Origin of the sequence: Aquimarina callyspongiae (assembly GCF_034322225.1) — a bacterium.
GTDB lineage: Bacteria > Bacteroidota > Bacteroidia > Flavobacteriales > Flavobacteriaceae > Aquimarina.
The window spans coordinates 288,357-346,027 of the sequence record NZ_JAXLPA010000003.1 but is presented as its reverse complement, the minus strand read 5'-3'; the positions used below and the strand labels follow the sequence as shown (position 1 = coordinate 346,027).

56 protein-coding genes (1 of these 56 only partly in view) are annotated in these 57,671 nt (G+C 32.7%); 32 read left to right on the top strand and 24 right to left on the bottom strand.

Annotated elements, in window-relative coordinates; translation table 11 throughout:
* From sov to U0D62_RS13855, 5 genes are all read left to right on the top strand, one after another.
* Positions 1–2,884: the end of a T9SS outer membrane translocon Sov/SprA gene (gene sov, locus U0D62_RS13875; RefSeq protein ID WP_416135545.1), read on the top strand. The gene continues 4,244 nt to the left of window position 1, outside the view; 2,884 of the gene's 7,128 nt are visible here — the last part of the coding sequence; its start codon lies off the left edge, out of view; the stop codon is at positions 2,882–2,884.
* Between the two features lie 141 nt (positions 2,885–3,025).
* Entirely contained in the window at positions 3,026–3,406 is a 381-nt protein-coding gene (gene gcvH, locus U0D62_RS13870) for a glycine cleavage system protein GcvH (RefSeq protein ID WP_322287905.1), read from the top strand.
* Positions 3,378–3,785 (top strand): VanZ family protein, encoded by a 408-nt coding sequence (locus U0D62_RS13865; RefSeq protein WP_322287904.1) that lies wholly within the window; start codon positions 3,378–3,380, stop codon positions 3,783–3,785. Before gcvH ends, U0D62_RS13865 begins: the two co-directional genes overlap by 29 nt.
* A gap of 122 nt (positions 3,786–3,907) precedes the next feature.
* Positions 3,908–4,633: an energy transducer TonB gene (locus U0D62_RS13860; RefSeq protein ID WP_322287903.1), complete on the top strand. Its 726-nt coding sequence runs from the start codon at positions 3,908–3,910 to the stop codon at positions 4,631–4,633.
* 114 nt (positions 4,634–4,747) lie between these two features.
* Positions 4,748–5,494, top strand: coding sequence for an energy transducer TonB (locus tag U0D62_RS13855; protein ID WP_322287902.1), 747 nt, complete (start codon positions 4,748–4,750; stop codon positions 5,492–5,494).
* Positions 5,495–5,581: 87 nt separating this feature from the next.
* On the opposite strand, the gene U0D62_RS13850 is transcribed toward U0D62_RS13855, so the two are convergent.
* Positions 5,582–6,454, bottom strand: coding sequence for an MBL fold metallo-hydrolase (locus tag U0D62_RS13850; protein WP_322287901.1), 873 nt, complete (start codon positions 6,452–6,454; stop codon positions 5,582–5,584).
* Between the two features lie 265 nt (positions 6,455–6,719).
* Here U0D62_RS13850 and cyoE point away from each other — a divergent pair, with 265 nt between their 5' ends.
* The 15 genes from cyoE to tsaB all read left to right on the top strand — a co-directional run bounded on the left by cyoE (position 6,720) and on the right by tsaB (position 20,183).
* Positions 6,720–7,622 (top strand): heme o synthase, encoded by a 903-nt coding sequence (gene cyoE / locus U0D62_RS13845; RefSeq protein WP_322287900.1) that lies wholly within the window; start codon positions 6,720–6,722, stop codon positions 7,620–7,622.
* Positions 7,613–8,194: a cytochrome c oxidase subunit 3 gene (locus U0D62_RS13840; protein WP_322287899.1), complete on the top strand. Its 582-nt coding sequence runs from the start codon at positions 7,613–7,615 to the stop codon at positions 8,192–8,194. Before cyoE ends, U0D62_RS13840 begins: the two co-directional genes overlap by 10 nt.
* A gap of 48 nt (positions 8,195–8,242) precedes the next feature.
* Complete coding sequence (locus U0D62_RS13835; RefSeq protein WP_322287898.1) at positions 8,243–9,223, top strand: cytochrome c oxidase subunit 3; 981 nt, start codon at positions 8,243–8,245, stop codon at positions 9,221–9,223.
* Between the two features lie 28 nt (positions 9,224–9,251).
* Complete coding sequence (locus U0D62_RS13830; protein ID WP_322287897.1) at positions 9,252–9,611, top strand: cytochrome C oxidase subunit IV family protein; 360 nt, start codon at positions 9,252–9,254, stop codon at positions 9,609–9,611.
* A 90-nt stretch (positions 9,612–9,701) separates the two neighbouring features.
* Complete coding sequence (locus U0D62_RS13825) at positions 9,702–10,355, top strand: hypothetical protein (protein WP_322287896.1); 654 nt, start codon at positions 9,702–9,704, stop codon at positions 10,353–10,355.
* A 78-nt stretch (positions 10,356–10,433) separates the two neighbouring features.
* The gene (locus tag U0D62_RS13820) at positions 10,434–11,168 is read left to right on the top strand and encodes an SCO family protein (protein ID WP_322287895.1); all 735 of its coding nucleotides are present in this window, start codon (positions 10,434–10,436) and stop codon (positions 11,166–11,168) included.
* A complete protein-coding gene (locus U0D62_RS13815) occupies positions 11,161–11,703 on the top strand; it encodes a DUF420 domain-containing protein (protein WP_322287894.1) in 543 nt (180 codons plus the stop codon). The genes U0D62_RS13820 and U0D62_RS13815 overlap by 8 nt, the downstream gene beginning before the upstream one ends.
* 29 nt (positions 11,704–11,732) lie before the next feature.
* Positions 11,733–11,966 carry a hypothetical protein gene (locus tag U0D62_RS13810; RefSeq protein WP_322287893.1) on the top strand — a complete coding sequence of 78 codons (234 nt, stop codon included), beginning with the start codon at positions 11,733–11,735 and terminating at the stop codon, positions 11,964–11,966.
* A 218-nt stretch (positions 11,967–12,184) separates the two neighbouring features.
* A complete protein-coding gene (locus tag U0D62_RS13805; RefSeq protein WP_322287892.1) occupies positions 12,185–12,886 on the top strand; it encodes an ABC transporter ATP-binding protein in 702 nt (233 codons plus the stop codon).
* Positions 12,879–14,108: an ABC transporter permease gene (locus tag U0D62_RS13800; protein ID WP_322287891.1), complete on the top strand. Its 1,230-nt coding sequence runs from the start codon at positions 12,879–12,881 to the stop codon at positions 14,106–14,108. The genes U0D62_RS13805 and U0D62_RS13800 overlap by 8 nt, the downstream gene beginning before the upstream one ends.
* A gap of 14 nt (positions 14,109–14,122) precedes the next feature.
* Entirely contained in the window at positions 14,123–15,385 is a 1,263-nt protein-coding gene (locus tag U0D62_RS13795) for an ABC transporter permease (protein ID WP_322287890.1), read from the top strand.
* 31 nt (positions 15,386–15,416) lie between these two features.
* Positions 15,417–16,538, top strand: a complete 1,122-nt coding sequence (locus tag U0D62_RS13790; RefSeq protein WP_322287889.1) for an efflux RND transporter periplasmic adaptor subunit — start codon at positions 15,417–15,419, stop codon at positions 16,536–16,538.
* A gap of 136 nt (positions 16,539–16,674) precedes the next feature.
* Positions 16,675–18,129, top strand: a complete 1,455-nt coding sequence (locus U0D62_RS13785; RefSeq protein WP_322287888.1) for a TolC family protein — start codon at positions 16,675–16,677, stop codon at positions 18,127–18,129.
* Positions 18,130–18,203: 74 nt separating this feature from the next.
* Positions 18,204–19,481 carry an efflux RND transporter periplasmic adaptor subunit gene (locus tag U0D62_RS13780; RefSeq protein WP_322287887.1) on the top strand — a complete coding sequence of 426 codons (1,278 nt, stop codon included), beginning with the start codon at positions 18,204–18,206 and terminating at the stop codon, positions 19,479–19,481.
* A 42-nt stretch (positions 19,482–19,523) separates the two neighbouring features.
* Positions 19,524–20,183, top strand: a complete 660-nt coding sequence (tsaB, locus tag U0D62_RS13775; RefSeq protein WP_322287886.1) for a tRNA (adenosine(37)-N6)-threonylcarbamoyltransferase complex dimerization subunit type 1 TsaB — start codon at positions 19,524–19,526, stop codon at positions 20,181–20,183.
* Here tsaB and U0D62_RS13770 read toward each other — a convergent pair.
* The 7 genes from U0D62_RS13770 to U0D62_RS13740 form a co-directional block, all read right to left on the bottom strand.
* Positions 20,137–20,841, bottom strand: a complete 705-nt coding sequence (locus U0D62_RS13770) for a hypothetical protein (RefSeq protein ID WP_322287885.1) — start codon at positions 20,839–20,841, stop codon at positions 20,137–20,139. The genes tsaB and U0D62_RS13770 overlap by 47 nt on opposite strands.
* A 237-nt stretch (positions 20,842–21,078) precedes the next feature.
* Positions 21,079–21,780 carry a hypothetical protein gene (locus tag U0D62_RS13765; RefSeq protein WP_322287884.1) on the bottom strand — a complete coding sequence of 234 codons (702 nt, stop codon included), beginning with the start codon at positions 21,778–21,780 and terminating at the stop codon, positions 21,079–21,081.
* Positions 21,781–22,172: 392 nt separating this feature from the next.
* Entirely contained in the window at positions 22,173–22,919 is a 747-nt protein-coding gene (locus U0D62_RS13760) for a hypothetical protein (protein WP_322287883.1), read from the bottom strand.
* Positions 22,920–22,998: 79 nt separating this feature from the next.
* Positions 22,999–23,733 carry a hypothetical protein gene (locus U0D62_RS13755; protein WP_322287882.1) on the bottom strand — a complete coding sequence of 245 codons (735 nt, stop codon included), beginning with the start codon at positions 23,731–23,733 and terminating at the stop codon, positions 22,999–23,001.
* Between the two features lie 51 nt (positions 23,734–23,784).
* A complete protein-coding gene (locus U0D62_RS13750) occupies positions 23,785–25,821 on the bottom strand; it encodes a thioredoxin domain-containing protein (protein ID WP_322287881.1) in 2,037 nt (678 codons plus the stop codon).
* A 150-nt stretch (positions 25,822–25,971) separates the two neighbouring features.
* The gene (locus U0D62_RS13745) at positions 25,972–26,172 is read right to left on the bottom strand and encodes a dodecin family protein (protein WP_322287880.1); all 201 of its coding nucleotides are present in this window, start codon (positions 26,170–26,172) and stop codon (positions 25,972–25,974) included.
* A 294-nt stretch (positions 26,173–26,466) separates the two neighbouring features.
* A complete protein-coding gene (locus U0D62_RS13740; protein WP_322287879.1) occupies positions 26,467–27,372 on the bottom strand; it encodes a NifU family protein in 906 nt (301 codons plus the stop codon).
* A gap of 264 nt (positions 27,373–27,636) precedes the next feature.
* On the opposite strand from U0D62_RS13740, the gene U0D62_RS13735 reads away from it, so the two are divergent.
* The gene (locus U0D62_RS13735) at positions 27,637–28,656 is read left to right on the top strand and encodes a PorP/SprF family type IX secretion system membrane protein (protein WP_322287878.1); all 1,020 of its coding nucleotides are present in this window, start codon (positions 27,637–27,639) and stop codon (positions 28,654–28,656) included.
* A 73-nt stretch (positions 28,657–28,729) separates the two neighbouring features.
* Here U0D62_RS13735 and U0D62_RS13730 read toward each other — a convergent pair whose 3' ends face one another.
* Both U0D62_RS13730 and U0D62_RS13725 read right to left on the bottom strand, forming a co-directional pair.
* Complete coding sequence (locus U0D62_RS13730; protein ID WP_322287877.1) at positions 28,730–29,239, bottom strand: rhodanese-like domain-containing protein; 510 nt, start codon at positions 29,237–29,239, stop codon at positions 28,730–28,732.
* A gap of 35 nt (positions 29,240–29,274) precedes the next feature.
* On the bottom strand, positions 29,275–30,447 hold the full coding sequence (locus tag U0D62_RS13725; protein ID WP_322287876.1) for a vWA domain-containing protein: 1,173 nt from the start codon (positions 30,445–30,447) through the stop codon (positions 29,275–29,277).
* A 224-nt stretch (positions 30,448–30,671) separates the two neighbouring features.
* Here U0D62_RS13725 and U0D62_RS13720 point away from each other — a divergent pair, with 224 nt between their 5' ends.
* The gene (locus tag U0D62_RS13720; protein ID WP_322287875.1) at positions 30,672–32,876 is read left to right on the top strand and encodes a tetratricopeptide repeat-containing sensor histidine kinase; all 2,205 of its coding nucleotides are present in this window, start codon (positions 30,672–30,674) and stop codon (positions 32,874–32,876) included.
* 65 nt (positions 32,877–32,941) lie between these two features.
* Positions 32,942–33,673 carry a LytR/AlgR family response regulator transcription factor gene (locus U0D62_RS13715; protein ID WP_322287874.1) on the top strand — a complete coding sequence of 244 codons (732 nt, stop codon included), beginning with the start codon at positions 32,942–32,944 and terminating at the stop codon, positions 33,671–33,673.
* On the opposite strand, the gene murI is transcribed toward U0D62_RS13715, so the two are convergent.
* From murI to U0D62_RS13675, 8 genes are all read right to left on the bottom strand, one after another.
* Positions 33,674–34,462: a glutamate racemase gene (murI, locus tag U0D62_RS13710; protein ID WP_322287873.1), complete on the bottom strand. Its 789-nt coding sequence runs from the start codon at positions 34,460–34,462 to the stop codon at positions 33,674–33,676.
* Positions 34,463–34,546: 84 nt separating this feature from the next.
* A complete protein-coding gene (locus U0D62_RS13705; protein ID WP_322287872.1) occupies positions 34,547–35,056 on the bottom strand; it encodes an OmpH/Skp family outer membrane protein in 510 nt (169 codons plus the stop codon).
* Positions 35,057–35,144: 88 nt separating this feature from the next.
* The gene (locus U0D62_RS13700) at positions 35,145–35,969 is read right to left on the bottom strand and encodes an OmpH/Skp family outer membrane protein (RefSeq protein ID WP_322287871.1); all 825 of its coding nucleotides are present in this window, start codon (positions 35,967–35,969) and stop codon (positions 35,145–35,147) included.
* 36 nt (positions 35,970–36,005) lie between these two features.
* Entirely contained in the window at positions 36,006–38,642 is a 2,637-nt protein-coding gene (locus U0D62_RS13695) for a BamA/OMP85 family outer membrane protein (protein ID WP_322287870.1), read from the bottom strand.
* Positions 38,643–38,646: 4 nt separating this feature from the next.
* Positions 38,647–39,384 (bottom strand): isoprenyl transferase, encoded by a 738-nt coding sequence (locus tag U0D62_RS13690; protein ID WP_322287869.1) that lies wholly within the window; start codon positions 39,382–39,384, stop codon positions 38,647–38,649.
* Positions 39,385–39,387: 3 nt separating this feature from the next.
* The gene (porG, locus tag U0D62_RS13685) at positions 39,388–40,065 is read right to left on the bottom strand and encodes a type IX secretion system protein PorG (protein ID WP_322287868.1); all 678 of its coding nucleotides are present in this window, start codon (positions 40,063–40,065) and stop codon (positions 39,388–39,390) included.
* A 100-nt stretch (positions 40,066–40,165) separates the two neighbouring features.
* Complete coding sequence (locus U0D62_RS13680; RefSeq protein WP_322287867.1) at positions 40,166–41,050, bottom strand: NAD kinase; 885 nt, start codon at positions 41,048–41,050, stop codon at positions 40,166–40,168.
* Between the two features lie 38 nt (positions 41,051–41,088).
* Positions 41,089–41,745 (bottom strand): CBS domain-containing protein, encoded by a 657-nt coding sequence (locus U0D62_RS13675; protein WP_322287866.1) that lies wholly within the window; start codon positions 41,743–41,745, stop codon positions 41,089–41,091.
* A gap of 100 nt (positions 41,746–41,845) precedes the next feature.
* Between U0D62_RS13675 and U0D62_RS13670 the strand changes: the two genes are divergently transcribed.
* The 8 genes from U0D62_RS13670 to clpX all read left to right on the top strand — a co-directional run bounded on the left by U0D62_RS13670 (position 41,846) and on the right by clpX (position 50,258).
* Positions 41,846–42,559 carry a pyridoxine 5'-phosphate synthase gene (locus U0D62_RS13670; protein ID WP_322287865.1) on the top strand — a complete coding sequence of 238 codons (714 nt, stop codon included), beginning with the start codon at positions 41,846–41,848 and terminating at the stop codon, positions 42,557–42,559.
* A gap of 9 nt (positions 42,560–42,568) precedes the next feature.
* A complete protein-coding gene (locus U0D62_RS13665) occupies positions 42,569–43,336 on the top strand; it encodes an alpha/beta fold hydrolase (RefSeq protein WP_322287864.1) in 768 nt (255 codons plus the stop codon).
* A gap of 121 nt (positions 43,337–43,457) precedes the next feature.
* Positions 43,458–44,711, top strand: a complete 1,254-nt coding sequence (locus tag U0D62_RS13660) for an OmpP1/FadL family transporter (RefSeq protein ID WP_322287863.1) — start codon at positions 43,458–43,460, stop codon at positions 44,709–44,711.
* 8 nt (positions 44,712–44,719) lie between these two features.
* Positions 44,720–46,288, top strand: coding sequence for a G-D-S-L family lipolytic protein (locus U0D62_RS13655; RefSeq protein WP_416135539.1), 1,569 nt, complete (start codon positions 44,720–44,722; stop codon positions 46,286–46,288).
* A 106-nt stretch (positions 46,289–46,394) separates the two neighbouring features.
* On the top strand, positions 46,395–46,742 hold the full coding sequence (locus tag U0D62_RS13650; protein WP_322287862.1) for a phage holin family protein: 348 nt from the start codon (positions 46,395–46,397) through the stop codon (positions 46,740–46,742).
* 85 nt (positions 46,743–46,827) lie between these two features.
* The gene (gene tig, locus U0D62_RS13645; RefSeq protein WP_322287861.1) at positions 46,828–48,150 is read left to right on the top strand and encodes a trigger factor; all 1,323 of its coding nucleotides are present in this window, start codon (positions 46,828–46,830) and stop codon (positions 48,148–48,150) included.
* A gap of 102 nt (positions 48,151–48,252) precedes the next feature.
* The gene (gene clpP, locus U0D62_RS13640) at positions 48,253–48,927 is read left to right on the top strand and encodes an ATP-dependent Clp endopeptidase proteolytic subunit ClpP (protein ID WP_322287860.1); all 675 of its coding nucleotides are present in this window, start codon (positions 48,253–48,255) and stop codon (positions 48,925–48,927) included.
* Positions 48,928–49,025: 98 nt separating this feature from the next.
* Entirely contained in the window at positions 49,026–50,258 is a 1,233-nt protein-coding gene (clpX, locus tag U0D62_RS13635; protein ID WP_322287859.1) for an ATP-dependent Clp protease ATP-binding subunit ClpX, read from the top strand.
* A 142-nt stretch (positions 50,259–50,400) separates the two neighbouring features.
* Here the strand turns inward: clpX and U0D62_RS13630 are convergent, their stop codons facing one another.
* Positions 50,401–50,742, bottom strand: a complete 342-nt coding sequence (locus U0D62_RS13630) for a hypothetical protein (RefSeq protein WP_322287858.1) — start codon at positions 50,740–50,742, stop codon at positions 50,401–50,403.
* 243 nt (positions 50,743–50,985) lie between these two features.
* Positions 50,986–52,530 (bottom strand): GH3 auxin-responsive promoter family protein, encoded by a 1,545-nt coding sequence (locus U0D62_RS13625; RefSeq protein WP_322287857.1) that lies wholly within the window; start codon positions 52,528–52,530, stop codon positions 50,986–50,988.
* 117 nt (positions 52,531–52,647) lie between these two features.
* On the opposite strand from U0D62_RS13625, the gene U0D62_RS13620 reads away from it, so the two are divergent.
* Complete coding sequence (locus tag U0D62_RS13620) at positions 52,648–53,442, top strand: DUF2797 domain-containing protein (RefSeq protein WP_322287856.1); 795 nt, start codon at positions 52,648–52,650, stop codon at positions 53,440–53,442.
* Positions 53,443–53,461: 19 nt separating this feature from the next.
* Here the strand turns inward: U0D62_RS13620 and U0D62_RS13615 are convergent, their stop codons facing one another.
* The 4 genes from U0D62_RS13615 to U0D62_RS13600 form a co-directional block, all read right to left on the bottom strand.
* Complete coding sequence (locus U0D62_RS13615) at positions 53,462–54,925, bottom strand: pyridoxal phosphate-dependent decarboxylase family protein (protein WP_322287855.1); 1,464 nt, start codon at positions 54,923–54,925, stop codon at positions 53,462–53,464.
* 107 nt (positions 54,926–55,032) lie between these two features.
* Positions 55,033–55,665: a LysE family transporter gene (locus tag U0D62_RS13610; protein WP_322287854.1), complete on the bottom strand. Its 633-nt coding sequence runs from the start codon at positions 55,663–55,665 to the stop codon at positions 55,033–55,035.
* A gap of 152 nt (positions 55,666–55,817) precedes the next feature.
* Positions 55,818–56,219 (bottom strand): hypothetical protein, encoded by a 402-nt coding sequence (locus U0D62_RS13605; protein WP_322287853.1) that lies wholly within the window; start codon positions 56,217–56,219, stop codon positions 55,818–55,820.
* A 116-nt stretch (positions 56,220–56,335) separates the two neighbouring features.
* On the bottom strand, positions 56,336–57,613 hold the full coding sequence (locus U0D62_RS13600) for a hypothetical protein (protein WP_322287852.1): 1,278 nt from the start codon (positions 57,611–57,613) through the stop codon (positions 56,336–56,338).
* Positions 57,614–57,671: the final 58 nt, after the last annotated feature.

Sequence of the window (57,671 nt, the reverse complement as noted above, 5' to 3'; positions counted from 1 at the left end):
TCAGGAAGTAAAGACCATGGTTTTAGGAGATGATACATTAATCAATACAGATTTAAACTTTTTTGACGGACCTAATGACTTAAGAGTTGGGATTAAAGGAAATCCTAATTTTGGGGATATCCGGGTAATGATGGTCGGGATCAAAAATCAAAGCGGACAAGATCAATCAGGTACCGTTTGGTTTAATGAAATGAGATTGAGTGATCTTAGAAACCAAGGAGGTTGGGCCGCAGTTGGTAGCCTTGATGGTAATATAGCAGATTTTGCAACAGTGAGTGCTTCAGGTAGAATAAGTACTATAGGGTTTGGAGGTATAGAACAAGGTCCTAATGAGCGAAGTAGAGAAGATTTTAGACAATATGATGTAACGACAAATGTTAATCTTGGACAGTTGTTGCCTAAGAAATGGGGAATCCAAATACCGTTTAACTATACTCGTGGTGAAGAGCTAATAACGCCGCAGTATGATCCTGAGTTTTTGGATATAGAACTACAAGATCGTTTGGATAACGAAACTAATGCAGATGAAAAAGAAAGAATTAGAAAACAATCTGTTGATTATACAAAAAGACAAAGCATAAACGTAATTGGTTTGCGAAAAGAAAGAACGGGTGATGCAAAACCAATGCCTTATGATGTGGAGAATTTTTCTTTCTCTGGTACATATAACCAAACAGATCGCCATGATTTTGAAGTAGAAAGTTTCTTGGATCAAAATGTTAGATTGGGAGGAACATATGATTTTAGTTTTCAACCTAAATCTATAGAACCACTTAAGAAAGTAAAACTACTAGGCAAGAGTAAATATTTTGATTTACTTAAAGATTTTAATTTCAATTTACTTCCTACAAGTGTTTCAGTAAGTTCTAATATTACAAGACAGTACAATGAACAGGTATTTCGTGATATAACGTTAGGTCCTAATGATATTAGATTACCAGCTTTAATACAGCGTAATTTCTTATTTGATTGGCAGTATGGGATAAATCATAATTTGACTAAGTCTTTAAATTTTAGTTTTACATCGGCAAATAATCGAATTGTAAAGAATTTTATCGATGATGAGGGAGTTGTAGATAATTCTATTGATGTGTGGAGTGGATTCTTTGATATCGGAGACCCTAACTTTCATAGTCAGCAGTTGCAGGTAAATTATGAATTGCCAATTAATAAAATTCCATTGTTTAAGTTCATAAAGACTACGTATTCATATAGAGCAGATTTTCAATGGACAAAGGGTAGTGAAGCATTAAAGAATCTGGAAGGTATACCAGATCAGGGAAATACAATTCAGAATGTCAATGTTCATACTATTAATGGTTCTTTGGATATGAATTCTCTATATAAATATGTGGGGCTAACTAAGAAAAAGCCCGGGAGAAAGAAATCAAAGAAAAAGAAGAAAGAAGCTAAAGATAGTAAGAAAGAAGGCGAGTCCAGAGTCGCGGCTGCAAGAGAAAAACCAAAGACGCAACAACGAACTTCCAGAAAATTAAGTGTTGGGGATAAGGCGTATAATACGTTGATTGGATTGGTAACCGCTGTTAAAAAAGTAAATATTAACTATCAACAGGATAATGGTATCTTCTTACCTGGTTACTTAAGAGAACCTGGTTTTGTAGGAACTTTAAAGCCTTCAGTTGGATTTACCTTTGGTAGTCAAGCAGAAATTAGAGATATCGCTGCTCGTAATGGTTGGCTTACGTTGTATCAGGATTTTAATCAGCAATATCGAGAAGTAGAAGGAAGACAACTTAATGTGCAAGCTTCAGTAGGATTGTTAAAAGATTTAACAATAGATATTAGCGCTACTAGAAACTATTCTGAAACATATTCTGAAAATTATAGAGTAGAGGATATTAATAATGACTTAGAATATAGATCATTGGCTCCAAATACATATGGTAACTTTACTATTTCGACTTTGTTAATTAATACTGCCTTTAAGAAAAGTGATGAGCTTACCTCTGAAACTTTTGACGAATTTAGGTTAAATAGACAGGTGGTAGCAGATCGATTGGCAACAGAGTTTTATGGTACTACAGCATTTCCGAGAAGTACAGAGGTAGAACCTAACGGATACAGTTATCCGGTTGGATTTGGTAAAACAAATCAAGCTGTACTATTACCCGCATTTTTATCGGCGTATTCTGGAACAAGTCCAGAAAGTGTGCAAAAAGGTGCATTAAGAGATGTGCCGTTGCCTAATTGGGATATGAAGTATACAGGATTGATGAAGATAAAATGGTTTAAAAAGCGATTTAAACGTTTTTCTATGGCGCATGGATATAGAGCTAATTATACGATTAATCAATTCCAGACAAATCTGGATTTTGATAGAAATAACCCAGATGCAGTAGATCAGGCAGGTAATTTTAAAAACCCTACTTTATTTAATAATGTTAACCTTACTGAGCAATTTAGTCCTTTGATTCGATTAGATATGGAGATGAAGAACTCTATTAAAATACTTGCAGAATGGAAAAAAGATAGAGCTTTGTCATTAAGCTTTGCTAATAACTTACTTACAGAGATTAGAGGAAATGAATATATTATAGGATTAGGATATAGGCTTCAGGATCTTAGTTTTGTAACAAGAATTTCAGGTCGTAAACAAACGGTTAAAAGTGATTTGAACCTGAGAGCTGATTTATCACTTCGACAAAATGAAACACTGATAAGATATTTGGATATTGATAATACTCAGATTACAGCTGGACAGGATATTTACGGAATTAAATTTACAGCAGATTATGCATTAAGTAAAAACCTTACAGCTTTATTCTTTTATGATCATACTTTTTCACAGTATTCAATTTCTACCGCTTTCCCGCAAACAACAATACGAGGCGGGTTTACTTTGCGATATAATTTTGGTAACTAAAGGTAATATTATAGAAGTAAATGTTAGTTTAGTACGTGAGAAATTAATTTTTGATAAAATTTTGCAGTCTTTTTCAATAATCTAACAAAATAAATTTATTTTCGTCTTCAAAATAATAACAACACATAAATACTTTTTCGGATGAATATTCCTTCAGAATTAAAATATACAAAGGACCACGAATGGATTAAAATTGACGGCGATATCGCTGTAGTAGGGATTACAGATTTTGCACAAAGCGAATTAGGAGATATCGTTTATGTTGAGGTAGAAACTGTTGATGAAGAATTAGACAGAGAAGAGGTTTTTGGTACAGTAGAAGCTGTAAAAACCGTTTCTGACTTGTTTTTGCCATTATCTGGTGAGATTGTAGAGTTTAACGAATCTTTAGAGAGCGATCCAGAACAGGTTAATAACGATGCGTATGGAGCAGGCTGGATGATAAAAATCAAAATGTCTGATACATCTCAAATAGATGATTTATTATCTGCTGATGATTATAAAAATCTTATTGGGGCATAGATACCTGCTTACCCAGGTTATTGGATATACCAGTCTTATTGCCTGGGTGTCTCTTGCAAAAATTGATACCTACTCAATAAATTTTAATTTGAGCGATAAAATTGCTCATTTATTAGCATACTTTATTTTTACAATAGTGTGGTTTATGTTTTTCTTTTTTTCAAAAAAACGAAATAAAAACTTTGGTAAAAGTTTATGGTATGCTTCGGTTATTGGTTTTCTGTTTGGACTTTTAATGGAAGTGCTTCAAGCATTACTTACCAGTTACCGTAGTTCAGAATGGTTTGATGCCTTGGCAAATACAACTGGTATAATTTTTGCTGCTTTTTTGTTGAAACTTGTTGAAAACAAAATAATTAGGGTTAAAGAAAAATTATAAAGCACATTCGTTTATTTTTTGTAAAAGTTAAAAAACTGCATTTTTGCCCTACATTTTGATCTTTCAGTTGGAAATTAATAAAGAAATTAGCTATTTTAGCAATCCTATAATAACATTGTAATATGGAACCAAAGAAAAATCCTAAAGCAGATTTAACAAAGAAAAGCGTCTTGTTTTTACAATTAGGCCTTATTCTTGTTCTCTTCATTACTTGGAGAGGTATCGAATGGAAAACCTACGATAGAGGGAATATAGACATAGGTCAGGTAAATCTTGATGAATTGGATGAAGAAGATGTGCCGATTACTCAAAATTTGAATACACCTCCACCACCTCCGCCTCCACCACCAGCACCAGAAATTATTGATGTTGTTGAAGATGAGGAAGAAGTAGAGGAGACTATTATAGAATCTACTGAAACTAATCAGGAAGAAGAAATCGTTGAGATCGAAGAGGTTGAAGATGTAGATGAAGAAGAAGAGATTGCAGATGTACCTTTCGCAGTAATCGAGAATGTGCCAATTTTCCCAGGTTGTGAAAAAGCTGGTGGAAATGCTGCCAAAAAGAAATGTATGAGTGATAAGGTTAAGAAATTTGTTAACCGTAAGTTTAATACAGAGCTAGGTAGTGAATTAGGTCTTTCTGGAGTAAATAGGATATATGTTCGTTTTAAAATTGATAAAAACGGGAATATAGTTGGAGTTCAGGCTAGAGGGCCACACCCAAGGCTAGAAAAAGAAGCGCAACGTGTTGTAAAACTATTGCCTAAAATGACGCCAGGTAGACAAAGAGGAAAAGCAGTTGGGGTATTATATTCATTACCAATCGTTTTCCAAGTACAAGACTAAAAGAAAATTATTCTTTTAAAATATTAGAATCCCGTCACGATATCGTAGACGGGATTCCTTTTTTTGGTATGCTTGTTGATTCAGTTTTAATTGTAACGTTAAAACTAAAATATTATGAGTAACAAGCACGATGCTAATGTACGAAAAAGTACATTGGTAAACTTTCAGATTGGACTTGTAGCAAGTCTGTTATTTACTTACATTATGTTTGAGGTGTATACTACAACTCAAGAGATAAGTGATCAACCTCCGGTGGTGGATATTTATGAAGACCCGGTTTTTACAATGGGTGATTTTGAAATTGAAAAAGAACCTGTAAAAGAATTGGCTGTTAAAACAGAGCCACAAAAGGAGCCTGATCTTTCTGATCCTGAAATTGTAGATGATGATACAGCACTTAAAGATATAGAAAATGAGTATGAGAATAAGACTAAACCTACTACGAGTGCGCCTGTCTCACTAGATGATATAGATGATATTCCTGAGGATGATGAGCCAAAGGAATTTAGTTTTATATCAGTAGAAGCTGTTCCTGTGTTTCCGGGTTGTGAGAAATTAGAAACCAATAAAGAAAAGGCAGCTTGTTTTTCTGAAAAAATCAGGAAAATTGTGTCTAAAAAATTTAATACTGGCTTAGGAGAAAGATATGGGTTAACAGGAGAGCAGAGGATTTATACAGTGTTTGATGTAGGTGCAGATGGTAAGATTCAAAATATTCAGGTAAGAGCGCCGCACCCAAAGCTTAAGAAAGAAGCAGAAAGAGTGATTGGGCTATTTCCAGAAATGACTCCAGGTAAACAACGAGGAACTCCAGTAAGAGTAAAGTATCAATTACCTATTAAGTTTAAAATTGAGAATTAGAGAGGTTCTATATCTCTGATGTGATAGTAAAATAAAAGCCTGCTAGTATTAGCAGGCTTTTATGTTTGAATCTTTTTGATCTTAACCTTATTTTGTTAGACTTAGATATATGGTTTTTCGCATTCTTTCAGAATTAATAAAACCATCTCCAAATCCTTTGGCATCATAATCGGCAGTCAAGGATTTATTGTTTACGATTTCATTCTCAGATTTGCCAGCATCAATTTCTTTTTGAACAGAAGAAGTGATTGCTTTCAACATGGTAAGAAAACCTTCTAGATCTTTTTTGGAAGCTAATTTTCCGTGTCCAGGAATAATCTTAGTATCGTCATTAGCTATTAAAAGAGCTTTTTCTGATGCAGCAATATAACCTTTAATGCTTCCGCCAGAATTTAGATCGACATATGGATATCTTCCGTTAAAAAATGTATCTCCCATATGTAATACGTTTCCGTTTACAAAATAAATCAATGCATCACCATCAGTGTGAGCATTGTGAACGTGAAACGCTTTGATATTTTCATTATCGAAGTATAATTGTAGACCTTCGTCAAAAGTTATAACCGGCAAAGAGGCTTTAATTACTTTTCCTTTTTCTTTTTGCCCATTTTCCATTCTGGATCGAACATTTTTTTGAGCAAAAATGGTCGCTCCTTGTTGGGTCATGTTTTCGTTACCGCCAGTGTGATCTCCATGAAAATGTGTGTTAATAACCATAGTTACGGGTTGGTCACTAATGGTCTTAAGATGCTTTAAAATTTTATCTGATAAACGGGCAAACTGATCATCTATAATAAAAAGTCCTTTTTCGTTTTTGAAAACCCCAATGTTTCCACCTCGACCTGTGAGCATATAAATATTATCACTTACTGGAGATGATTGAATGTTGATTTCTTGATTTTGTTGTGCAACTGTAGAGCCCAATGTAAATAATAAGGCAAAAAAAAGTAATTGTTTCATTAGAGTGAGTGTTTAAAAGTTCGTCGGTAAAATTAAATAACCTGACATGTAATACTATTAAATGGCTTTGTTTAACATTCTTATAAGATTCTTTTGTAATCAGTAAGAAGCTCTAATTTTGATTTATAGGGGTTTAAACTTGATCATAAGTAGTTAAAAGGTGAATAATAAGTAGTTATAAGTTGCCTGAAAAGCTTTTAAGATATATCTTTGCACCACTTTTTAAAAAAGTGTAAGAAAAAAACAGATAAAAAACGTGCAAGATTTGAGCGTAACCCAGGTTAATACTGTAAAAACTTCTGTTGTTCAGGATTTTAAAGAAATCACAAAAATGCGTTTAGCGCTAAGTGTGGTTTTTTCATCAGTTGCAGGGTACTTGTTAGGAGTTGAAACTATTTCTTGGAGTACACTTTTGTTACTATCGATAGGTGGATATTTTATGGTTGGTGCTTCTAATGCATTTAATCAAATCATAGAAAGAGATTTGGATGCATTAATGGATAGAACCAAAAACAGACCTATACCAGCAGGTAGGATGTCTGTAAATACTGCTTTTGCAATCGCTACAATTTTTACAATTTCCGGAATTACAGTACTATATTTTATAAATCCTCAAACTGCTATGTTTGGTGCGATTTCAATTTTTATTTATGTTAGTTTGTATACTCCTTTAAAAACAAAAACACCACTTTCTGTTTTTGTTGGGGCCATTCCGGGAGCTATTCCTTTTATGTTAGGATGGGTTGCTGCTACCAATGATTTTGGTATAGAACCAGGAACGTTGTTTATGATTCAGTTTTTTTGGCAGTTTCCTCATTTTTGGGCTATTGGTTGGTTTTTGTATGATGATTATAAAAAAGGAGGGTTTTTTATGTTGCCAACAGGAGAGAGGAACCAAGGAACTGCAGTGCAGATCTTAATATACACCACTTGGACTGTTGTAACATCTTTAATTCCTGTATTTGGAGTAACGGGCAAATTGTATGTGACTCCGGTATCTGGGATTTTAATTTTAATTTTAGGAATAGGGCTATTGCGATCAGCAATTCGTTTATATAAAATAAGAGATGCAAAAACTGCGAAGCAATTAATGCTAATGAGTGTTTTGTACATCACGCTGCTTCAAATTATTTATGTTGCAGATAAATTTATACGCTTATGGATTTAACAGAAGGAACGTTAATCGAAAAGACAAAAAGAGCAAAGAAAACAATGATGTGGTTTGCTATGATTAGTATGGCCATGGTTTTTGCTGGGTTAACCAGTGCGTATGTAGTGAGTAAAAGCCGAAATGATTGGTTGACAGATTTAGTGTTTCCTCAGCCGTTTATATATAGTATACTGGTTATTTTGGCCAGTAGTGTTAGCTTTCATTTTGTAAAAAAAGCAATCGAAAAAAACAATAGAAGTTTAGCAACAATTTTATTATTAACTACACTAGTGTTAGGAATAGGATTTATTTTTCTTCAATTTGAAGGATTTTCTGATATCATGAAACAGGGGTATCATTTTACAGGTCCTACATCTAATATCGTTTCTACATTTATGTTTGTTATAGTGGTAACACACTTAGCCCATATTGTAGGCGGGATTCTAGTGCTTTTAGTCGTAATTTATAATCATTTTAAACAAAAGTATAAGATAGGGCAAACCCTTGGTTTAGAACTAGGTGCCATGTATTGGCATTTCGTAGATTTTTTATGGGTTTATCTCTTTTTGTTTTTATATTTCGTTAGATGATAAAATTGCTTACTTTTGTGGAAAATTTAACAATACCAAATTCTTTTTATGGAAACAGCTGTTACTAAAACAGGTACTGAGGATAAGATCTGGGGAGGTGGTAACAAACCTCTAAAGGTGAGTTATGGTAAGATGATGATGTGGTTTTTCATCGTTTCTGATGCACTTACATTCTCAGGTTTTCTTGCCGCTTACGGTTTTTCGAGATTTAAGTTTATTGACTCATGGCCAATAGCAGATGAAGTGTTTAATCACTTTCCGTTTTTACACGGCGTTGATGCTCCAATGTATTATGTAGCGTTAATGACTTTTATATTGATTTTTTCATCTGTTACGATGGTGTTAGCAGTAGATGCTGGACATCATATGAAAAAGAAAAAAGTAATCTTTTATATGTTTTTAACCATAATCGGTGGTGCAATTTTTGTTGGATCGCAGGCTTGGGAGTGGAAAAACTTTATTAAAGGAGAATATGGAGCTGTAGAAACAAAAGGAGGGCAGATATTACAATTTGTAGATGGAGAAGGTCATAGAGTAGGGTTAAAAGAAATAGCCGTAATTGACACTCATAAAGAAAGAGCTCAACACGAAAGTAAAACGGGTGTGTGGTACGATAGTGAGCCTACACTTCCTACATATACAATAGAAGAAATACGAGCAGGTTTTGCTAAGAATAAAGATCTATTGATAAGAACACAGATTCTTAATAAAGGAGAAAAGACAATTTTGTCAAGAGAAGAATCTTTAAGAAGATTAACTAATGATGCTATAGGAATTGTAGAAGGGGCAAATCTTCGTCATAACGAGTATGGTACACCATTGTTTGCAAACTTCTTTTTCTTTATTACTGGATTTCACGGATTTCACGTATTTTCTGGGGTTATTATTAATATTATAATCTTCATTAACGTAATTCTTGGTACTTATGAGAGAAGAAAGAATTATGAAATGGTAGAAAAAGTTGGTTTATACTGGCACTTTGTAGATTTAGTTTGGGTATTTGTATTTACATTCTTTTACCTGGTATAATTATAAAAGATATTTAGATATAGCATTTATGGCACACGATACAGCACATCACGAATCAAACATAGGTAGAATCTGGAAAGTATTTATTCTATTATCTGTAGTTACAATAGTAGAAGTGATATTAGGTATTATTAAACCAGCATTTTTGATAGAAAATACTGTAATAAGCATGAAATTGCTTAACTGGATTTTTATTATCCTTACAATATATAAGGCATACTATATCACCTGGGCGTTTATGCATATGGAAGGTGAAACCAAAGGATTAAGAAGATCTGTAGTATGGACTACTATTTTCTTAATTTGTTATTTGATTTTTATACTACTTACAGAAGGAGATTATGTTTATGAAGTATTTAAATCTGGTTATAAAAGTTGGGATTTTTAATCTTCTTATGATATAGTTAAAAGCTTAATAAAAGACGGTCATTTTAGCCGTCTTTTTTATTTTTGCAAGTAAGTAAAGTTATTCCGTACAATGAAGAAATTTTTTGTTCTTGGCATCTTGTTCGTTCTACCATTAGTAGCATATTTGTTCTTTGCTTCTGGAGTGCATAATTTTGCCAAATTACCAGTTTTAAATACCGAGGTTGGAAAAGTTGAAAACTTTGAAAGCCTTACAAAAGAACAAATTTCGTTTAAAGACAAAATCTCAGTACTTGGTTTTTTAGGTAAGGGTATCTATAATAAACAAGGAAATGCATTTAATCTTAATCAAAAGATTTACAAAAAGAATCACGGGTTTAGGGATTTTCAATTTGTAATGGTATTGCCCTATGGAAGTGAAAAAGCGGCAAAAGACCTTCTGGGAGAGTTAGATAATATCACAGATGTATCAGAATGGAAATTTGTTTTTGGAACAGAGGAGAGTATTAAAAAGTTGTTTAAAAGCCTTGATACTCCTCACCAGCTTGACGATAATCTATCTACTAGTTTTGTGTATATCATTGATAAAGATGGGAGTTTAAGAGGGAGAGACGGAACCTTAAAAGAAAACGAAGAAGTGGTATATGGTTATGATGCCAGTTCAGTTGCTGATCTTGCAAATGTAATGGATGATGATGTAAAAGTAATTCTTGCAGAATACCGACTAGCACTTAAAAAGTATAAAGCAGACCGTAAAGAAAAATAAACCGAACTTACTTCTTTAATTGTTTTGAAAGATTAAAGACTAAAAACAGGTTTTAACAACACGTCAATATTAATTATCATGAAGAAATATTCTTACGTAGGGATATCATTTATTATACTGCTTTTTGGTATTATTTTCATTCCTAAAATTATTAATAGAGTTAAAGATGCTTCTATAGTCAAAAATGACCGTATGAGTGCTAATAATCCTGTTGCAAACGAAAAATTGTCTTATATAAAAATTAATGGAGAACCTAGAAAAGTTCCTGAATTTGCATTTTTGAACCAGGATAGCATTTTGATTACTAATCATGATTATAAAGGGAAGGTGTATGTTGCAGAGTTTTTCTTTACAAGTTGTCCCACTATCTGTCCTAAAATGAATAGAAACTTGGTATATCTTCAAAACAAACTGAAGAAATACGAAGATTTTGGAGTAGCTTCATTTACAATCAATCCTAAATTTGATACTCCTACCAGACTTAAAAAATATGCAGAAAATTATAAAGTTGTGGATCCGGATTGGCATTTTTTAACCGGAGATAGAGAAGATCTTTATGATCTGGCTAATGCTGGATTTAATATCTATGCAGCAGAGAATCCTGATGTTCCAGGTGGTTTTGAACATAATGGATATTTTGCATTAATTGATCAAGATGGTTATATAAGATCACGATACGATGCTTCAGGTAATCCTATAATATATTATAGAGGAACTATTGGAATAGATGAGAAAAAAGATGACAATGGAGAAGAGGAGCAGATTACAATTTTATTACAAGACATCAAAAAATTATTAGATACCAATGAGTAACCCTTCAGAAGTTGAAAAAAAATACAATAAGTGGATCATAACATTATCCATTATTATACCTCTTGCTGTTGCAGCTTTGTTTGGGGTTAATCTTCGTAGATTAGGTTTTGATGTTGAACCGCTTACCTTTTTGCCTCCTATTTATGCTTCAGTAAATGGATTAACAGCAATCATTCTTTTAGTTGCTTTATGGGCGATAAAAAATAAAAGAGTCAAATTGCACGAAAATCTAATGAAAACAGCAATTGCATGCTCTGTGTTGTTTTTAATAATGTATGTGGCTTATCATATGACTAGTGATTCTACTAAGTTTGGAGGCGAAGGAACAATTAAGTATATATATTACTTTATTCTTATTACACATATAATATTATCAGTAGTTGTAATTCCTTTTGTGTTGATTACTTATGTAAGAGCATTGTCGAAAAGATTTGATAAACACCGTAAAATAGCTCGAATTACATTTCCGATATGGTTGTATGTAGCAATTACCGGAGTGATTGTATATCTGATGATTTCTCCTTATTATCAATAAATATAATTTTGGCTTAGATAGAACAAAAAATGAAGAAAAAAACAATACTCATTTTGCTTTTACTACTTATTGTAAGTCTTCCTGTCGATGCACAATGTGCGATGTGTCGAGCTGTTCTAGAAAGTGAAGAAGGTCAAAAAACAGCAAAAGGAATCAATAATGGGATAGTTTATCTTATGATGATTCCATATGTACTTGTTGGAGTTGTAGGATATTTCATATACAGAAATAAGAAAAAACTTAGAAAGACTTCAGGTTCGTAATATTGTATGTTTTTAAAGGTTTAACATTTTCCTAACACAATAGAGTGTAACAAAATATACTGACCCTAAGTCTTATCATAATAAGACTACACTAACCAATCCATAAATCTTCAAGGGGAAAACTCGAAGATTCATATAATAGTATTCATATTACTGTAGTAGTGAGTCTAACTAAATTACGGACATGTCATTGTGTCTATAAATCTTAATCAAGCATTATGATTGAAATTAAAGACTTACATAAATCTTATCAGATGGGAAGCAATTCGCTTCACGTGCTCAAAGGAATAGATTTTAGTGTAAAAGAAGGAGAACTGGTGGCCATTATGGGATCTTCTGGTTCAGGAAAATCAACATTACTTAATATTTTAGGTATGTTGGACGAAGCTGATACGGGAAGTTATTTTTTGGACGATGTACCTATTAAAGGTTTAAACGAAACAAAAGCAGCGCAATATCGTAATAAGTTTCTGGGATTTGTCTTTCAATCGTTTAACCTTATTAATTATAAGAGTGCCCTAGAAAATGTTGCTTTACCTTTATATTATCAACGTAAAAAGAGAAAAGAGAGAACCGAGAAAGCCATGAATTATCTTAGTAAAGTAGGATTGGCAGAATGGGCGACACATTTACCAAGTGAGCTTTCAGGAGGGCAGAAACAACGTGTTGCTATTGCAAGAGCATTGGCTGCAGATCCCAAAGTTTTGCTTGCAGATGAACCTACCGGTGCTTTGGATAGTACTACTTCTTATGAAGTGATGGACATTATTCAGAATATTAATGACGAAGGGAAAACAATATTGGTGGTAACTCACGAACCAGACATCGCTGATATGTGTAAACGTATTGTACATCTTAAGGATGGGGTGATTGTAGAAGATAAAAATATAGAACAAGTAAGAGCATCAGCATATGTTTGATAAAGACAGGTGGCGTGAAATATTTGAAGCTATCGGAAAAAATAAGCTTCGTACTTTTCTTTCCGGTTTTACGGTAGCATTGGGGATTCTCATTTTTACTGTATTACTTGGTATGGGAAATGGTTTACTGAACAGTTTTTTAAGCAGCTTCGTTGATGATGCGCAGAATATAATCTTTATTCGAGGCGGAACAACATCAAAGGCATATAAAGGTTTTCAGGAAAATAGAAGAATAAGATTCGAAAATGAAGATTTTGAATTTATTAAAGAAAACTACATAGGACAAGTAGAATTTGCTACACCAAGAATATACCGCAATAGTTTAGCAAAATATGATAAAGAATCAGGTAATTATAGTATACGTGCCGTAAATCAAGATCATCAGTATCTAGAGAAAACGATCATGATGAAAGGTAGGTATCTTAATGAGGCTGATGTAGAAGAGCGAACCAAAAATATTGTTATAGGTCGCTTGGTAGAGAAAGATTTATTCAAAAAAGAAGATGCCCTAGGTAAAACCTTGGATGTGGATGGGATAGCATATAAAATCGTAGGTGTTTTCCAGGATAGTGGAGGAGACAATGAAGAACGTATTATCTATATGCCATATAAAACTGTTCAATTACTTTTTGGAAATAATGAATACCTGGATCAGATCAATATTTCATACAACATGGCAATGAATACAGAGCAAGCTATTGCTTTTGCCGAACAAATAGAAAAAGATTTCAAAAAGAAATTTAAGGTAGCTCCAGATGATCAAAGTGCAATCAGAGTAAGAAGTTTTGCAGAAGACATTAAAGAAACCATGGTAATTCTTGGAGGAATTTATTTTGTGATCTTTTTAGTAGGAATAGGAACTTTAATTTCTGGGATTGTTGGAATAGGTAATATCATGACCTTTAGTATTAAAGAACGAACCAAAGAATTAGGAATTAGAAAAGCATTAGGAGCTTCTCCAAAATCTATTATAGGAATGGTACTTCAAGAATCAATTTTAATAACGGCAGTAGCAGGTTATATAGGGTTGATTATAGGGATTCTTGCTTTAAAACTGATTGGTAATAATCTAGAAGATTTCTTTATCCTAAATCCAAAAGTAGATACAGGTGTTATTGTTATAGCCACAATAACATTGATTTTATCAGGACTATTTGCAGGATATATTCCCGCAAGAAGAGCTGCAAAAATAAAACCTATAATCGCGTTAAGAGATGAGTAATTAAAGCCAATATTATGAAATTTATATTCGAAAGAGATACCTGGCAAGAAATTTACGGAGCGATTCGTAAAAATAAAATTAGAACGATCATTACCGTTATTGGTGTAACGTGGGGAGTGTTTTTATTTGTTGTACTACTAGGAATGGCAAAAGGGTTAGACAATAGTTTTAGAAGTCAGTTTAACGATTTTGCAACTAATACTATGTTTCTTTGGGGTCAACAAACCAGTATGCCTAATGAAGGATTTAAAAGAGGTAGGAGAATGCAACTTACTTTAGATGACGTAGCTGCATTAGAATCTCAGGTAGACGATATTCAATATATAGCCCCTCGTAATGTTACCGGTCAATGGGGAACACCTCCAGGACAGTTTGTAAGAGGTTCTAAATCCGGAGCTTTTAAAGTATTTGGAGACTACCCAACAATTGATAAAGTATCTAAGAAGAAAATTTTTGTTGGAGGAAGATTTATCAATGAAGAGGATATTACTTATGAGCGCAAAGTATGTGTTATTGGAGAGGACATTTATAAACAATTCTATGATAAAGATGAAGAGGCAGTAGGGAGTTTTGTGAGAATAAACGGAATATACTTTAAAGTTATAGGAGTTTATAAACCTACTCAAACAGGGTTTGAAGGAGATGATTCAATCTTTTTACCCTTTACCACTTTTCAAACTATTTTTAACCAGGGTAAAAATATTTCCTGGATGGTAATTACGGCGAAGGCAGATAAAAATATTGTAAATACAGAAGAAACTATTAAAACTACTTTAAAAAGATTACATAATGTGCATCCGGCAGATACGCAGGCATTTGGTAGTTTTAATCTAGGAGAAGAAGTAGCAAAAGTAAACGGGTTTCTTTCTGGAATGCGATTAATCACATATATCGTTGGTATTGCCACACTTATAGCCGGAGTCATAGCAATAGGTAATGTGTTATTGATTACGGTAAAAGAACGTACCCGTGAAATTGGAGTACGTAGAGCATTGGGAGCAACCCCTTCAGAAATAAGAGGACAGATTATGCTAGAATCAGTACTATTAACACTTGTAGCTGGTTTAATAGGGTTTGTGTTCGGGACTATGGTATTAGCCTTGGTAAACTCAATGGTAGGCAATAATGAAGATATTCCCATCTTAAATCCTACAGTAGATTTCTTTGCAGTAGTTGGAGCATTATTATCAATTGTGGTTCTGGGAACTATTATAGGGTTGATTCCAGCGCAAAAAGCCGTAAGTATAAAACCCATAGAAGCATTAAGAGAAGAATAAAAATAATAATCAGAATAATCTAATCAATCAAATGAAAAAGTTTTTAAAAATTCTATTAGTAATCGTCTTTATAGCCTTACTTGGCTTTTCAGGTAAATATCTTATAGACTCTAATAGTAAATCACCTATTGTATTCACTACAGAGAAAGCCTTTAGAACTTCCATTGAAGAAAAAACTGTAGCTACCGGTAAAGTAATACCAGAGGATGAAGTTGCAATTAAACCGCAGATTTCGGGAATTATCGAGAAGATATATGTAGAAGAAGGAGCTGCTATCAAAACAGGAGATCTAATTGCTAAAGTAAAAGTAGTACCTAATGAACAATCACTAAATAGTGCACGAGGTAGAGTTAAGAATACTCAGATCATACTTAATAATTCTAAAATAGAGTATGATAGAAATAAAGCCTTGTTTGATAAAGGTGTAATCTCAAGTCAGGATTTTAATAATGTAGAATTAAGATATAACCAGGCAAAACAAGATGTAGCAAATGCGCAAAGTGACCTTCAGATTATTAGGTTAGGTTCTGCAGGAGGATCTTCCATTGCTAATACGAATATTAGAGCAACAGTGTCAGGAACTATTTTAGAAATCCCAGTAAAAGAAGGAGATCAGGTAATTGAAAGTAATAACTTTAATGATGGGACTACGATTGCTACTATAGCAGATCTTAATAAAATGATTTTTGAAGGAAAAGTGGATGAGGCAGAAGTAAATAAACTTAAGATCGATATGCCACTTAAAATAAGTTTAGGAGCAATAAGAGATAAAGAATTTGATGCAAAATTAAAGTTTATTGCGCCTAAAGGGAATGAAGAACAAGGAGCGGTACAGTTTAAAATAGAAGGAGAAGTGTATCTGGATAAATCATACTTTATCAGAGCAGGATATAGCGCTAATGCATCTATAGTATTAGATACTAAAAATGATATTCTTGCGATAAAGGAGGCGTTGTTACAATTTGACAAAGAAGAGAACCCTTATGTTGAGATTAAAACTGGTGATCAACTATTTGAAAGAAAAGATATAGAAATAGGTTTATCAGATGGGATTAATGTAGAGATAGTATCGGGAGTTACAGAAGAAGATGAGATTAAAGTCTGGAACAAAACCGAACCGATTAAAAAAGATCCTGAAGGAGGGCAGAACTAAAAAAATTGAGGATTTTGGCTAGTTGCAGAGTGTTTTTAAGCTCCTAACTAAGGACTTTTAGAAGTCAAATTACCAAAAAAATCAATTTTGTTAAAAAAAGATGTAACAATAGCAATCAATTATATACAAATAGGGTATGATGCGAATTAAAATTTCAATTTTAGTTTTTACTTTTCTGGGAATAATGAGTTCTCAGGCTCAAGAAAAGAAATGGACACTAAGGCAATGTGTAGAACATGCTTTAGAAAATAATATAACGATAAAACAATCAGCTCTTGATATAGAGGTAGCTGAGATTAATGAAAGCGATGCAATAGGGAACTTTTTACCTAATTTAAACGCTTCTGCTAGTAATTCCTGGAGATCAGGTCTGGCAACAAACCCAATAACAAATGCTAACAGCACAGCTACTTTTAGAAGTTCTAGTTATGGGGTTAATGTAGGAGTAACTTTGTTTGATGGTCTTAGAAACTTAAGACAATTGCAAAGAGCAAAATTAAATAAGTTATTGAGTCAGTATAACCTTGGTAAATCCAAAGATGATATTGCACTTTTTGTAGCTAATAGTTATTTGCAAGTGTTATTAAATAAGGAATCTTTAAAAGTTGTAGAGAAACAACATGATATTACTTTAGAGCAGTTAAAGAGAACCAAAGATTTAGTAGATGCAGGTGTTTTACCAGAAAATGATCTTTTGGAAATTGAAGCTACGTCTGCAGATGAGTTAACTCGAATTGTACAGGCAGAAAATGCAGTTTTAATTGCACGTGTTGGATTGGCTCAAACACTTTTAATAAAAGAATATGAGAGTTTTGATATTGCAGAACAAGAATATTTAATTCCATCAGCAGATATTTTAAATAAATCTATAGAAGAAATAAGAACAACTGCAAGAGAATCAAGATATGAAGTACAGATTGCAGAACAAAACAAGTTATTGGCAGAAAAAGATCTACAAATTGCAAGAGGTGCTTATTACCCTACATTAAGTGGATCATTTAATTATGGAACTAGTGAAGTAGGTACCGGTAATTTTGTACCTGCAGGAGTGGATCCAGATAATCCAGTGATAACAGAAGAAATAGGTTTTGTAGGAAGTTCTGGAGAGTCAGTATTTACAAGCAGACCAAATATTCTTTTACAAGAAACAGGTCCAACATCTTTTATCAAGCAATTGTATGAGAATGATGGTATTTCATATGGTGTATCTCTTAGTGTTCCAATTTTTAATGGTTTCTCTACAAGAAACAACGTTAAAAGAAGTAAGATCAATGTAAAACGTACTGCATTTCAGTTAGAGCAGGCCGAGTTAGATTTAGATAGTAACGTATATCAGGCATATCTGGATGCAAAAGGATCTGCAGAAGCATATGAGGCATCACAAGTAGCTGTAAAGGCACAAGAAAAAGCGTATGAATATGCTAAGGATCGTTATGATGTAGGATTGATAAATGCTTTTGATTTCAGTCAATCAAAATTCAGATTAGAAAATGCGCAAAGTAATGCTGTACAAGCTAAATTTGATTATATATTTAAAATCAAAGTTTTAGAGCTTTATTTTGGAATAAAGATCGCAGACATAAAATTATAACAGTAAGCCTTCTATTTGGGCTACTGCATAAAAGGTTGTAATTTCATACAACAATATTAACCATTAAGTAAGTCATGAATAGAAAAACATTACTTCTCATTTTAGGCATTGCCGTTGTTTTAATAGTAGCTTTAGTAGTAGGTAAAAAAGCTGGTTGGTTTGGTAAAGAAGGAAATTTTAAATCAGTTTCTGTTACCAAAATCGAGAAAATTGATATTGTTGAAACTGTTGCGGCAACTGGTAAAATTCAGCCTGAAGTAGAAGTTAAACTTTCATCAGAAGTATCAGGAGAGATTATTGATTTACCAATAAAAGAAGGACAGCAGGTAGAAAAAGGAGATCTTTTAGTGCGTATAAATCCAGACATTATTCAATCAGGATTAAACAGGCAACAGGCAGCCCTTGAAACGGTTAGAGCAGGATTGCAACAAGCAGAAGCAAGTCTTAAAGAAGCTAAGTTTAGCTATGATCGTAATAAAGAATTGTTTGAAAAAGGAGTAATCTCTAAAGCAGAATGGGATAGAGCTGTATCAGCATTTGAGGTTGCAGAAGCCTCTAAACAATCTGCCTATTATAATGTACGTAGCGCTCAGGCATCAGTAAATGAAGCAAAAGATAACCTTAGTAGAACTACTATTTATGCACCTATGAGCGGTACTATCTCTAAACTATCTGTAGAATTAGGAGAACGTGTGGTTGGAACCCAGCAAATGGCAGGTACAGAAATAGTACGTGTAGCCAACCTTAACAATATGGAAGTTGAAGTGGATGTTAATGAAAATGATATTGTGAAAGTAGCGATAGGAGACTCAACCATAGTTGAAGTTGATGCTTATCTTAAAAAGGAATTTAAAGGATTGGTAACCGAGATTGCTAATTCTGCAGAAAATACACAAAGCGCAGATCAGGTAACTAATTTTAGAGTAAAAGTTCGAATATTAGAAGAATCATATAAGGATTTACTAGCTGATAAGCCAGAAAGTTATTCTCCTTTCCGTCCGGGAATGACTGCGACGGTTGATGTTATTACTAATAAAAGAACCGGGATTGTAGGAGTGCCAATTAGTGCAATTGTAATTAAGAATGATACATCTTCTACAAAAAAGAGTTTTTCTAAAAATGATAAAATAGAATCTGATAAGAAATTCGAATGTGTATTTGTTAAAGATGGCGAAGTTGCCAAATTAAGAGTAATTAAAACAGGTATACAAGACGATACTAATATAGAAATCACTTCTGGCTTAGATGAAGGAGAAGAGGTGATAACTGGGCCATATAACGTTGTTACCAAAACGTTGAAGACCGGTGATAAAATTGCATTAGAATCAGAAAAAAAATCTAAGACGAAATAAGGATAAGAAGGATTAGGTTATCTTTGCCTAAATTTTTGAAAGATGGCCTATATTCTTTGTATAGAAACTTCTACCACAAACTGTTCTGTAGCTTTAACAAAAGATAAAGATGTTATCGTATGTATTGAGGATTATGATACAAAATATTCTCATGCAGAACGATTACATGGATTTATAGATCAAGCTGTTAAAAAAGCGAATATCAAATTAACAGATTTAACAGCAGTAGCTGTTAGTAAAGGCCCTGGATCTTATACAGGACTAAGAATCGGAGTTTCTGCGGCCAAAGGTTTATGTTATGCTCTTGACATACCTTTGATATCTGTACTTACATTACAATCTTTAGCGGCTCAAGTTAAAATAGACGAAGGATATATTATACCTATGCTTGATGCCAGACGTATGGAAGTGTATTCAGCAGTGTTTTCTGACACTTATACACAAATTAGAGAGACACAAGCAGAAATATTATCTGATACTTCATTTGATAGCTATTTAAAGGAAAATAAAGTGCATTTTATAGGTAATGGAGTGAATAAGTTTTCCGAAATCTGTGAGAATGATAATGCTGTATTTATAAAAGATAAATTGCCATCTGCAGGTGAGATGGCAACTATTAGTTATGATAAATTATTAAAAACAGAATTTGAAAATGTTAGTTATTTTGAACCGTATTACTTAAAAGACTTCGTGACGGGTTAGCATCAATATTTTTTAGAGCATTATATTTTGCTACAAAACGAATAAGATCTTCTTCTTTTCTAAGTTTAATTTTTTCTTTTTTCATATACATCTTAAGCTCCTTTTCTTTATCAGAGAAAGTAGATAACATGGCTCTTTTATTCATAGGTAATTCCATAATTACTCCATTTTCTTCTACATAAAATTTAGTAATGGTTTTGATTTTCCCTGTAACCGCACTTCCTGTCATAGTATCCATTTCTTGAGGCTCGGTTATTTTGAGCTCCTGTTTTTTGTAAATTCTATATAGATCATTTAATTCAACTAAAATGAAATACCCTTTCTTTTTAAGGCCTCGTTGCGTTTTAAAATCACAATAGTAATAATAATCATCCTGTATTCTGACATGTATCGTAGGTGTCTTAATTACCTGATACATTTTAGAGCCATTTTTATATTCTAATGCATCGTTATGAACATTATATCTAAGGTCTGCATCATAAGTACCGCTTTTTTCATCAATGACGCTAGATTGTTCGTAACTATTGCTAGCATATATTGAACCGGTATATGTCTTAAACTTAGAGGTTTCGTCTGCTGGTTTAGATATGGACCAGGGAGATTGAGCTAATAGGATCGAACTGGTCAATAAAATTAGCATTTGGATGGTCTTTCTCATAATAAATTTGTTTGGGGGAGATAAATGTAACGATAAATACGATGAAATGCAAGTTATTAATTATTTTGATGAATTTTTGTAAGATTTTTGTAGTCCCTTTGAGTTAGTGAAAATATTGAAAACACTTATTAATTATCTACACATATAAAAACGAATTGCCGTCTTAACTAAGACGGCAATTCGTTTTTATATGAACCTTAAGAAAGGTATGGAAAAGAGGTGTTTAAAAAATTATGGCTAATTGCTTCTTCCTCTGTTACTCAAAAGGCTACGTGATGGGCTAGAATCTATGCTTTTCAGGGCATTGTATCTGGCTACAAAACGTATAAGATCTTCTTCTTTTCTAAGGCGAATCTTTTCCTTTTTAATATATTTCTTAAGTTCTTCTTGCTTATCACTAAAAGTAGCAAGCATATCTTTTTTACTTGTTGGAAGTTCCATTATCATCCCATTTTCTTCAAGGTAGTATGTGGTGATAGATTTAATTCTTCCTGGTTCGCCAAGTTGCGTCAATGTATTTTTTTCAGGTTCAGTTATATTAAGAGTAAGTTTCTTGTAAATCCTATATTTTTCATTGAGTTCTACCAGCACGTAGTATCCGCTTCTTTTGAGACCTCGCTGATTTTTAAAATCACAGTAATACAAATAATCTCCATCAATTCTGACATGAATTGTTGGTCTTTTCATTACTTCATATAAATTAGAATTTATTGTGTACTCTATAGCATCAGTATAGATATTAAACCTAAGGTTGGCATCAAAAGTTCCTGATTTTTCATCAATTACACTAGCTTCTTTATATCTGCTTTTCATGTAAATAGAACCCTCGTAGTCGTCAAATGTAGTAGTTCTTTTTATAGATTTAACTAAAGATTGAGGAAGTTGGGCAAACAGAAGTGGCGAAGATATAAGGCATAAAAAAAGTAGTATTTTTCTCATAGTTCACGGGGTTTAGATATTGTTAAATCTAATAAAATAATCGACGAAATACAAAAAAACAGGTTTTATGACACAATTTTTACGAAATTCTCAATAAAAATATCAGTAGTGCTTTGATTTTGAGGAGAAAAATGAAATTTGATAAAAAATCCACATAATTTTTTTACGGAAAAACCTTATTTTTTGTAGGATTTATATTACTAAAACGTTGTAGTTTGGTTTTTTTTAGATCTTAAGTGCTTGTTTTATAGGGGATTTATTCCCTGTTTGAAAAAGAATATAGCGTACAAAAAGAATGTCGCTTTTGCTATTTTAAGATAAGACAATGAAAAAGCCTTCGAAATTTAAAATTTGAAGGCTTCAAGATTTATTATTTTAAAAAATCTATAAACTTATAAAGTATTGAAATATTTAATCAATGTTATCAGATCTTTCTCTTGTTTAAACTTTAATTTTTCTTTCTTTATAAAACTTTTTAGTTCATTCTGATGTTTAGGAAAGGCATTGGCAATTTTCTTTTTGTTCATAGGAAGTAAAAGAAACTTTTCTCCAGATCTTAAATAATAATGTTGATGATCACTAATTCTGCCAGGTACATCAGTTTCTAAAGATGTTTTTGCAGGTTTAGGCATATGTAGTTTTTGATAGTGTCTTTTATATAAGATGAAGTTATCAGTTTTCATTAATTCTTGAAGATATCCTTCTTTAGTAGCGTTTTTATCATCAGGGAATGCTTTGTAAAAGAATTTGTCAGAATTAATTTCGGCGTGATATCCGGTATTTTTCAAGAAACCAAAAATTTCATCTGAAGATAAATCATACTTTACTTCAAATATGTCATTATATACGTTATACCTCAGGTATACATCTACTTTTTTACCTGTAAGGTCATCCGATATTTTTCCAGGCAAAAAAGTATCATATAAATAAGGAGTACCCTTTAAATCTTTAGGATCGATCTTTATATCTTTTGCGATTTGATCAAAAAATTCTTGTTTTATCCTTTGTGTATGATAAATTTCTGGAACAGAGAAATTATAACCTCCAGCCAAATCTGAAGCGGGTCTCACATTACTTTGCGAATAATTGTGGAGTGAAAAAAATAAAGTTACTAGAATAAAAAAAGATCTGATTTTCATGATAGTTAGTGTTTACCATAAAAATAATAAAAAAAAGCTAGTATCTATCTTATAAATAAGAACTTGCTGAGTGATTTAATTATAAAGTACTATAATAGGTGATTAATTTAATATAATCGTTATCGGTTTTAAAGCTTAATTTTTCTTTCTTAATATAGGCTTTCAGCTCTTTTTGATACTCAGGGAAAACTTGTATGATTTTCTTTTTACTTTTGGTTAAGTAGATACTCTGCCCATTGATCACAAGAAAATAACTATGATAACTAAGTAATCTAGCCGGTTGATCGATCTCAAAAGCTACTTTGGCTTTTTTAGGAGCGCGAAGCGTTTGATAATGCTTTTTAAATAATGTAATATTACTTGTTTTAAAAAGCACTAAAACATACCCTTTTTTGAAGTTGTTTTTTTCATCTATATATGTTTTATAATAGAACTTATTGCTACCTAGTTTTGCGTTATATCCTGTTTTTTTGATTAAATCAAATACTTCATCAGATGACGGATCGTATTTTATTTCAAAAACATCATTATAAATATTATATCTTAAATGGACATCTACTTTTTTTCCGGTGAGATCATCATAGATTATTCCTGGTAAGAAAGTTTGATTTAAATATGGAGATCCTTCAAAATCTTCAATAGTTGTTTGAAGTTCTTTAGATATTTGTTTACTAAACTCTAATTGGATCCTTTGAGTGAGATAAACTTCGGTTATAGATGAGGTGTTTCCACCAGAAGCCGGAAGAGAATTTTGAGCATAATTCAAAGAATAACAAAACAATGTTGTTATAATAAAGAACCTCTGAAATTTCATAAAAAAAGAATTTAATCTCTTTTTAAAGATAGCAAAAAAGGATTATAACTATTAACGAATAAAATTAATAGCCTCGTCCACCTTTTCAACAGGAAATTTACAGGTATTGTTTTCACATACATAAATAAGTGTTCTATCAGAAGTGTATCTGTTTTTTAGCAAAGGCCTTTCTGAATCGGATTCACTTCCTGCCAATAACATATTGGGGATATACGATTTATTTAACTCATTTAATTTATTGTTAGTATCTGAACCGGTAATTACAACCTCATAAAAACTATAAGAATAGTTAAGCATAAGATCAAGCCAGTTAGAGTATCCTGAAGCATACTTATCAATGTGTGGTTTAATATTGTGAAGCATCTGTTTGCTGATCTCTTGATATTCTGAATTATCATAGTAATGAGAGAGTAAGAATAAGTTTTTTGCCATAATAGAATTAGAGGCAGGAATTACATTATCTGTATACTCTATGGTGCGAGTTATCAATTTAGGATCTTCGTCAGAAGTAAAATAAAAAATACTTTTATCAGAATCGTAGAAATGCTTAAAAGTATATTGTGTAAGTTGCTCTGAAATATCGAGCCATTGAGAATCAAACGTGTTTTGGTAAAGTGTTATAAAAGATTCTATTACACTGGCATAATCTTCGAGATATCCATTAATGGTACTCTTCCCATTCTTATAACTATGAAATAAAGAACCATTAGATTGTAGTTGTTTGTTTTTAATGAAATTGGCGTTCTTTAAAGCAGCTTGCAAAAATTTCTTTTCACCAAAAACACGATATGCATCCAGATATCCTTTTAGCATCAATGCATTCCATGAGGTTAATGTTTTATCATCTAACCTAGGCCTGGATCTTTTTTCTCTTTCTTTTAATAAAAGTTCTTTCCATTCAAGCACTTTTTTTCTTAACTCACCAAGATCAATACTATTTTCATTAGAAAACTCCAGGTTACTATCTTTCCTGATAAGAACATAGTTTTCTTTTTCCCAGAAACCATATGAGTTTATATTATAATATTTAGAGAACAACTCATAGTCACTATCTAATAATATTTTTAATTCTTCTTTTTTCCATACATAAAAAGCGCCTTCTTCTAATTCTCCTTCTGGTGTTTGACTATCGGCATCTAATGATGAATAAAAAGCTCCCTCATCGTTTGTGAGCTCTCTTGATACAAATTGAAGTGTTTCATACACTACGTCTTTATACCATGAATCTTTTGTAGCTAAGTAAGCATCAGAATATAGACTTACCAATTGAGCATTATCATATAACATTTTTTCAAAATGAGGAACATGCCATTTATCGTCTGTCGAATATCTTGCAAATCCACCACCTATATGATCATAAACACCACCAAACGAAATCTTATCCAGCGTTCCGTTCACATACTGCATTAGCTCTTTATCGTTGGTTTGATGAGCGTATCGTAGTAAGAAGTGATAATTATTAGGCATCATAAATTTAGGAACTCTGTTGGTGCCTCCTTTTTTATGATCAAAACTATTACTCCAATCATTTACAGAAGAAGTGATAAATTCTTTATCAAATCCAATCTCATCTGTATTGACCTCTATAAGATCAACAGCTTTAATACCTTGTTCTAGTTTTTCAGCATATTCGACAAGTTTTTCAGGTTGTTTTTGATAAAGATCTGCGATTTGTTTTAAGGCATCAATCCAGTTTCCTTTAGGAAAATAAGTTCCACCCCATACAGGTCTTCCATCGGGCAAAGTAACCATGTTTAATGGCCAACCGCCACTACCAGTCATCAATTGCACTGCACTCATATATACCTGATCAACATCTGGACGTTCTTCACGATCTACTTTAATGTTTATGAAGCTACTATTCATAATTTCTGCTACCACTGGATCTTCAAAGCTTTCGTGTTCCATAACATGACACCAATGACAAGCTGCATATCCGACACTGATAATGATGAGTTTATTTTCTTCTTTAGCTTGTTTTAATGCTTTGTCTCCCCAAGGTTGCCAATTTACAGGGTTGTGTGCATGCTGTAAAAGGTAAGGGCTAGTTTCATGAATTAGATCATTGGTATACTTGTGTTGTTCCATCGAGGTATTTTGACTTGTGCAGGTAGTAAATAAAAATGCTAATATGATAAGAAAAGGATATCTCACTTTGATAATTTTTTGCAATTCATAAAAATATAAAAAGCATCCCGATTAACTCAGAATGCTTTTCATAAAAAAAAGATATTTTTTTTAACTTACCTCAAAAGAGATTTTAAGATTCACTCTAAACTCTGTTACATCGTTATCTTTAACAACTACGCTTTGATCTGCTACCCAAGCAGAACGTATATTTTTAACAGATTTTCCGGCTTGTTTTACTGCTTTTCTGGTTGCATCTTCCCAGCTTGTTTCAGAATTTGCTAATACTTCAATAACTTTAATGATTGCCATTGTATGATTTTTAAGTTAATATTTTTTGTGATTGAAGTAATTAAAACTTTATACTATTTGTAGGTTAGTCATTGTGATCGTTATTCTTTTTAATGGTTTGTTAATAATTTAAAAAGATATAATATCAATCAAAAAACTCTAAATTTCCATCTGCATAATTTGAGCAGGCTCGCCTTACAGAAAAAGTCAAAATAACTTCTAGTCTCTAAGATACGAGATACTTCATTGATTTTGAAACAAAAGCAACTAATATTTTAACAGTTTTTTCGGTGTAAGAATTGATTAATCGATAAACTACCCATTTATAGCTTCTACTGTCTCGACTTTACCTTTAAGCATTTCTCTTAACATATTCTCAATACCATTTTTTAATGTAAATGTAGAAGATGGACAACCACTGCAGGCTCCTTGTAAAATTACTTTTACGCTTTTACTTTCTGCATCATATGAATCAAACAGTATATTACCACCATCACTGGCAACCGCGGGTTTTATATATTCTTCAATAATGTTTACAATGTCTTTGGATATATCGTCTAATTTTTCGAAATCGACGTCTGCTTGTTTTTGTGCTTGACTTTTAGAGACAGTAGCATTGGCAGAGAGCACTTCTTTTCCTTGCTCAAGATAATTACGTAAAAACTCTCGAACCTCCATTGTGATATCATTCCAGTCTGCCATGTCGTATTTACTGATAGAAATATAATTCTCATCAATATATACTTCTTTTACAAATGGTAAGTGAAACAACTCTTCTGCTAGAGGAGAGTCTTTAGCATCATCAATGTTTTTAAACTCATGTCCAGATGTAACTAATTTTTTATTAGCCACAAATTTTAATACCGCAGGATTGGGAGTACTTTCTGCATAAATAGTAATAGGACTCTTTTTAGCACCTTCCTGTTCGTTAATTACAGGTTCTCCGCTATTTAAATAATTTTTAATTTGTTCTGCTACTTCATCCTGTACGTCTGCCCATTCTACAATATCATATTTATCAATTGCAACAAAGTTTTGTGCAATAAAAACTCTTTTAACAAAGGGTAGATAAAATAATTGTTGAGCTAGAGGAGAGTTTTTTGCCTGATCTATATTTTCAAACTCATAACTGGTATGTTGAGTCAAGAAATAATTAGCCTCGAATTTAACAATTCCGGGGTTTGTAGTAGGCTCTATTTTTATTTCAAAATTCTTTTGCATATTCAATTTTTTGCAAATTTACTAAAAAGTAATTCCATAAGAGTAGGGTTTATGATATTAAGAATGTTTTAATATTAGGGGAAATATTTTAAAACTAGGGGAGAAAGAGATATTCTTACAAAAATTTATATATTTGGCACTTGGCATAGCCGATATTTTCAATTTTATAAAAAGAAATATTGAAGCCCCACAATATTAGCTGCTTTTAGCAGTTAAAGAGAATATTGTAAATTTTATGTGGCCCCATTAAAGATACGTGCCTATATGAACTTGAAAAAGTATTTTTTATTATTTATTGTACTGATTTCTCAACTTGTTATTTCACAAGAAGGAATTCCCGTATACGCAGATTACCTTTCTGATAATCTATATTTGGTTCATCCATCTATGGCTGGAGCTGCAAACGCTAATAAAATAAGACTTACTGCCAGAAAGCAGTGGTTTGATGTGGATAATGCGCCTAATACCCAATCTGCAAATATTAATTTTAGAGCAGGAGATAAAGTGGGTCTTGGTGGTATCGTTTACCGAGATGAAAATGGTCGTTTTAAACAAACAGGTGTATATGCTACGTTTGCTTATCATTTGTTGTTTTCAAGAGACCGTACAGATCTTAATATGCTTTCATTTGGTATGAGTGGAGGATTTATTCAATCTAATGTAGATGAGAGAGGGTTGTTAGATCCTACAGGAGTTGATCCAGATCCAGTAATTCTGAATAGAGTACAAAAAGATGCTTATTTTAATATTGATGTAGGAGTATCATATAATTACCTGGATTGGTATGCCCATTTTACAGTTAAAAATCTTTTGCCAACGGTAAGAGATATTTTTGATAACAATACACCTGTAAGAGAGTCTAATAATCAGCGAAGATATATTGTATCTACAGGATATGTATTTGGTCTAGGTGGTCCCTGGAGTTTAGAACCTTCATTATTGTATCAAGCAACTGATCAAACAAAAGAAAGCACTATTGATGCTAACTTAAAAGTATATAGAAGTTTAAGTGATTTTGCTACATTATGGGGAGGATTTTCTTATAGAAGGAGTTTTGAGGGGGCAGAGTTTTCTCAAAGCGGAGCTGAAATAGAAAGTCAAAAACTACAATACCTTACTCCATTTTTTGGAGTTAATTATAAAAACTGGATGGTTGGATATACTTATAGTTATCAATCAAACTCTGTAGTCTTAACTAATGGAGGTTTTCACCAGTTGACGGTAGGTTATGATTTTGGAAAACGTAAAGAGCGTTGGAATTGTAATTGCCCTGCAGTAAACTAAGAAATAGGAAAAATATAATTAAAAAAGGCTGGCCAATTTGGCCAGCCTTTTTTAATTGTTGTATTAACCATTTTTATTCTGCTTCTGTACCTTCCATCAATAATTCCTCATTTGTAATATGTACTAAAGATGATAACTCATATACATTCTTGTAGCCATATCCATATAAATTAATATAGGTAGGAATGTTTAGAGCCAGAGGAATTTTTTTTGATGCAAAATTTATTTTGTCTCCATCAATATTGTTGTTACAGTAAATAAGGATTCTAACGGTTTTTGAAGGTAGTACTTCAGCCAATTTCTCTTCAGTAAAGTCGGAAAAATTAATATGAATTGCTCCTTTAAGATGTTTTTTCTTGTAAGCAGCTTCGGATCTGGTATCTAGGATAACTGTATTTCTATCATTTATATATTTAAGAAATACGTCAAACGGAATCAATCTTGATTTTCGGTATTCTAAAACCTCTTCTGACATCTCTAGAAAAGAATTATAATCTACTTTGGATTTAGGCAATTCTTTTTCTTGTGATAACATTGATATAGGAATAAAAGTTAAGATTATAATATAGCAAATGATTTTCATGGCTTTTTAGATTTATTTATCGTTATTGTCTTTGTTTACTCGTCCCAGGTAAAAGATTTTTTCTTCCCTTGTTTTTTTATAGCATTTAATAGGGCAGTTTCTAAGCTGGTATCATCTTTCTTACTATTGTTTTTGATATAAGCCACTCGTTTTTTGTTGAGTTCCTGGATTTTGTTTTGAATCTCTTTGCGTTCAATACTTTTTTCTTCGATGTATTTTTTGCGTTCGCTTTTAGTCTTTTTCTGAAGTTCTTCTGGTAATTCTTCTTCTGCCACTTCATCTAATTTAAATTCTTTGTCTTCTGCAGCATCTACCAGGTCCCAGCTTTTGTTTTTGTAAAACCCAGAACTTTTACTCACGGTTCTGCTTACACCATTGGCGGCGCTATAGGATTGAGCATTTGTATCTTGCTCAGCCTGTAAACTTCTTTTTTGTCGACCGTTTCTGCCGTAATAGATGTATGTTTTGTTTAATTTTTGATTAAGCTTAAGAATAATATCATCATATGGTGTTGCGATATGTATTGTTTTTTGGTTATGATCAATAGCGCTGTATTCTCCGTGGGTAATATCAGCACCATCTTTCCATTTGGTTTCAATACCTTGACGATAATTACCACAAAATATGGTGTTAATAGTAATGTCTTTTTCTAGAGCATCTGTTGAAGCATCCTTATAATTAACCGGGCCTTGAGTAAAAGGTTCATTTCCGGCAATGAAAATTAATTTAAGATGGTTTTCGTTCTTTTTCCAATCTAATTGATTGATGGAGGTATTAATTACTTTACCGCAAAACTCGTTACCACCATTTGTAGTAAGACTAAAAAGCTCTTTTGATATCTCATCCAGATCTGTAGAGAAAGGTAGCACTTGTCTAATATATCCTTCTCTGGATGATAAGCGATCATTACCGTATTCATATAATGCGATTTGAAGCTTTATTTTATGATTACCACATTTGGCATAGGAAAGCTCATTTACAATTTCCCAAAGCTGCGCTTTAGCCTGGTCAATAAGTCCGTCCATACTGTTGCTGGTATCTAATAACAAAGCCACCTGGATATTTCGTATATCAGGGTCTGTTTTGGTAGTATAAATCTCTTGTATTTTTTCTCCTTGTAATGCTAAATCAGAATTTGACTTATGGTTGGCATTACAAGAAAAATGAATTCCGATTAAAAATAACGTACAGATATAAATTGCTTTCATGGCCTTTTTGATTTTTTATAATTCGGTTTAAAATTATGTTCAACTTTTTTATTAAAAAACCTGTAATGAGTCATGTAGGTTGTAAAATGAGTAAACGTGCCTTTCTATTTAGGGAAAAGACCATTTGATAGGTGTAAAATGATATAAAATAAGATGATCAAGATATACTGATTTTAATATCCCGTTTAAATGATTTAAGTTTACCTAATGTCAAATAAGATATGATGAAGAAGATAGGTTTGGTAATAGTATTTCTTTGGTTGTTACCCATATGTATAATGGGTCAGGAACGCTCTGTGACAGAAACTCCAAAGATCATGACAATCAAAGGTTCTGTAAAGGAAGAGAAGACCTTAAAACCCATAAAAGATGTAGAGGTTCAAATTTCTGGACAAGGAATGGTTAAGACTGATGCTTTTGGTGATTTTAAGATTAGAGCTAGAGTGGGTGATGAACTGATTGTAAGACATGACAGCTTTAAAACCGTTTTTTATACAATTGAAAACAATGAGAGGATAGATGTTAAAGTAAAAGAGAATCCTGCAAAGTCAAAATCAAAATTTAGCCGTAAGCAGAATAGTAGTGTTGTGTATAATGAAAATCTTAATGCTGCACGTAACTCTTTAAAAAGTGATGCATCTACAAGTATTGGGTATATTACTAATGCGTTGGAAACTATACGGGATGATGATCCAGATAGTGATAATAAGAAAGCTGTATTGTTTGAAACACTTGCGGATATATATGGATATTGGAAACAACCTGACCTTGCTGAAAGTAACTATTCGGTTAGTCTTAGCCACAAGTATAATACAGATGTAAAAATAAAACTTGGCAATTCACAATTAGAAGATAATAACTATCAAGGAGCGTTAAATACATTTATTGAACTAAAAAAGAGAAGACTAAATACTGCGCAAAAGATTAAAGTATTTAGTGGATTAGGAGATAGTTATAAGGGATTGAATGATTATAATAATGCCACAAGTAACTATAATAAAGCTTTGTCTTTAAGTCAAAAAAGAAAAATGGAGGATGATGAAATTTTACTGAACTCTAAATTGGCTGAAGTATTAGAGCAACAAGGAAATTTTGGTGATGCAGAGCAACGTCTTGATAACTCAGTTCAATTGGCAAATCGTAGAGATAAAAAATCTGCGGCCAGACAACGATCTAAAGCTGCTGATTTTTATAATAAAAACAATAGTTATGATAAAGAGATACAATTACGAAAAGAGGCTCTTGAAGATATTGAGGAGATTGATATAGTAAATGATTCAATTAGTCTTGATGATAAGGCATTGAATGCTCAAGTCCAAAATTATAAAATAGCAAGTGCATTTGCTGCACAATCAGAATATGATGAAGCTATCCCATATTTAAAGGAAAGTATTAAGGAAGCTGAATCAAAAAATGATCTTGTCATCCAAAAAGATGCTACCAGAAAATTAGGAGAAGTATATCGTGAAAAAGGAGAATTGAAAAAAGCATCTGAAGCCTTTAAAGAATATGAGGTGATTGTAGATAAATTGTATGTGCAAAAAGAACAAGAAATTTCCCAAACAGCGCGCTTTAGTAGAGAACTTGCGCTAAGAGCTAATCGTATCACTACTCTGGAAAAAGATCGTGAGTTAAATGAAGCTAAATATCAATTGGCTTTTGCCGAACAGGAAATATCTAAGCAAAGAAGCTTGCAGCAACAAGTAATTATCTATGCGTTGATAGGTGTAATGGCATTGCTACTGCTTGCTGCATATCTAATGTACCGTAATATGAGGCAACAACGATATGCTAATAATTTATTGGCATTAAAATCTCTGCGTTCTCAGATGAATCCTCATTTTATTTTTAACGCATTAAACTCTGTAAATGCTTTTATTGCAACTAATGATGAGAGAACTGCCAATAGATATCTTACTGATTTTTCTTTATTGATGCGTGCCGTATTAGAAAATAGCGAAGAGGATTTTATTCCGTTAGAAAAAGAAATCGAACTGCTAGAGCTATATGTTAAATTAGAACATTTTAGATTTCTGGATAAATTTGACTATACGATTGAGGTAGATGATAATATTAATATTAATGAATATATGATACCTCCTATGTTATTACAACCTTATGTAGAAAATGCAGTATGGCATGGGTTGAGATATAAATCCGAGAAAGGGAGATTGACAATTTCTTTCAAAAAGTTGACTACTGATAGTATGCAGATTATGATTGAGGATAATGGTATTGGACGCAAAAAATCAAAAGAGCTTAAAACTGTAAATCAGAAATTACAGAAATCCAAAGGAATGAGTAATATTAAAAAGAGAATAACAATTCTTAATGAAATGTATAAAGATAAAGTAGATGTTTTTATTTCTGATTTAGAGAATGAAGATGGAGGTACTCAAGTATCTTTAACACTTAAAAAAGATAGATAAACAAATTACTGTAGTATGCAATCTGTTTATGGTAACCAAATATGAATATATATAAAATATAAATTGTGAATTTAAGTGCGATAATTGTTGATGACGAAGCAAATAGTAGGGCTATTCTTAGAAATTATTTAGGGAAATATTGTCCTTCTGTAAAAGTGCTGGGAGAAGCTGCAAGTGTAAAAGAAACTTTAGAGCTTTTAAAGTCTAATGATCCTGATCTTCTTTTCTTAGATGTAGAAATGCCTTATGGTAATGCTTTTGATTTATTAGAGCAAGTCCCGGATCGAACTTTTGAGATTGTATTTGTAACGGCTTATGATCATTATGCGGTAGAAGCACTTAATGCACAAGCAACATATTACTTATTAAAACCAATTGCAATCGATAATCTGATTAAAGCAGTAGATCATGTAAGTCATATTAAAGAACGAGAAAAAGAATTGCAGGATGCCGTATTAATATCAAAAGTATCTGCTACCGAAGGTAAGATTACAATCCCGCAACAAGATGGTTTTGAGGTGTTAGAAATTTCAGATATCCTGTATTGCGAAGCAGATGATAATTATACTAAGATATTTCTTGATAAAGGACGGAAATTGGTAAGTAAGACACTTAAGTATTTTGAAGATTCATTAACTCCGCATGGTTTTGCCAGAATCCATAAAAGTTATCTAGTAAATGTAAATAAAGTGATTAGATACAGAAAGGGAAAAGGAGGGAGTATCGTGCTTTCTTCGGGCAAAGAACTAAGTGTATCATCTTCTAAAAAAGGAACGCTACTGGATTACTTTAAATAATTAAAAATCTAGTTGTTTAATATTACAAAGAGAAGAGTTGTTTTTTAATATATTTTGCAAAGTAGTAATAGTACTATTGGTAAAAAAAGTGTGAGAACCAGCTTTGTTATCTTGATTCAGTAATTGATTAATCGAAAGAATAGCTTTTGTTTGTCGAGCGACAGCTTCTCCAGAATCAATAATGGTTACTTGGTTGTTGAGTATTTTTTTTAAAACTGGAATAAGGTATGGATAATGACTACAGCCCAAAACAAGGTAATCTATATGTTTCTCAATCATCGGTTGTAAATGAGACTGGAGGAGTGAATACATTTCGGGAGTGTATATTCTATCTTCTTCAATTAACTCTACTAAACCAGTACCTATAACCTCAATGACTTCGATGTTATTTGCATATAAATCTGATGTTTCAGCAAATAACTCACTAGATAATGTTCCTTTGGTGGCAAGAACACCTACTTTTTTGGTTTTGGTATTAATGGCAGCTGGTTTTATGGCTGGTTCAATACCAATAAACGGAATATCATAAGTTTCTCGAAGAATCTTTATTGCATTTGTGGTAGCTGTATTACAGGCAACAACAATAATTTTGCAATTGAATTCCAATAGTTTTTCCACATTTTTAATGCTGAGGTCAATGATCTCTTGTTTGCTCCTTTTACCATACGGAGCGTATTTACTGTCCGCTAAATAAATGGTGTCTTCATTTGGTAATGCATGAGCAATCTCTTGCCAAATAGAAGTTCCTCCAACTCCAGAATCAAATATGCCTATTGCTTGATTTTGCATTATAAAATGATATTATCCCAAAAATAAAAAACAGTGAGTTGGGATCTCACTGTTTTTTTATTTTTTACTAAAATTAGATGTATTTTAAATACCTAGATCTTTTTTTACATCAGCCATAAGATCTTTTCCATCTGCCATGATTACTCCAGTACCTGTTGTAGAATCTAATACATATTGGAAACCTTGAGCTCTAGCTACTTTTTGAATAGAAACTCTAGCGCTTTCATAGATAGGCTTAAGTAATTCGATTTCTTTCTTTTGTAGGTCCTGTAAAGCGTTTTGTCTGTAATCACTAATGCTTTTTTCAGTTGCTTGAAGTTCTTGTTGTCTTTTTAGATTTTCTTCATCAGTTTTAGTTTCTGCTTCTTGAGTATACTTTTTCATTGTATTTTGAAGTTCAAGAAACATATTTCTAATCTCTGCCTGATATGTATTGTTTAGTTTTTCAATTTCGCTTTTGGCAGCTTTATATGCTGGCATTGCTTCAACTAATTCTTGTGATGCTATATGTGCTACTTTAGATTGTGCGTTTACAAAACTTGATGCTCCCAATGTTAATGCGCAAGCTATTAATAGTGTTCTAAACTTTTTCATTTTAAGTAATATTAAGTGTGTTATAAATTTAAAAATTAATTTTTCTTCATTCTCTTTTTCGTCACCTCCGTTGTTATTTGGGGTTTCATTATCTATTATTTCCTTGAATACTATCTCTTTGTGCTTTTAGCGCATTGATAGAATCTTTTTTTCTTTTTTGTGCTTCAAGAAGTTTTGCTCTTCTTTCTTCGTATTCCTTTTTCTTAGCAGCTCTAATTGAATCTCTTTCGGCTTTACGTTGTTGAAGAAGTTCTTCTCTTTGAGAAATCTTTTGTTGAGCATTTCTCTCTCTGTCACTAACTTCTTTTTCTTGATCGGCATTTCTTTTTTCTGCTCGCTCAATCGCCTTTTTGTCTTTTTTACTATTTATTTGTTTTCTTTTAGAAGCTCTATTTATTCTTAATAACACTTGATCACTGATGTCATGTCTATCCGCCGAATATAACATTACTGGCTCTGCTGACTTATCAAAAACAAAGTCGTATTTTTTATTTTTAGCAACTTCTTGTACTGCTACGAAAACTTGATCCTGAACAGGTTGTACTAAACGTTTTTTTTGAATAAATAAATCTCCGTTAGGGCCAAATCTTTTTTGTTGATATTCTAATATTTCTTTTTCCTTAAATGTGATATCTTCTTCTCTTTCCTCAATAAGTTCTTTGGTTAAAAGAACACGTTCATTATTGAGGTCTTTCCTCATTTGTTCTACTCCCTTTAGTTCTGCTTCAATTTCCACCTTCCATTTTTGTACTTTGGTTTCGAGATCCGCTGCCGCTTCATTGTACTCAGGAACATTTTCTAGGATATAATCCATATCGATATATCCGATTCTAATACCTTTTTGAGCTTCTGCAGAATTAGTGAATGATAACCAGCTTATCACTGCCAATACTAAAAGAACTTGTGTTTTCATGATTCTGTTTTGTTTATAGAAATAATCGTGCCAAAATTAAAACTGCTGACCTATGATAAAATGCGTTTCCCATCCGTTAGGACCCGTATTTGTACCTGGAATTGGATCGAAACCATATCCAAAATCGATACCTAACAATCCAAAGGCTGGCATAAATATACGCAAACCTGCTCCAGCAGAACGGTTTAATTGAAATGGATTAAAGCCTTTGAAACTATCAAAAGACGCTCCACCTTCTAAAAACGCAAGCATATAAATAGATGCAGACGGTTTTAGAGTAATAGGGTAACGAAGTTCTAACGAATATTTATTATAAATTGTTGCACCATCAAGTCCAGAATCTGGATTATTTGATCTGCTTTGTGGAACCAATGACTGATTTGGATACCCTCTAAGTGCCACAACCTCTCTACCGTCAAGGCTTGTAGCTCCTAATCCATCTCCTCCTACAAAAAATCTTTCAAAAGGAATTGTTCCTCTGTCATTGTTATATGCTCCTAGAAAACCATATTCAGCACCGGTTTTTAATACTAAAGGTTTTTTTCCTATAGTAAAAAGGCTGGTATACCAAGTACCGTCAAATTTAAGTTTATAATATTCTAACCATTTAAAACGCTCTTGATCAATTTCTCCTATCTCATCATTAATTTCATTACGTCTTATTACATCCTGAGGTTCTGAGAGGTCAAGACCATCTCTTTCTGCTTCTAGAGCATCCGTTTGGCTGGCAAGTGCACTATAATCTTTACCGTCAAATAAAGAATATGGTAGCGAAAGTTTTGCTACAAGATTAAATTCAGATCCTGCTGTCGGGAAAATAGGGTTAACCGAAGTGTTATTTCTGTTAATTCCAATAGTATACGCTAGATCATTTGAAGATCCATTACCGAATGTAAATAACCCAGTATTGTAATTCTTTAAATTATAGTGTCTAATACTAAGGGCTTGCGATAATGTAAAATAGTTATCTGGCCAGTTTAATCTTTTTGCGATACCTATCGATCCACCTGTGATCAAGAATTTTCTTTCTCTGTCAACATCACGAGTTCTACTATCAAATAAGAATTGAATCGTATGAGAAAATGATGTAGAAAGCTGGTATGGTCTTTTTCCTCCTAACCAAGGCTCTATAAAAGAAAGACTATAGGTTTGGAAAAATTGACTTGCCTGAGCACGTATTCTTAACGTTTGACCATCTCCCATTGGTAATGGACGGTATGCATCTTTATTAAAAATATTACGTATTGAGAAATTGTTAAAAGCAAGTCCTAAGGTACCGATAAAACCTCCTCCACCAAAACCTCCTTGGAGTTCTATTTGACTAGCTCCTTTTTCAACAACAGGGTAGTTGATATCAATGGTTCCCTCTTGAGGATTGGCATTCTGAAATTGTGGTTCTAATTGCTCCGGATCAAAGAAACCTAATTGACCAATTTCACGAACCGTTCTTACTACAAGATCTTTGCTATAACGTTCGCCAGGTTTTGTTCTTAAAATCCTGTAAATTACGTGATCATTAGTTTTTTCATTTCCAGAAACAGTGATGTGATTAAAGTGTACCAGTTTACCTTCACGTATTCTAATCTCAAAATCTATTGTATCATTTTGTACATTAGTTTCTACGGCATCTATTGATGAGAATAAGTATCCATTGTTCTGATACAAATTGGTTAAATCATTAGCGTCGGGTTTTGTATTATCTGCAATTTGCTTTTCTAATAATACGCCATTATACACATCGCCTTTTTTAATAACCAACTGTCTTGCCAACTGCTGATCGGTGTATACACTATTACCTAAAAAAGTAATGTTACCAAAATAATATCTATCTCCTTCTTCTATATCCAGATTTAATGATACGCTTTGATCATCATTAACAATGAGGGTGTCTGAAGTAATACGTGCATCACGATATCCTTTTTCTTTATATTTTGTAACGATATTTTCTTTATCCTCCTGATAATCTCCTTTGATATACTTTGATCTTTTCCAGAATCTCCAAGGTTTTCTTTTCTTGGTGTTTTTCATTGCCTTTCTAACCTTGGCGTCAGAAAATTGAGTATTACCATTAATGACAATCTCATCGACTTTTACACGATCTCCTTTGTCAATTCTTACCAGCATATTAACCTTATTGGTAGGTACGGTATCTTTTATCCCTACTGTATTGATTACTACCTTGGTATTTAGATACCCCTCTTTTTTGTATTTATTGGAGATAAAGTTTCGAGTAGTGGTGATTAAATTCTCTGTAACCTTAGCGCCTTTTGTAAGGCTATTTTCTTTAATTAATTCTTCTGACTTACGTTTCTTAACGCCTTCAATACGGACTTCGTTTAGTTCCGGAACCTCTTGAATATTAATTTCTAAATCGGCAACATCACCTTCTACCTTAGTAATGTAAAAATTGATGTCACTAAATAATTCAAGATCCCATAATCTTTTTATCACAGCACTAATACGATCTCCAGGAAGGAAGATACGTTCTCCTTTCTTAAGACCGGTAAAGGTGATTACCGTACCTTCATTATAGGTAGTGGTACCTGTAACTTTAATTTCACCAATAGTGTATTGTTTTCCGGTAGTACCAGGTAAATTTTGTGCTGAAAGCGTTACTATATTTACTAAAAATACAAATAATACGAAATGCGCAATGGGTAATTTTTTTGTCATTTTTTTAACTAAGCTGCTCACTAGTTTTTCCAAATCTTCTCTCTCTTTGTTGATAATTGTATATGGCTTCAATTAAATCGGGTTTTTTAAAATCAGGCCATAGTATCTCTGTAAAATATAATTCTGCATACGCTATCTGCCATAATAGAAAATTACTGATACGTTGTTCCCCGCTTGTGCGTATCAATAGGTCTACATCTGGCAAATTATTGGTATACAAATGCTCATTAATGACTGCTTCATTTATAAGATGTGGCGAAATTACACTATTTTTAACTTTAATACTTATTTCTTGTATAGTTTTTATAAGCTCTTCGCGACTGCCATAACTAAGCGCAAGCGTTAATACCATATGGTCATTACCCTTAGTTTTTTCAATTACTTCAAGAAGTTCTTTTCTGGCTTTTTCTGGTAAGGAGTCTAAATTTCCTATGGCATTAAGGCGAATATTATTTTTTTGAAGTGTCTTGATTTCTCTTTTTAATGAGCTTACAAGTAATTTCATTAAAGTTTCTACTTCAAGTTTTGGTCTGTTCCAGTTTTCAGTAGAAAAAGCATAGAGTGTAAGATATTTTACTCCAATCTCTGCAGATCCCTCCACAGCTTCTTTTACTGCTTTGGTTCCATTTTCATGACCAACTGCCCTAAATAAACCCTTCTTTTTTGCCCATCGGCCATTACCGTCCATTATAATGGCGACATGATCCGGAATATTAGAATTAAGTTGTTCTTTATCAATCATTTTTTAGAAAGCACAATAGCAAGGTATTCTACCCCAGGTAAAGGATAGAGTTATGCCGGTAAATACATACCAGTCATTATTATTTATATTACCGAACTCTTGACCAAAACTACTATCAGGACTGCTACCATCAAGGTTGTCCGTAAATGTATATCTGGCTCCAATTTCGGCTCCAAGTACTAAGTCACGTCCAAGTGACTTTTTTATTCCAATGACCATAGGAATAGCAAAACTCCATTGGTCTTTGTATGCTGTAATCTGATCATTAGCATCAAGGGCTAATGCTCCGTAGCTAAAGGTAGTGATTCCTGTGTATAAATAGGGTGTAAACTGTGGTTCATAATCATATAAATACCAATCCCAAAAGTTATACTCCATACCTATGGAAAATTCTTTTACCGAGTTTTTAAAATCAAAACCTCTTTGTTTTCTTCTTTCATCTCCTTTTGAATCATCTGCATTGAGCTCTGCATATAAAAATGAAGCCCTGAATGCATGTCTTTTACTTCGATTCCATTTGGCAATAGCTCCAAAGGCAATATCATTGGGTGCTATATAATAGGTAGATCCTACGTCTCCTACATAATTAGAACCACCAGCCATCAGTCCCACTTCATAGGTTTGTGAAGTGATTGGCATAATAAAAAATAGAACAAATACGAATGATGCTAAGTATCTCATAGATTTTCAAAAGTTTGCAAATATAACAATTAACTTTAGTACACAAGAATTTGAGTAAAATAGTATGAGTTTAAAAACACTTTTTAGCAGATTTTATTGTTTAATTACGTTTATCTTCTCCCCAAAGCATCTTTTTACGTAGCGTTTTAAGGAAACTATCGTCTTGAAGGACTACCATGTTAATTTTAAAAGATGCCTTCTTAATAATTATTGTGGTTTCATTAGGTAATGTGTGAATTCTGGAGTCTAAAGATACAAGATAAGTATCTTCTCTTCCCGAAACTTGTAATTTTATTTCTTGATTATCTGGAACAACTAAAGGTCGAGCATTGAGATTGTGAGGAGCAATAGGGGTTAGGACCATGCTTTCAGCCTCAGGAATCATTACCGGTCCTCCGCAACTTAAGGAGTATCCTGTAGAACCAGTAGGAGTACATACAATCAGACCATCTGCCCAATAAGAATTTAAAAATTCGTTATTAAGACTTGTGTGAACCGTGATCATAGAAGTTGTATTTCTTCGGCTTACAGCAATTTCATTCATCGCAAAATTTAAAACTCCAAACTCTTCTGAAGGAGGAGAAGTTTCTATGGTAACAAGACTTCTAGATGAAAGATAGAACTTCTTGCTAAGTATAAGATCTATACTCTCTTGTATTTCTTCCTTTTGGATTGTAGCTAAAAAACCAAGTCTTCCAGTGTTGATTCCGGCAATTGGGATTCCTAAATCTCTGACATAAGTAATGGTTTTTAAAATAGTTCCATCACCTCCAATACTAAAAAAAAGGTCATATGAATCATCAAGCTCTTCAAAAGTGCTGAAATGTGAATAGGTTTTATCTATATCATCATGAAGATTTATTAATTCTAAGAAGTTTTTCTCAATGACTACCTCTACATTATTCTTGTCCAAAGTTTCTAGTAATTGCTGAATATAAATACCAGAATTTTTATGGTAAAACTGACCGTATATACCGATCTTCATTATGATTTGATTTGTGTTCATTGATTAAATAATACCTTTTATATATTTAGGTATTTTTCTAAATATTTAGATCTTTCTTTTAAGTTTGTTAAAAATGTATCCTCACTATGTTTAGAAACAATATTATAGCTGTATCTTCTAAATGTCTGTACAATATTGTTTAAATCACTATCATTTATTTTAATAGTAATTTGTACAACATCGTTTTCTAACTTGTTAATAAATAAACCAAGGACCTTAGCGTTATTGGATTCTATGATTTGAGATATCTCACTAAAAGAATAATCCAAAACTCCTTTTTCAACGATAAGAATATTTCCTGGTTCGCTTAAGAAAGGTGTTTCGTTAAACATATTTATAATATCCCGCAACTCAAAATATCCGATGTAATTATTGTCATCGTCCAGAATAGGCATGATATTAGTATTGTTTTGAGCAAAAGATTCAAGAATATCAAGCCAATTGTTGTCTTTGCGTACAAAAAAACCTTCAAGCGCATATTGATAAGAATCTAATGTTTTTTCTGTTTCAAAACATCGGATATCAGCTTCTGAGACACATCCAACATAAATTTTTTCTTTAATAACTGGAAAATGCGTATAGGTGAGCTCATTAAACAATAGCTGCGCATCTACTACTTTAGAAGTAATAGTGAGAGGCTCTATTTCATTAACAATGTATAAGTTCGTTTTCATATTTAGGGGTGCTATATTAATGCAAAATAATCAAAAAATATACAATCAAGGCGTTATCAAGTTTGTATTTTTGTTTTTTTAGATAAAGACATCAAAAACTATGACAAAATTAAGTGTTAACATAAATAAAATAGCTACACTTCGTAATTCTAGAGGAGGAAACACTCCTAATTTACTTCAGGTGGCATCAGATATCGAGAGTTTTGGAGGAGAAGGAATTACGATACATCCAAGACCGGATGAAAGGCATATCAGATATCAAGATGCTTATGATTTAAAGCCAATTGTAACAACAGAATATAATATTGAAGGTAATCCAATCCCTAAATTCGTGGATTTGGTTTTAGAAATAAAACCTACACAAGTAACCTTGGTTCCTGATGCAGAAGATGCAATTACTAGTAATGCAGGATGGGATACAAAGACGCATAGAGATTTTCTGAAAGAAGTAATCTCTGAATTTAAACGTAATAATATCAGAACGTCAATATTTGTAGATCCAGTTACCGAAATAATTGAAGGCGCTGTAGAAACTGGAGCAGATAGAATAGAGTTATATACAGAAGAATATGCAACTCAATACTCCTTAGGGAATAAGGATGCTGTGCAGCCTTATACCACTTGTGCTCAGTTGGCAACAAATCTTGGACTGGGAGTTAATGCTGGCCATGACTTGTCATTAGATAATATTAAATTTTTTAAAGAAAATATACCTGGTTTGCTCGAAGTATCAATTGGTCATGCGTTAATTAGTGAGTCTATATATATGGGATTAGAGAATGTTGTTAATATGTACTTACATCGACTTAAATAATTTGAATTTATGAAGTTATATGCTAATGTTTTTGGAGAAGGAAGACCAATGGTTATTCTCCATGGATTTTTAGGTATGGGTGATAATTGGAAAACTCTGGGTAAGAAAATTGCTGAGCAAGGTTTTCAAGTGCACTTGGTAGATCAACGCAACCACGGAAGGAGTTTTCACGATGATTCATTTAGTTATGATATAATGTCCGAAGACCTGAAAATATATTGCGATGATAATAATTTGAGTGATATATTTCTAATAGGTCATTCTATGGGAGGGAAGATAGCTATGCTTTTTGCCGTAAAATACCCGGATTTATTAAAGAAGTTAATAATTGCTGATATAGGACCTAAGTATTATCCTTTACATCATCAGGATATTCTGGATGGGTTGAGTGCTTTGGATTTTGAGGTTTTAAAGTCGAGAGGAGAGGTAGATAAAGAACTTGCGTTATATGTGCCTGATGTAGGAGTAAGAATGTTTTTGCTCAAAAATTTATATTGGAAAGAAAAAGGAAAACTTGGATTGAGAATAAACCTGGAAGCATTGATTAACAATGCTTCAGAAATTGGAGTTGAGCTTGATGAAAATATGGTATATCAAGGCGACACCATTTTCTTAAAAGGAGAAAAATCTAACTATATTCTTGAAGAAGATGAAGTTAGAATAAAAAAACAATTTCCGGATGCTTTGGTCCGGGAAATTTCTTCTGCAGGACATTGGTTGCACGCTGAAAATCCAAGAGATTTTTTGAAAGAAGTGTTAGAATTTGTCAAAAAATAATTAAAAAATGCTATGTATGCATAATATTTTGATGATTTCGTTGTATAATTGGTATTTTCCATTATTTTTGGACATTCATTTTTTAAAATTCTTAAAAAAACAAAAACAATTTTATTTAATTATGAGAAAACTTTTATTATTAGTTCTGTTTGTCTCAGCTACTATGGCTTCTTATGCAGGAGGATATAGGGTTAGTGTACAAGGTCAGAGAGCTGTAGCTATGGGACATACTGGTGTAGCAGTAGTGAATAGCGCAGAACTTGTGTTTTTTAACCCTGCTGGTCTAGTATATCTTGAGAACAAATTGAATGTAAGTGCTGGTGTGAGTGGTATATTTACAGATGTAATATATCAAAGTGAAGAATTTGGACTTGCCTCTGAGACTGATAGCTCAGTGGGAACTCCTTTGAATCTGTATGGTTCTTATAAAGTTAATGATTGGATGGCGGTTGGATTAGGTGTGTATACACCGTATGGTAGTGAAGTTACATGGCCAACTGATTGGCCAGGATCTCATTTGGTAAATAATATTGATTTGGCTGCGATTTATGTACAGCCTGTAGTGTCTTTTAAACTTTCTGATCATTTTAGTATTGGTGGTGGGCCAATTTATGTTACAGGATCTGTAAACTTTAATCGTAATGCAAGTAGAACTTTACAGGATATAGATGGTAATCGCTCAAATATTACGGTTGATGATTCTGGAGTTACTAATTGGGGATGGAGTGTTGGAGCTATGTTTAGTCCTTCAGAGAAATTCAGATTAGGTTTTAATTATCGTAGTGAAATTATTATGGAAGTTGAAGGTGGTGAAGCTACTTTTAGTAATTTTCCTAACTCTCCTGCAACTCCAGCTAATGGAACAACTACTTTTGATGCAGAGTTACCATTGCCAGCAGAGTTAACAGTTGGTCTTTCTTATAAATTTCATGATAAGTGGTTATTTGCATTTGACTACAACAGACAATATTGGAGTGTATACGAATCATTAGATATTCGATTTGGTAATGGATCAACTTCTATTAACCCTCGTAATTATAAAGACTCATCAGTATACCGTTTTGGATTAGAGTATCAGGCTACTAATAAAATTACACTTAGAGCAGGATATTATAGAGATGAATCTCCGGTTCAATCAGGTTTCTTTGCACCAGAAACACCACGTAATGATTCTGATGGATATACAGGAGGTTTCAGTTTTGCTGTTACACCTAAGTTGTCAATTGATGCTTCTTTCTTTTACCTAAGGTTTGAAGAAGTTGATGAGTCTTATGACTTTTCTACAGATGCAGTAACTGGAGCTGTAACTTCTTTTGGAGGAACATATAAATCAAGCGCATTTGCGCCAGGACTTGGTTTAACTTATAAATTGTAATTAAGATCATGATAAAAAATATAAAATATTTAGCAGTTCTGGCATTGGGATTAGTAGCATGTGAACCAGAATTTGATAACCCGATTGATGAGTCTGGTATTTATACCAGTGGTGAAGCAGATTTTAGTAATTATGTGGCTTTAGGAAATTCTCTTACAGCTGGTTTTGCTGATGGAGCATTATATATAACAGGTCAGGAAAATTCATATCCTAATATATTATCACAGCAATTTGCATTAGCAGGAGGTGGAGAATTTACTCAGCCGTTAATGGCAGATAATGCAGGAGGAGCATTATTGGGTGGTACACAAATCTTAGATAACAGATTTGTTTTGGCTTTTGATGCGCAAGGTAATGCAGCGCCAGCAATATATACTGGTGCAGCTCCAACTACTGAAATATCTAATAGTTTAGGTAGTTCTTTTAATAATATGGGTGTTCCTGGAGCAAAAAGTTTTCATTTAACGGCTCCTGGCTATGGTAACATTGCTGGTATAGCAACAGGGCAAGCTAATCCTTATTTTGCAAGATTTGCTTCTGCTGCAGATGCAACTGTTATAGGTGATGCTGTAGCACAAGACCCTACATTCTTTAGCTTATGGATAGGGAATAATGATATTCTTAGTTATGCAACTTCAGGTGGAGTAGGTGAAGATCATAATGTAACGGGTAATGTTGATCCTACAACATATGGAGGTAATGATATTACTAATAATAACGTATTTGCTTCAGTATATAGTACTATGATAGCTGGACTTACAGCGAATGGAGCTAAAGGAGTAGTGTTAAATTTACCTGATGTTACTTCTATACCTTTCTTTACGACTGTACCAAATAATGCATTAGTATTAGATGCCGCCACGGCAGGAAGTTTGACAGGTTTTTTTCAAGCAGTAACGGGTATTGTAACAGCACAATTAGCTGGAGCAGGAGTTCCTTTAGCGCAAGCGCAACAAATAGCTTCTCAATACCTTATCCAATTTAATGAAGGTGCTAACTTGTTTTTGTTGAAAACCGAAGTTACGACTACAAATCCTCTTGGGTTTAGACAAATGACAGCGGATGAGTTGTTGTTGCTTACTATAGATAGTGGTGCGTTAGCACAAGGATATGGTTCGGTTGTATTAACTCCAGAAGTACTGCAGATATTAGGAATTCTTCAGGCAGGAGGAACACCAACACCGGAGCAAGGAGCTGCAGTAATAAATGCAATCAGTGCAATTGAAGATGGTGATGTGTTAGATTCAGATGAATTAGCTGCTATTGCAACTGCTAGATCAGCTTATAACGCTACAGTTAGAGGTTTAGCTACGGCAAACGGATTAGCATTTTATGATGCGGCTCGTGACTTAGCAACAGTTGCAAATGGAGGTATTGCTTTTGATGGAGGTATTGTTACTTCTGATTTTGTTACTGGTGGTGGTTTCTCATTAGATGGTGTTCATCCTACGCCAAGAGGTCATGCTATCATAACTAACGGAATTTTAAAACAGATAGAATCTACATACGGAGCAAATTTACCAGTGGTAAACCCTGGTGATTATGGAACGATCACATTAGATAATGATGTGAATTAAGATTTTCTGAACAAGAATATAGAGAAGCCTGCTAACTTAAGTTAGCAGGTTTTTTTGTTGAAGTCTTTTTTATTATATTAATAATCGAAAATATTAAAAAAATACCATGAAGTTTATTTTAAAAATGATTCTTAGTGCCGTTGCAGTACTTGTTTTGGCAGAAATACTACCAGGAGTAGGTGTTGATAGCTATGTAAGTGCATTAATAGTGGCATTTGTTTTAGCCATCCTTAATGCTGTTGTAAAACCAATATTAGTTATATTGACTTTGCCCGTTACAGTGGTCACATTGGGATTATTTTTGTTAGTAATTAATGCAGCAATTATTCTATTAGCAGATTATTTTATTTCTGGTTTTAGTGTCAGTGGTTGGTTATGGGCACTGATATTTAGTGTTTTGTTGTCTGTATTTCAATCGATACTATACTCTATTTTAAAGAAAGATAAAAAATAACTGTTTTTCAGGAAGTTAAAACTTTGTCGGGTTGCAAAAAAGTTATACTTTTGCAACCCGATTTTTAGTACAAAAAGTAGAGATAATGAACATTTCAAAAGAGCAACTAGACGACTTAAATGCTGTAGTAACTGTAGATATAGCAAAAGCAGATTATAGTGATAAAGTGGAGAAAATCCTGAAAGATTATCGTAAAAATGCTAATATACCAGGTTTTAGAAAAGGTCACGTGCCTATGGGACTGGTTAAAAAACAGTATGGAAAAGCAGTTTTAGTAGATGAGGTAAATAAGTTATTACAGGATGCATTAAATAAATATCTTACAGAAGAAAAGTTGGATGTTTTAGGCAATCCTTTACCAAAAGAAAAAGAAAGTTTTGACTGGGATGCAGATGATTATTCTTTTGAATTTGAATTAGGATTAGCTCCAAAATTTGAAGTAAAACTGAGTGGTAAAAAAACAGTTACTCACTATAAAATTGTTGCTACTGATGAAATGATTGATAATCAGATCAAAACTATCCAGAAGCAATATGGTAAGCTGGTATCAAAAGATGCAGTAGAAAAAGAAGATTTGGTAGCAGGTACTTTTACAAATGAAGAAAAAGAGATAGATAATCAAACTACAGTTTCTTTGGATAAGATAAAAGGAAAAAGAAACCTGGATAAATTTATTGGTTCTAAAGTAGGAGATGTAATCAAACTAAAAACAAAAGGTTTATTTAGTGATGATAACGATCTAATAAGTGCTTTAAAAATTAGTCAAGACGATGCTAACGATTTAGATGTAGAAGTAACGTTTACTGTTACTGAGATAAATCAGCAGGAATTGGCAGATATGGATCAAGATTTATTTGATAAACTATATGGTCCAGGAACTATTAAATCTGTAACAGAACTTAAAGAGAAGATTAAGCAGGATGCAGAAAAGCAATTTGAGCAACAAGCTGATCAGCAACTATTGAATGATGTTACTGAAAATGTTTTAGAGAACACCCAATTTGATCTTCCTGTAGAGTTTTTACAGAAATGGATAAGAACCACAGGAGAGCAACCGTTAAGTGAAGATGAAGCCAAAGATGAATATGAAAAAAGTGAAAAAGGTCTTCGTTATCAGTTAATAGAAGGTAAAATCATAAATGATAATAACCTTCAAGTTACTTTTGATGAATTAAAAGATTTTGCAAAAGAGCTTATAAAAGGTCAGATGGCTCAATTTGGTCAAATGTCTCCAGAAGATAAAGAACTTGAGGATATTGCTGCTAGAATATTATCTAATCAAGAAGAGGTGAAAAGAATTTCTGAGCAATTAATGAGCACAAAAATGTTGAACTTCTATAAGGAAAATGCTAAACTGAAAGTTAAAGAAGTAAGTTTTGATGAATTTGTAAAAGAAGTTTACAAATAAGTTGTAGTATAACTTATAAGGAATTTTATACTTATATTTAGGGCGTTAAACTATAATTTAGGTTAACGCCTTTTTTTTAAAATAAATTCAGTAAAAAAATATATGGACTACGGAAAAGAATTTGAAAAATACGCTACCCAGCATCACGGTATAAATAGCAACTATTATAATCAGATTATAAGTAGTATGTACCCGGTTGGATTGACTCCTAATATTATCGAAGAACGTCAGATGAATATTGCTATTTTTGATGTATTCTCTCGTTTAATGATGGACCGTATTATCTTTTTAGGTACCGGGATTAATGATCAGGTAGCTAATATTGTTCAAGCTCAATTGTTATTTCTGGATAGTGTTGATTCATCAAAAGATATTCAGATTTATATCAATTCTCCAGGAGGTAGCGTCTATGCAGGTTTAGGTATTTATGATACTATGCAATTTATAAAACCTGATGTAGCTACAATCTGTACAGGAATGGCTGCTTCTATGGGAGCCGTTTTATTATGTGCCGGAGAGAACGGAAAACGTTCTGCATTGCCACATAGTAGAGTGATGATTCATCAGCCGCTAGGAGGAGCTCAAGGACAGGCAAGTGATATAGAAATCACTGCTAGAGAAATTTTGATATTAAAAGAAGAATTATATAAAATCATTGCCAAGCATTCTGGACAAACTTATGAAAAGGTTTATGAAGATAGTGATAGAGACTATTGGATGAAAGCTGATAAAGCTCTTGAATATGGAATGATTGATGAAATTTTAACGAGAGAATGATGTAATGTTTAGGTTTTTGGATGAACTAAGTTTTATAATCTGAAACCTTTTGCTTATACTGTAGGCAAGAATTTATGAAATTGAACTAAATAGCTATTATGGCCAAAGAAGATTTAGAATGCTCATTTTGCGGCAGGAAGAAACCTGAGACGAATTTGCTTATTGCAGGGTTAGATGCTCATATTTGCGATCGATGTATCGTTCAGGCACACGGAATTGTAGTAGAAGAGGCAAGAGATGAAGAAACTGGCGAACTGAGCAGTGAATTAATGTTGCGTAAACCTAAGGCAATTAAAAAATTCCTAGACGAATATGTTATTGGACAGGAGTTTACCAAAAAAGTCATGTCAGTTGCCGTGTATAATCACTATAAACGATTATTACAACCACAATCAGATGATGATATTGAGATACAAAAGAGTAATATCATTATGGTTGGTCAAACAGGTACTGGTAAAACTTTGATTGCTAAAACAATTGCAAAGATGCTCAATGTTCCATTGGCCATTGTAGATGCTACTGTTCTTACAGAAGCCGGATATGTGGGAGAAGATGTAGAAAGTATCCTTACAAGGTTATTGCAAGCTGCAGATTATAATCTGGAAAAAGCACAAAGAGGAATCGTTTTTATAGATGAGATTGATAAAATTGCTCGTAAAAGTGATAATCCTAGTATTACAAGAGATGTTTCTGGAGAAGGAGTGCAGCAGGCTTTACTTAAACTATTAGAAGGTACTGTTGTTAATGTACCTCCTAAGGGTGGAAGAAAGCATCCTGATCAAAAATTTATCGAGGTAAATACTGAGAATATTTTATTTATAGCTGGTGGTGCATTTGATGGTATTGAAAAATCTATTCAAAAGCGATTAAATATGAAAGCGATTGGATATAGTGCTTCAAAACTCGAGGATGCTATAGAAAAAGATCATTTGCTACAGTATATAATCCCTAAAGATCTTAAAGATTTTGGATTGATTCCTGAGATTATAGGACGTCTTCCTGTACTTTCTTATATGAATCCACTTGATACTAATACTCTAAGAGCTATTTTAACCGAACCTAAAAATGCTATTATAAAGCAGTATAAGAAGCTTTTTGAAATGGATAGTATTGATTTTTCTATCACAGAAGGAGCTTTGGATTACATTGTAGAAAAAGCTGTAGAATATAAATTAGGTGCAAGAGGACTTCGTTCTTTATGTGAAGCTATTCTTACAGATGCGATGTATGAATTACCTGAGAGCGAAGAAAAAGATTTTAGGGTAACTAAAGACTATGCAGAGAAAAAACTAAATAAATCTACAATAAATAAGCTTAAGGCTGTTTCTTAAGAGTTGTAAATTAAAATTAGTTACAAATAAATAAAAGTGCTTTCTCAAAGAGGAAGCACTTTTATTTTATGTATAAAAAAAACCTTCATAAGTACTACTTATGAAGGTGAAATTTAATTGTTGGTTGTATTAGTTGGATTTCTTACTCTTCTTCAGAATAAAGGATCTGGTCTTTACTTTTAGAGATGATCTCTTCAGTACTCTTTATTGCCAGATTATTACTTTCTTTTAATTGTATATCGAATCCATTTTGGCTAATCAAAGCTTCATAAAAAGTTACTTTAGAAACTTCGCTATAACAAACTTTATCTACTAGAGGTGTATTTGCTGTTTCAGTAGCTATAAGAGAAATTATTGCTACATCTTTGTTTTCTGTAACAGTAGCTTTCTCAGAAGGTTTATTCGCATCAGTTGTTTTAGTTTCTTGTGCGTTAACAGCTACAACTGAGAATAAAAAAATAAAGCCTAATATTATATTTTTCATATTTTGGGACTTAGATATATTTATAACTATCTGGTTTCAAATTTAATATGAAAAAGCTTTGTTGAAAAGATATTTCTAAATTTTTAGATCAAGCGTTTTTTTTGTTCGATGAAATACTCAAATTCCGTACAAAATTAAAAATTCTTACGTAGTTTTGTTACGGTAATACCGTAACAAGTAATCGGTATTTTGAATGTTTTTAAGCTAAAAACGTCAAATTCATCTAATTACGTAATTAGAAAGCTACTGTTTCTGAGATGAAGACAAGAAATCTACTTTGTTAAGCTCTAGTAGTTCTTCAAGATAAATTCTGCTATTTGATAATCTTGGAATTTTGTGTTGACCTCCTAATTTATCATTCTTTTTAAGCCAATCATAAAAAAGGTGAGGTCTTGCTTCATTTATTTTAAGAATGTTAAGAGTGGTGTTGTTATATCTTTTAGCTTCATAATCACTATTTACATTTTGTAAATTTTGATCAAGTATGTGTGCAAATTCCTCTAGATTATTAGGATGTTTCTTAAATTCTATAACCCATTCGTGTGCACCTTTCTCTCTTCCTTCCATAAAAATGGGTGCCACCGTATAATCTACAATCTCACATTTAGTTTCTTTAGAGGTTTTTCTTAATGCTTCCTCGGCATTTTCAATAATCAATTCTTCTCCAAATACATTAATATGATGTTTTGTTCTTCCAGATATTTTTATGCGATATGGGTTAATAGAAGTAAATCGTATTGTGTCTCCTATTTTGTATCTCCATAGTCCAGCATTTGTTGTGATAATAACTGCATAGTTTTTTCCTAACTCTACCTCACTCAAAGGGATTACCTTCTCATCTTTGGTTTCATAAGTGTCCATAGGAATAAACTCATAAAAAATACCATAATCAAGCATCAATAAAAGTTCAGAAGAATCATTATTATCTTGTATTGCAAAGAAACCTTCTGAAGCATTATAGATTTCATAATACTTGAAAGAATCATTAGGTAAGATTTTCTTGTATTGATCTTTATAAGGTTCAAAACTCACTCCTCCGTGAAAGTATACTTCAAGGTTGTTCCAGATTTCAAAAAGATGCTCTTGTCCAGTAGTTTCTAATACTTGATTTAATAATACCAGCATCCAAGAAGGAACACCTGCCAGGCTAGTAACATTTTCAAGAACAGTTTCATTAACAATAGCTTTCATTTTAATTTCCCAATCGCTCATTAATGAAATTTCATTACTGGGAGTAGAGCTGTATTCTGCCCAAAAAGGCATATTGTCTATTATAATAGCTGACAGATCTCCAAAAGAAGTGCCATTCTCTTTATAAAGCTCTTTACTACCTCCTAAGCGAAGACTTTTACCTGTAAACAGTTTAGAACCTTCATTGTTGTTGAGGTACATGCACAGCAGGTCTTTTCCTGCAGCAAAATGACAATCCTCAAGAGATTCCTGACTTACAGGAATAAATTTACTCTTAGAACTTGTTGTACCACTAGATTTTGCAAACCACTTAATAGAAGTTGGCCAAAAAATATTATTTTCTCCTTGGCGACTTCGATCGATCATCGATTCATAATCTTCATAAGATCGTATTGGTACTCTTTCTGCAAAAGTTTTATAATTACTGATAGAAGCAAAATCATACCTTTGACCGAATTCGGTATTTTTAGCTGTTTCCAGTAGTACATGTAATAATTCTAACTGCACTTCATTGGGGTACTTAAGAAACAATTCGATTTGATGAAATCGTTTTTTTAAGAACCAGCTGGCAATAGAATTAACTAGAGGGATTGGCATTTTTTAATGTATCTTTATGCTGTAATTAATTAATGAAAGGTTGTACTTCACCGGAAACTAAAATAAGAAAAATAATTACATCCTATTTAAGGATTTAATTTATAATGTAACTTTTATATGCAATACGAGGGTGTTCTTACCAAAATGCAGACAGAAATAGGAGATCCTATTCAATACTACCTGGTTTTTGAATCAGATTTTATACATATGAATCAATTGTTAGACAAGACGTTATCTATTTCTTTTGAAAAATATCAATGTTTAGCCTGTGGCGAAAACAGAAAAATTTATAGACAAGGATATTGCTATGAAGATTTTTATAATAGACCAGAAGTAGGGGATTGGATTATGAGACCCGAATTAAGTACAGCTCATCTAGGAGTCGAAGATAGAGATCTTGAATTTGAAAAAAAAGTACAACTACAACCTCATATAGTATACCTAGCAAACTCTAGTAATATTAAAGTAGGAGTTACGCGTAAAACACAGGTTCCAACCAGGTGGATAGATCAAGGAGCTCATGAAGCTATAGAAATAGTAGAAGTTCCTAATCGTTATTTAGCGGGGATTACAGAAGTTGCTTTAAAAGAACATGTTGCTGATAAAACGAATTGGCGAAAAATGTTGAAAAATGAAATAGAAGATGAGGATTTAACTGCTTCAAGAGATAAAATTAAAAGTTTTATTCCTGAAGAAGTAAAAGAATATTTTATAGAAAATAATAAAGAAACTGAACTTAAGTTTCCTGTACTGCGGTATCCAGAAAAATTAAAAAGCCTGAACTTAGAAAAAACACCCGAATATACGGGCGTTTTAAAAGGTATCAAAGGACAGTATTTGATCTTTGAGGATAATACAGTCTTTAATGTTCGTAATAATGAAGGTTATGTGGTTAAGCTAGGAATTCAATAAAATCCTTTGAATTAACCAGTTACTTAGTAGTTTCTTTAGTAATTGCTAAAACTTCATTTTTTCCAAAAACAGTACATTTTTCGAGAGTATCTCTAATATCTTCGATTTTAGTTCGTGGGTTTATTAAGCACATCCTTAAAACTACCTGACCCTGCAATATTGTTGTTACTAATAATGCTTCTCTCGATGCTACTATTTTTTTGGAAATGTTTTGGTTAATACGATCCAATTGTTCTTCAGATAGATTTTGAGAGATGGGATTGAATCTAAAATTAATAATAGCCAGTGTTGCCGGAGAGGTAATCTCCCAATTTTTACTTTTCCTTAGGATAGCCTCAGTTTCTTCGGCTAGTTCAATATTGTATTGTATGGCTTTCTTGAAAGAGGATAACCCAAATGTTTTTAAAGACATATAAAATTTTAATGCTCTAAAACGACGAGTCAATTGAATCCCGTGATCATAAAAATTAATTTCAGATTCGTTACCTTCTATGTCTCTAAGGTATTCTGGTTTCTCACTAAAAGTATTGCTCAACCAATTATGATCTTTAACAAGCAAACACCCCATTTCATAGGGTTGGAAAAACCATTTATGTGGATCTACTGTTAATGAATCAGCTCTTTCTATACCTTTTAAAAATTGTTTTCCTTTATCGGCCAAAATAGAAGCCCCTCCATATGCACCATCTATATGAAACCATAAGTTTTCTTCTTCACAGATAGTCGCAATTTCATCTAGTGGATCTACTGTTCCTGTATTAGTAGTTCCTGCCGAAGCAATAAAACAAAATGGCTGTGCTCCTTCAAGACGATCTTTTGCGATAGCATTTTTTAATTTATTCAGTGATACTTTAAATTCCATATCAGTTGGAATGATACGAATCTGTTCTTTCTTAAATCCAATGACTTTTATTGCCTTGATGTTAGAAGAATGTGCCTGATCAGAAAGATAGATTATGGCCTTTGAAAAATCATCTTTGCATTTTATTCTTCTGGCAGTTACTAATGCGGTGAGATTAGCCATTGATCCTCCACTGGTAAAGATTCCTCCTCCTTTTTTAGTAGGAAACCCAAATATGTTTAATAACCAGTTCATGGTTATGATTTCTAACTCGGCTGCTCCTGGAGATGCAGCCCACCCTCCTGAGAATATATTGAACCCTGTTGCGATAGTATCTGCCATAGCACTTATATAGTTGCTAGGGCCAGGTACAAAAGAATAAGATTTGGGGTGAGATACAATGTTGCTATGAGGAATAACTTGATCCATTACAAAATCCAAAACCTCATTGGCAGGTGTTGGGTTATCAGGAATGTTTTCTGTAAGTAAAGAATCCATCTCTTCTCTAGATGCCAGTGCAACTGGTTTTTTATTGTTTTGAGTATCAAAATGATCTACAATAAGATCTATGATCTTATACCCATATTGTTGCATTTCTTCTTTAGATAACCTTAACTTGGTATTTAGGTCATTCTTGCTCATATGTATTGATTTGTTAAAACTGTTAACAAAATTAGCGGAATCAAGAAGAATTTACTTGTATAATTATTTAAAAAAATGGTATTCTAATTACAGAGTAATGTTATTTGTTATTCTGCTAAGAATTTAATGCCCTGAAAGATAGAAATAACTATAAGAGCTATTCCCATAATCTTAGAAAGCTTGGCTTTTGAATCTCCTTGTTTTTGCACCATTTTATTACCCCATTTACTATAAAGATATAAGGTAGCTATTTTTCCAAAATAAATACCAGAAAAGAAAAGGAAAAGTGCAGTTAATGGTGTTTGTGTAGTCAATTTAAATAAGTGTTCATTAGTAAGAGAAATGGCTATTATCCAATAGATAATTACTGGAGGATTTAAAAAAGCTAATGAAAAACCTGTTAGGAACTTAGATTTTCCTAAGTTTATTTTTGGCGGTTTCTTTTCTTTTGTTGTTTGCTTTTTTATTACTAGAAAGTATACTCCTATAAGTAAAAATATAACGATAAATACTACTTGAATCCATTGATTATTATCAAAGAAATGAGAGAGTTCCATACTACAGTGTAAAGCAAAAAGCGCTAAGAATACTTCTCCTACTCCTGCTGCAATAGCAATATATAATGCTTTTTTGGTACTTTCTTTAATGGTCGTATTGATGACTGCTATATTAACTGCTCCCAATGGAAGAGCACCTAGAATTGCCGAAAATATGCCTAATATTAAATATAATGCTATCATAGAGCTTTAGTAGTAATAATTTATTGAAGCTTACAGGGTAAAAACATCTAAGTCTAATAACTAATATACAATAAATACGGAAGCGGCTACCGCCGCTCCCTACCCTAAGTAAATAATACTCCTAGCACAATTTTAAATAAAAACTGTGTTCTTTAAAAATTTCCTTTTACACCGATTCTCATTTTTTTGATGATTTCTTCATAATAAAGAATCGTCCATATGATTTTTTCGGTATCTGCATAAGGAATTAGTTCTTCTATTGTTTCTTGAGTTATTGCTAATGTTTCTTGAGTTGACTCTACATTTTTTCTCAAAGTTTTTAAATGATCAGAATTTTCTTTAATTCCTACATCTTCCAATCGTACGCCTGGTTCATTTGTTAATGATAAGTAGGGGAGTACCGTCACAATTTCTCGTACTCGTGCAGCGTATAACTTTAATAGTTCTCCTTTTTTAAGACCTTCTAGATCATCAATAGTATGAAACTTGTTAACCTGGTCTTTTTGAATAAAAAAAATAGCTTCATCTCTCTTCTGAGCGAATGTGAGATTCATGATCATTAAAAAGATGAAGCTTATTATTAATTTGTGCATAGTATAAGGGGTGTTGGTAGATCTATAAATAGATTCAAAAATGATCCGTTGGGACAAAAAGAGGGATCAACTCTGTTTTATTGCATTACCATATATTTGTTTAAAGACTGTTTTAATTGAAATCTTGGCATAATAGTGCTAAGAGGGTCATTAAATAAGTCATCAACGCTTACAAAGCTTTTGGTAAACCTGTTGTATTTAAGAATATCTAGAACACCAGGACTAGGTTTGTAATTTACTTTTACTCCTTCTCCGTGGATGTTAAAAAAACTATTATCCATTTTAAATGCTTTTTCTATAAAAATCAAGGAAGTATATGATTTATCAAATTTCACAACATCAGAGAAACCTGAGATTTTGGTATTGTGAATATACATCATAGCAGAGTTTGAAGCTGAAATAGCCGAAGAAGTATAACTATAATTGCTTTTATCTGAAAGATTTACTAATGTAGAATTGGTAATAGTTATATCAGTAACAGCATCGGGTTTTATATATCCTAGTTCTTTGTTGTAGCCTTCAATTTCCATAGCATACGATCCTCTAGGACTGGTGATGTAAGGATGACGAATAGCTATTATATTATTTAAGTCTCCTTTAAAACCTTCAGATACTTGATAATCGTCATCTTCTGCTTTAAGAGAAATTAAATTTTTAATATCGTTTTTACCACCTTGTATATTATAAGAATCCTGCCCAGAATAGCTGATCATAATATTATCAATAATAGATGAGGTACCAATACCATATAAAGATAATCCATTGGATCCTTCTGCTCTTTTTGTTTTATTACCAGGAAACTCTATTCTAACATATCTTAAAATTGTTGTTTGTTCATTATAGTCGGTTCCTCCATATACAGAATATTGAGGATTGTAATCGCCTTTCATAATTCCATTACCAGATACAGTACTTACATTACCAGATCCGAGTATTGATATACCACCCCAATCTCCACTATTTCTTGATTTTGATGCTTTGTTTGAAGTAAATACTATTGGGTACGCCTCAGAACCAGCAGCAATTAGTTTAGAACCTTTAGTAACTATTAGGTTGGCTGGGTTTTCATGATCACATCTAATAATTGTTCCTTGTTGTATGGTCAAGGTCGCACCACTAGTAATATATACATCACCAGATAGGAGATATACAATATCATTTCTTAAAAAGGTGTTATCAGCAATTATATTGGGGAGTTTTTCTTCGGCTTCGGGATATGATGTTTTATTGGGCTCAAAATTTGTCCAACCTTTTACCCAACGGTGATCCGTTTCATCGAAATCTTGAGCATTTACAATAGATGTAGAAGAAAAGATTAATAGAAAAGTAGTTAATAAATAAATTACCGGTTTCATAGAAGTATTATTTTGGGGTTACTTAAATTAGGAAGAAAATTCCCTCTTCCGTTTTTCA

What these genes read in the sequence shown, in the direction of transcription:
- gcvH (WP_322287905.1), top strand. Translation starts at nt 3,026, where the DNA reads ATGAATATTCCTTCAGAATTAAAATATACAAAGGACCACGAATGGATT.
- U0D62_RS13865 (WP_322287904.1), top strand. Translation starts at nt 3,378, where the DNA reads ATGATTATAAAAATCTTATTGGGGCATAGATACCTGCTTACCCAGGTT.
- U0D62_RS13860 (WP_322287903.1), top strand. Translation starts at nt 3,908, where the DNA reads ATGGAACCAAAGAAAAATCCTAAAGCAGATTTAACAAAGAAAAGCGTC.
- U0D62_RS13855 (WP_322287902.1), top strand. Translation starts at nt 4,748, where the DNA reads ATGAGTAACAAGCACGATGCTAATGTACGAAAAAGTACATTGGTAAAC.
- U0D62_RS13850 (WP_322287901.1), bottom strand. Translation starts at nt 6,454, where the DNA reads ATGAAACAATTACTTTTTTTTGCCTTATTATTTACATTGGGCTCTACA.
- U0D62_RS13840 (WP_322287899.1), top strand. Translation starts at nt 7,613, where the DNA reads ATGGATTTAACAGAAGGAACGTTAATCGAAAAGACAAAAAGAGCAAAG.
- U0D62_RS13835 (WP_322287898.1), top strand. Translation starts at nt 8,243, where the DNA reads ATGGAAACAGCTGTTACTAAAACAGGTACTGAGGATAAGATCTGGGGA.
- U0D62_RS13830 (WP_322287897.1), top strand. Translation starts at nt 9,252, where the DNA reads ATGGCACACGATACAGCACATCACGAATCAAACATAGGTAGAATCTGG.
- U0D62_RS13825 (WP_322287896.1), top strand. Translation starts at nt 9,702, where the DNA reads ATGAAGAAATTTTTTGTTCTTGGCATCTTGTTCGTTCTACCATTAGTA.
- U0D62_RS13820 (WP_322287895.1), top strand. Translation starts at nt 10,434, where the DNA reads ATGAAGAAATATTCTTACGTAGGGATATCATTTATTATACTGCTTTTT.
- U0D62_RS13815 (WP_322287894.1), top strand. Translation starts at nt 11,161, where the DNA reads ATGAGTAACCCTTCAGAAGTTGAAAAAAAATACAATAAGTGGATCATA.
- U0D62_RS13810 (WP_322287893.1), top strand. Translation starts at nt 11,733, where the DNA reads ATGAAGAAAAAAACAATACTCATTTTGCTTTTACTACTTATTGTAAGT.
- U0D62_RS13805 (WP_322287892.1), top strand. Translation starts at nt 12,185, where the DNA reads ATGATTGAAATTAAAGACTTACATAAATCTTATCAGATGGGAAGCAAT.
- U0D62_RS13800 (WP_322287891.1), top strand. Translation starts at nt 12,879, where the DNA reads ATGTTTGATAAAGACAGGTGGCGTGAAATATTTGAAGCTATCGGAAAA.
- U0D62_RS13795 (WP_322287890.1), top strand. Translation starts at nt 14,123, where the DNA reads ATGAAATTTATATTCGAAAGAGATACCTGGCAAGAAATTTACGGAGCG.
- U0D62_RS13790 (WP_322287889.1), top strand. Translation starts at nt 15,417, where the DNA reads ATGAAAAAGTTTTTAAAAATTCTATTAGTAATCGTCTTTATAGCCTTA.
- U0D62_RS13785 (WP_322287888.1), top strand. Translation starts at nt 16,675, where the DNA reads ATGATGCGAATTAAAATTTCAATTTTAGTTTTTACTTTTCTGGGAATA.
- U0D62_RS13780 (WP_322287887.1), top strand. Translation starts at nt 18,204, where the DNA reads ATGAATAGAAAAACATTACTTCTCATTTTAGGCATTGCCGTTGTTTTA.
- tsaB (WP_322287886.1), top strand. Translation starts at nt 19,524, where the DNA reads ATGGCCTATATTCTTTGTATAGAAACTTCTACCACAAACTGTTCTGTA.
- U0D62_RS13770 (WP_322287885.1), bottom strand. Translation starts at nt 20,841, where the DNA reads ATGAGAAAGACCATCCAAATGCTAATTTTATTGACCAGTTCGATCCTA.
- U0D62_RS13765 (WP_322287884.1), bottom strand. Translation starts at nt 21,780, where the DNA reads ATGAGAAAAATACTACTTTTTTTATGCCTTATATCTTCGCCACTTCTG.
- U0D62_RS13760 (WP_322287883.1), bottom strand. Translation starts at nt 22,919, where the DNA reads ATGAAAATCAGATCTTTTTTTATTCTAGTAACTTTATTTTTTTCACTC.
- U0D62_RS13755 (WP_322287882.1), bottom strand. Translation starts at nt 23,733, where the DNA reads ATGAAATTTCAGAGGTTCTTTATTATAACAACATTGTTTTGTTATTCT.
- U0D62_RS13750 (WP_322287881.1), bottom strand. Translation starts at nt 25,821, where the DNA reads ATGGAACAACACAAGTATACCAATGATCTAATTCATGAAACTAGCCCT.
- U0D62_RS13745 (WP_322287880.1), bottom strand. Translation starts at nt 26,172, where the DNA reads ATGGCAATCATTAAAGTTATTGAAGTATTAGCAAATTCTGAAACAAGC.
- U0D62_RS13740 (WP_322287879.1), bottom strand. Translation starts at nt 27,372, where the DNA reads ATGCAAAAGAATTTTGAAATAAAAATAGAGCCTACTACAAACCCCGGA.
- U0D62_RS13735 (WP_322287878.1), top strand. Translation starts at nt 27,637, where the DNA reads ATGAACTTGAAAAAGTATTTTTTATTATTTATTGTACTGATTTCTCAA.
- U0D62_RS13730 (WP_322287877.1), bottom strand. Translation starts at nt 29,239, where the DNA reads ATGAAAATCATTTGCTATATTATAATCTTAACTTTTATTCCTATATCA.
- U0D62_RS13725 (WP_322287876.1), bottom strand. Translation starts at nt 30,447, where the DNA reads ATGAAAGCAATTTATATCTGTACGTTATTTTTAATCGGAATTCATTTT.
- U0D62_RS13720 (WP_322287875.1), top strand. Translation starts at nt 30,672, where the DNA reads ATGAAGAAGATAGGTTTGGTAATAGTATTTCTTTGGTTGTTACCCATA.
- murI (WP_322287873.1), bottom strand. Translation starts at nt 34,462, where the DNA reads ATGCAAAATCAAGCAATAGGCATATTTGATTCTGGAGTTGGAGGAACT.
- U0D62_RS13705 (WP_322287872.1), bottom strand. Translation starts at nt 35,056, where the DNA reads ATGAAAAAGTTTAGAACACTATTAATAGCTTGCGCATTAACATTGGGA.
- U0D62_RS13700 (WP_322287871.1), bottom strand. Translation starts at nt 35,969, where the DNA reads ATGAAAACACAAGTTCTTTTAGTATTGGCAGTGATAAGCTGGTTATCA.
- U0D62_RS13695 (WP_322287870.1), bottom strand. Translation starts at nt 38,642, where the DNA reads ATGACAAAAAAATTACCCATTGCGCATTTCGTATTATTTGTATTTTTA.
- U0D62_RS13690 (WP_322287869.1), bottom strand. Translation starts at nt 39,384, where the DNA reads ATGATTGATAAAGAACAACTTAATTCTAATATTCCGGATCATGTCGCC.
- porG (WP_322287868.1), bottom strand. Translation starts at nt 40,065, where the DNA reads ATGAGATACTTAGCATCATTCGTATTTGTTCTATTTTTTATTATGCCA.
- U0D62_RS13680 (WP_322287867.1), bottom strand. Translation starts at nt 41,050, where the DNA reads ATGAAGATCGGTATATACGGTCAGTTTTACCATAAAAATTCTGGTATT.
- U0D62_RS13675 (WP_322287866.1), bottom strand. Translation starts at nt 41,745, where the DNA reads ATGAAAACGAACTTATACATTGTTAATGAAATAGAGCCTCTCACTATT.
- U0D62_RS13670 (WP_322287865.1), top strand. Translation starts at nt 41,846, where the DNA reads ATGACAAAATTAAGTGTTAACATAAATAAAATAGCTACACTTCGTAAT.
- U0D62_RS13665 (WP_322287864.1), top strand. Translation starts at nt 42,569, where the DNA reads ATGAAGTTATATGCTAATGTTTTTGGAGAAGGAAGACCAATGGTTATT.
- U0D62_RS13660 (WP_322287863.1), top strand. Translation starts at nt 43,458, where the DNA reads ATGAGAAAACTTTTATTATTAGTTCTGTTTGTCTCAGCTACTATGGCT.
- U0D62_RS13655 (WP_416135539.1), top strand. Translation starts at nt 44,720, where the DNA reads ATGATAAAAAATATAAAATATTTAGCAGTTCTGGCATTGGGATTAGTA.
- U0D62_RS13650 (WP_322287862.1), top strand. Translation starts at nt 46,395, where the DNA reads ATGAAGTTTATTTTAAAAATGATTCTTAGTGCCGTTGCAGTACTTGTT.
- tig (WP_322287861.1), top strand. Translation starts at nt 46,828, where the DNA reads ATGAACATTTCAAAAGAGCAACTAGACGACTTAAATGCTGTAGTAACT.
- clpP (WP_322287860.1), top strand. Translation starts at nt 48,253, where the DNA reads ATGGACTACGGAAAAGAATTTGAAAAATACGCTACCCAGCATCACGGT.
- clpX (WP_322287859.1), top strand. Translation starts at nt 49,026, where the DNA reads ATGGCCAAAGAAGATTTAGAATGCTCATTTTGCGGCAGGAAGAAACCT.
- U0D62_RS13630 (WP_322287858.1), bottom strand. Translation starts at nt 50,742, where the DNA reads ATGAAAAATATAATATTAGGCTTTATTTTTTTATTCTCAGTTGTAGCT.
- U0D62_RS13625 (WP_322287857.1), bottom strand. Translation starts at nt 52,530, where the DNA reads ATGCCAATCCCTCTAGTTAATTCTATTGCCAGCTGGTTCTTAAAAAAA.
- U0D62_RS13620 (WP_322287856.1), top strand. Translation starts at nt 52,648, where the DNA reads ATGCAATACGAGGGTGTTCTTACCAAAATGCAGACAGAAATAGGAGAT.
- U0D62_RS13615 (WP_322287855.1), bottom strand. Translation starts at nt 54,925, where the DNA reads ATGAGCAAGAATGACCTAAATACCAAGTTAAGGTTATCTAAAGAAGAA.
- U0D62_RS13610 (WP_322287854.1), bottom strand. Translation starts at nt 55,665, where the DNA reads ATGATAGCATTATATTTAATATTAGGCATATTTTCGGCAATTCTAGGT.
- U0D62_RS13605 (WP_322287853.1), bottom strand. Translation starts at nt 56,219, where the DNA reads ATGAATCTCACATTCGCTCAGAAGAGAGATGAAGCTATTTTTTTTATT.
- U0D62_RS13600 (WP_322287852.1), bottom strand. Translation starts at nt 57,613, where the DNA reads ATGAAACCGGTAATTTATTTATTAACTACTTTTCTATTAATCTTTTCT.